48 protein-coding genes, 1 tRNA gene and 1 pseudogene (1 of these 50 running past the window's edge) are annotated in these 57,671 nt (G+C 66.2%); 14 read left to right on the top strand and 36 right to left on the bottom strand.

Translation table 11 applies throughout. The features are described from left to right. The 3 genes in view from ACT3S2_RS12370 to ACT3S2_RS12360 are tightly spaced (each overlapping or abutting the next) and all read right to left on the bottom strand, a layout consistent with a single transcriptional unit that may run on beyond the window. Window positions 1–896 carry the 5' portion of a type II secretion system F family protein gene (locus ACT3S2_RS12370; protein WP_444555105.1) on the bottom strand. 46 nt of this gene lie to the left of the window's left edge, so only the first 896 of its 942 coding nucleotides appear in the window; its start codon is at window positions 894–896; the stop codon falls past the left edge of the window. Beyond that, on the bottom strand, window positions 893–1,744 hold the full coding sequence (locus tag ACT3S2_RS12365) for a type II secretion system F family protein (RefSeq protein ID WP_444555106.1): 852 nt from the start codon (window positions 1,742–1,744) through the stop codon (window positions 893–895). The genes ACT3S2_RS12370 and ACT3S2_RS12365 overlap by 4 nt, the downstream gene beginning before the upstream one ends. Then, window positions 1,741–2,967: a CpaF family protein gene (locus ACT3S2_RS12360; RefSeq protein ID WP_444555107.1), complete on the bottom strand. Its 1,227-nt coding sequence runs from the start codon at window positions 2,965–2,967 to the stop codon at window positions 1,741–1,743. The genes ACT3S2_RS12365 and ACT3S2_RS12360 overlap by 4 nt, the downstream gene beginning before the upstream one ends. A 231-nt stretch (window positions 2,968–3,198) precedes the next feature. Here ACT3S2_RS12360 and ACT3S2_RS12355 point away from each other — a divergent pair. Both ACT3S2_RS12355 and ACT3S2_RS12350 read left to right on the top strand, forming a co-directional pair. Next, window positions 3,199–3,666, top strand: a pseudogene (locus ACT3S2_RS12355) (FHA domain-containing protein); the annotation flags it as partial. 168 nt (window positions 3,667–3,834) lie between these two features. Then, complete coding sequence (locus ACT3S2_RS12350) at window positions 3,835–7,014, top strand: FtsK/SpoIIIE domain-containing protein (RefSeq protein WP_444555149.1); 3,180 nt, start codon at window positions 3,835–3,837, stop codon at window positions 7,012–7,014. On the opposite strand, the gene ACT3S2_RS12345 is transcribed toward ACT3S2_RS12350, so the two are convergent. Continuing rightward, on the bottom strand, window positions 7,011–7,454 hold the full coding sequence (locus tag ACT3S2_RS12345) for a hypothetical protein (protein WP_444555108.1): 444 nt from the start codon (window positions 7,452–7,454) through the stop codon (window positions 7,011–7,013). The two genes, ACT3S2_RS12350 and ACT3S2_RS12345, sit on opposite strands and share 4 nt — an antisense overlap. 305 nt (window positions 7,455–7,759) lie before the next feature. Between ACT3S2_RS12345 and ACT3S2_RS12340 the strand changes: the two genes are divergently transcribed. After that, complete coding sequence (locus ACT3S2_RS12340; protein ID WP_086994524.1) at window positions 7,760–8,008, top strand: WhiB family transcriptional regulator; 249 nt, start codon at window positions 7,760–7,762, stop codon at window positions 8,006–8,008. Window positions 8,009–8,155: 147 nt separating this feature from the next. Continuing rightward, entirely contained in the window at window positions 8,156–10,309 is a 2,154-nt protein-coding gene (locus ACT3S2_RS12335) for a PASTA domain-containing protein (RefSeq protein ID WP_444561760.1), read from the top strand. 89 nt (window positions 10,310–10,398) lie between these two features. Here the strand turns inward: ACT3S2_RS12335 and ACT3S2_RS12330 are convergent, their stop codons facing one another. Next, a complete protein-coding gene (locus tag ACT3S2_RS12330) occupies window positions 10,399–11,796 on the bottom strand; it encodes a class II 3-deoxy-7-phosphoheptulonate synthase (protein ID WP_444555110.1) in 1,398 nt (465 codons plus the stop codon). A 103-nt stretch (window positions 11,797–11,899) separates the two neighbouring features. Continuing rightward, entirely contained in the window at window positions 11,900–12,838 is a 939-nt protein-coding gene (locus tag ACT3S2_RS12325) for a lysophospholipid acyltransferase family protein (protein WP_444555111.1), read from the bottom strand. A gap of 124 nt (window positions 12,839–12,962) precedes the next feature. Between ACT3S2_RS12325 and ACT3S2_RS12320 the strand changes: the two genes are divergently transcribed. Continuing rightward, the gene (locus ACT3S2_RS12320) at window positions 12,963–13,751 is read left to right on the top strand and encodes an alpha/beta hydrolase (protein WP_444555112.1); all 789 of its coding nucleotides are present in this window, start codon (window positions 12,963–12,965) and stop codon (window positions 13,749–13,751) included. Then, window positions 13,744–14,199, top strand: coding sequence for a hypothetical protein (locus tag ACT3S2_RS12315; RefSeq protein ID WP_444555113.1), 456 nt, complete (start codon window positions 13,744–13,746; stop codon window positions 14,197–14,199). The genes ACT3S2_RS12320 and ACT3S2_RS12315 overlap by 8 nt, the downstream gene beginning before the upstream one ends. Window positions 14,200–14,232: 33 nt before the next feature. Here ACT3S2_RS12315 and ACT3S2_RS12310 read toward each other — a convergent pair whose 3' ends face one another. Then, window positions 14,233–15,213: an ROK family protein gene (locus tag ACT3S2_RS12310; RefSeq protein ID WP_444555114.1), complete on the bottom strand. Its 981-nt coding sequence runs from the start codon at window positions 15,211–15,213 to the stop codon at window positions 14,233–14,235. A 140-nt stretch (window positions 15,214–15,353) separates the two neighbouring features. Between ACT3S2_RS12310 and ACT3S2_RS12305 the strand changes: the two genes are divergently transcribed. Further along, complete coding sequence (locus ACT3S2_RS12305; protein ID WP_444555115.1) at window positions 15,354–17,165, top strand: AMP-dependent synthetase/ligase; 1,812 nt, start codon at window positions 15,354–15,356, stop codon at window positions 17,163–17,165. A 73-nt stretch (window positions 17,166–17,238) separates the two neighbouring features. On the opposite strand, the gene ACT3S2_RS12300 is transcribed toward ACT3S2_RS12305, so the two are convergent. From ACT3S2_RS12300 to ACT3S2_RS12290, 3 genes are all read right to left on the bottom strand, one after another. Next, the gene (locus tag ACT3S2_RS12300; protein WP_444555116.1) at window positions 17,239–18,660 is read right to left on the bottom strand and encodes a mycothione reductase; all 1,422 of its coding nucleotides are present in this window, start codon (window positions 18,658–18,660) and stop codon (window positions 17,239–17,241) included. Between the two features lie 5 nt (window positions 18,661–18,665). Then, the gene (locus tag ACT3S2_RS12295) at window positions 18,666–20,006 is read right to left on the bottom strand and encodes a MinD/ParA family ATP-binding protein (RefSeq protein WP_444561759.1); all 1,341 of its coding nucleotides are present in this window, start codon (window positions 20,004–20,006) and stop codon (window positions 18,666–18,668) included. 114 nt (window positions 20,007–20,120) lie between these two features. Further along, entirely contained in the window at window positions 20,121–23,567 is a 3,447-nt protein-coding gene (locus tag ACT3S2_RS12290; protein WP_444555118.1) for a pyruvate carboxylase, read from the bottom strand. 262 nt (window positions 23,568–23,829) lie between these two features. Here ACT3S2_RS12290 and ACT3S2_RS12285 point away from each other — a divergent pair, with 262 nt between their 5' ends. After that, window positions 23,830–24,651 carry a ParA family protein gene (locus ACT3S2_RS12285; protein WP_444555150.1) on the top strand — a complete coding sequence of 274 codons (822 nt, stop codon included), beginning with the start codon at window positions 23,830–23,832 and terminating at the stop codon, window positions 24,649–24,651. A gap of 100 nt (window positions 24,652–24,751) precedes the next feature. Here the strand turns inward: ACT3S2_RS12285 and ACT3S2_RS12280 are convergent, their stop codons facing one another. The 13 genes from ACT3S2_RS12280 to ACT3S2_RS12220 form a co-directional block, all read right to left on the bottom strand. Further along, window positions 24,752–25,339, bottom strand: a complete 588-nt coding sequence (locus tag ACT3S2_RS12280; protein ID WP_444555151.1) for a MerR family transcriptional regulator — start codon at window positions 25,337–25,339, stop codon at window positions 24,752–24,754. 198 nt (window positions 25,340–25,537) lie between these two features. Next, on the bottom strand, window positions 25,538–26,020 hold the full coding sequence (locus ACT3S2_RS12275) for a bifunctional nuclease family protein (protein WP_444561758.1): 483 nt from the start codon (window positions 26,018–26,020) through the stop codon (window positions 25,538–25,540). An 18-nt stretch (window positions 26,021–26,038) separates the two neighbouring features. Then, window positions 26,039–26,788, bottom strand: coding sequence for a transcriptional regulator FtsR (gene ftsR / locus ACT3S2_RS12270; protein WP_444561757.1), 750 nt, complete (start codon window positions 26,786–26,788; stop codon window positions 26,039–26,041). Between the two features lie 11 nt (window positions 26,789–26,799). Further along, a complete protein-coding gene (locus tag ACT3S2_RS12265; RefSeq protein ID WP_444555121.1) occupies window positions 26,800–27,276 on the bottom strand; it encodes an FHA domain-containing protein in 477 nt (158 codons plus the stop codon). A gap of 307 nt (window positions 27,277–27,583) precedes the next feature. Then, window positions 27,584–27,657, bottom strand: a tRNA-Pro gene (locus tag ACT3S2_RS12260). Between the two features lie 84 nt (window positions 27,658–27,741). Continuing rightward, on the bottom strand, window positions 27,742–29,280 hold the full coding sequence (gene der, locus ACT3S2_RS12255) for a ribosome biogenesis GTPase Der (RefSeq protein WP_444555122.1): 1,539 nt from the start codon (window positions 29,278–29,280) through the stop codon (window positions 27,742–27,744). Window positions 29,281–29,361: 81 nt separating this feature from the next. Then, window positions 29,362–30,030: a (d)CMP kinase gene (gene cmk, locus ACT3S2_RS12250; protein WP_444555123.1), complete on the bottom strand. Its 669-nt coding sequence runs from the start codon at window positions 30,028–30,030 to the stop codon at window positions 29,362–29,364. Next, window positions 30,031–31,134 (bottom strand): prephenate dehydrogenase, encoded by a 1,104-nt coding sequence (locus tag ACT3S2_RS12245; protein ID WP_444555124.1) that lies wholly within the window; start codon window positions 31,132–31,134, stop codon window positions 30,031–30,033. 3 nt (window positions 31,135–31,137) lie between these two features. Continuing rightward, the gene (locus ACT3S2_RS12240) at window positions 31,138–32,163 is read right to left on the bottom strand and encodes a pseudouridine synthase (protein WP_444561756.1); all 1,026 of its coding nucleotides are present in this window, start codon (window positions 32,161–32,163) and stop codon (window positions 31,138–31,140) included. Window positions 32,164–32,196: 33 nt separating this feature from the next. Then, window positions 32,197–32,802: an SMC-Scp complex subunit ScpB gene (scpB, locus tag ACT3S2_RS12235; RefSeq protein WP_444561755.1), complete on the bottom strand. Its 606-nt coding sequence runs from the start codon at window positions 32,800–32,802 to the stop codon at window positions 32,197–32,199. After that, the gene (locus tag ACT3S2_RS12230; RefSeq protein WP_444555127.1) at window positions 32,799–33,671 is read right to left on the bottom strand and encodes a segregation and condensation protein A; all 873 of its coding nucleotides are present in this window, start codon (window positions 33,669–33,671) and stop codon (window positions 32,799–32,801) included. Before ACT3S2_RS12230 ends, scpB begins: the two co-directional genes overlap by 4 nt. Before the next feature lie 26 nt (window positions 33,672–33,697). Further along, window positions 33,698–34,594, bottom strand: a complete 897-nt coding sequence (locus tag ACT3S2_RS12225; RefSeq protein ID WP_444555128.1) for a ParA family protein — start codon at window positions 34,592–34,594, stop codon at window positions 33,698–33,700. 227 nt (window positions 34,595–34,821) lie between these two features. Further along, window positions 34,822–36,195, bottom strand: a complete 1,374-nt coding sequence (locus tag ACT3S2_RS12220; protein WP_444555129.1) for a cation:dicarboxylate symporter family transporter — start codon at window positions 36,193–36,195, stop codon at window positions 34,822–34,824. A 153-nt stretch (window positions 36,196–36,348) separates the two neighbouring features. Between ACT3S2_RS12220 and ACT3S2_RS12215 the strand changes: the two genes are divergently transcribed. Continuing rightward, on the top strand, window positions 36,349–38,073 hold the full coding sequence (locus ACT3S2_RS12215; RefSeq protein WP_444555130.1) for a sensor histidine kinase: 1,725 nt from the start codon (window positions 36,349–36,351) through the stop codon (window positions 38,071–38,073). Continuing rightward, window positions 38,063–38,764: a response regulator gene (locus tag ACT3S2_RS12210; protein ID WP_444555131.1), complete on the top strand. Its 702-nt coding sequence runs from the start codon at window positions 38,063–38,065 to the stop codon at window positions 38,762–38,764. Before ACT3S2_RS12215 ends, ACT3S2_RS12210 begins: the two co-directional genes overlap by 11 nt. A 20-nt stretch (window positions 38,765–38,784) precedes the next feature. Here ACT3S2_RS12210 and ACT3S2_RS12205 read toward each other — a convergent pair whose 3' ends face one another. Beyond that, a complete protein-coding gene (locus ACT3S2_RS12205; RefSeq protein ID WP_444555132.1) occupies window positions 38,785–40,680 on the bottom strand; it encodes a propionyl-CoA synthetase in 1,896 nt (631 codons plus the stop codon). A gap of 162 nt (window positions 40,681–40,842) precedes the next feature. Here ACT3S2_RS12205 and ACT3S2_RS12200 point away from each other — a divergent pair, with 162 nt between their 5' ends. The 4 genes from ACT3S2_RS12200 to ACT3S2_RS12185 are packed head-to-tail and all read left to right on the top strand — an operon-like array spanning window position 40,843 to window position 45,103. Next, complete coding sequence (locus ACT3S2_RS12200) at window positions 40,843–41,493, top strand: GntR family transcriptional regulator (protein WP_444555133.1); 651 nt, start codon at window positions 40,843–40,845, stop codon at window positions 41,491–41,493. After that, on the top strand, window positions 41,490–43,007 hold the full coding sequence (locus tag ACT3S2_RS12195) for an MmgE/PrpD family protein (protein ID WP_444561754.1): 1,518 nt from the start codon (window positions 41,490–41,492) through the stop codon (window positions 43,005–43,007). Before ACT3S2_RS12200 ends, ACT3S2_RS12195 begins: the two co-directional genes overlap by 4 nt. Beyond that, entirely contained in the window at window positions 43,008–43,958 is a 951-nt protein-coding gene (gene prpB, locus ACT3S2_RS12190; RefSeq protein ID WP_444555135.1) for a methylisocitrate lyase, read from the top strand. 2 nt (window positions 43,959–43,960) lie between these two features. Further along, the gene (locus ACT3S2_RS12185; RefSeq protein WP_444555136.1) at window positions 43,961–45,103 is read left to right on the top strand and encodes a bifunctional 2-methylcitrate synthase/citrate synthase; all 1,143 of its coding nucleotides are present in this window, start codon (window positions 43,961–43,963) and stop codon (window positions 45,101–45,103) included. Between the two features lie 8 nt (window positions 45,104–45,111). Here ACT3S2_RS12185 and ACT3S2_RS12180 read toward each other — a convergent pair whose 3' ends face one another. From ACT3S2_RS12180 to ACT3S2_RS12125, 12 genes are all read right to left on the bottom strand, one after another. Beyond that, entirely contained in the window at window positions 45,112–46,656 is a 1,545-nt protein-coding gene (locus ACT3S2_RS12180; RefSeq protein ID WP_444561753.1) for an NAD-dependent epimerase/dehydratase family protein, read from the bottom strand. Window positions 46,657–46,928: 272 nt separating this feature from the next. Beyond that, a complete protein-coding gene (locus ACT3S2_RS12175; RefSeq protein ID WP_444555138.1) occupies window positions 46,929–47,486 on the bottom strand; it encodes an NUDIX domain-containing protein in 558 nt (185 codons plus the stop codon). Window positions 47,487–47,504: 18 nt separating this feature from the next. Next, a complete protein-coding gene (gene xerD, locus ACT3S2_RS12170) occupies window positions 47,505–48,488 on the bottom strand; it encodes a site-specific tyrosine recombinase XerD (protein WP_444561752.1) in 984 nt (327 codons plus the stop codon). A gap of 21 nt (window positions 48,489–48,509) precedes the next feature. Beyond that, window positions 48,510–49,175: an NUDIX domain-containing protein gene (locus tag ACT3S2_RS12165; RefSeq protein ID WP_444555139.1), complete on the bottom strand. Its 666-nt coding sequence runs from the start codon at window positions 49,173–49,175 to the stop codon at window positions 48,510–48,512. A 3-nt stretch (window positions 49,176–49,178) separates the two neighbouring features. After that, on the bottom strand, window positions 49,179–50,867 hold the full coding sequence (locus ACT3S2_RS12160; RefSeq protein WP_444555140.1) for a CTP synthase: 1,689 nt from the start codon (window positions 50,865–50,867) through the stop codon (window positions 49,179–49,181). A 63-nt stretch (window positions 50,868–50,930) separates the two neighbouring features. Beyond that, on the bottom strand, window positions 50,931–52,670 hold the full coding sequence (gene recN / locus ACT3S2_RS12155; protein ID WP_444561751.1) for a DNA repair protein RecN: 1,740 nt from the start codon (window positions 52,668–52,670) through the stop codon (window positions 50,931–50,933). Next, complete coding sequence (locus ACT3S2_RS12150; protein WP_444555142.1) at window positions 52,667–53,677, bottom strand: NAD kinase; 1,011 nt, start codon at window positions 53,675–53,677, stop codon at window positions 52,667–52,669. The genes recN and ACT3S2_RS12150 overlap by 4 nt, the downstream gene beginning before the upstream one ends. 96 nt (window positions 53,678–53,773) lie before the next feature. Then, a complete protein-coding gene (locus tag ACT3S2_RS12145; protein ID WP_444555143.1) occupies window positions 53,774–54,571 on the bottom strand; it encodes a TlyA family RNA methyltransferase in 798 nt (265 codons plus the stop codon). Then, a complete protein-coding gene (locus ACT3S2_RS12140) occupies window positions 54,568–54,744 on the bottom strand; it encodes a hypothetical protein (protein WP_444555144.1) in 177 nt (58 codons plus the stop codon). The genes ACT3S2_RS12145 and ACT3S2_RS12140 overlap by 4 nt, the downstream gene beginning before the upstream one ends. A 50-nt stretch (window positions 54,745–54,794) precedes the next feature. Next, entirely contained in the window at window positions 54,795–55,769 is a 975-nt protein-coding gene (locus ACT3S2_RS12135) for an HAD-IIA family hydrolase (RefSeq protein ID WP_444561750.1), read from the bottom strand. A 14-nt stretch (window positions 55,770–55,783) separates the two neighbouring features. Then, entirely contained in the window at window positions 55,784–56,530 is a 747-nt protein-coding gene (locus tag ACT3S2_RS12130; RefSeq protein WP_444555146.1) for a hypothetical protein, read from the bottom strand. Between the two features lie 200 nt (window positions 56,531–56,730). Beyond that, window positions 56,731–57,351, bottom strand: coding sequence for a hypothetical protein (locus tag ACT3S2_RS12125; protein ID WP_444561749.1), 621 nt, complete (start codon window positions 57,349–57,351; stop codon window positions 56,731–56,733). Window positions 57,352–57,671: the final 320 nt, after the last annotated feature.

Genomic DNA, 57,671 nt, shown 5'->3' with positions numbered 1-57,671 from the left:
ACGATGGTGAGCGGGAGCATGCCGAAGACAACGGGGATCATCATGCTGATTTCCTTACGCCCGGCAGTCTCCATCAACTCTCTTTTGGCTGCGTCCCGGACATCTTGGGCTTGGGCCCGCAACACTTCTGCCAATGGCGTCCCGCGCTCTGCTGCGACCGTGATTGCGTCGGAAAATCGGGTCATTGCGTTGAGATCAAGTCTTCTGGCCAGCCGTTGGAACGCCGTTGTCATGGGCGTTCCGGATCGAACATCCGCCAATAGGGCCTTGAATTCGTCCGGTAAATCGCCTTCGGCAGTGCTGCAGATACGCTCGATGGCCCCCACTGTGCTCTCCCCCGCCCCCACGGCCAAGGCGATGAGTTCGGCAATGCTCGGAAACTGCCCCAGAATCCTCCGGCTCCGTCGGGTCCCCAGCTCCGTGAGATGCCATTCTCGGAACGCAAATCCCGCTACCCCCGCGATCAACAGCACCGTGATTGCCAGGACCCCGTTGAAGTTCCCCCTCGCCGCCGATGCGACAACGAAAATGCTTCCCAGCAGAAGTCCGGCACCTGCATAAGTCAATTGCGATATCCGGTATTCGGTAACGCTCGCCACCAGTCCTGCCCGTTGGAGCCGCCGTTGAATTCCTCCCCCAGCCGGATTGAAACGGTTCAACATGGTGACAAGATCCTTCAGGACCGGCCAGAGGATCTTGACCAGCGGACCCAGTGGCGTTTCCGCCGCAACTTGACCGGGGCGGGTCCCGGAAGGATTCGCGGCCGGGCGCAATTGCCCGGAAATGCGATCTGAGAACTTCACCCGACGCAGGGCGGGAAGTCTCACAAAACACAACCAGAGTCCTGAGCCCAGCAGCAGCCCCAACGCCAGGGACCAGGCAATTGAGCCCGTCATTTGAGGATTCTTTCCTCGGAGGGCAATGTCCCAATACCCAGCATGATCCTGTAGCACAAGAAGGAAATGAACAGCCCGCCCAAAAGTACGACGGCGCCTCCGACCGTTGAATATGCTTTGACCGCTTGTGGCTGGGACGCCATGAGTAGCAGGATCACCCAGGGAGCAGCGACGGCCAGGCGCGCCGCGTTCACCGTCCATGACTGTCGAGCTTCGAGCTCGCCACGGGTGCGGGCACTATCGCGGAGGAACCCGCCCAAAGTCCCCAGCATCTCTCCCAGATCCGAGCCACCGACCTCGCGGGTGATCATCAGGGCCGCAACGATCTTGTCGGCGACGGGATCTGCCAGTCGGTACCGTAGTCGCTCCATCGCATCAACAAAATGCGACGTTGCCCGGTAGTCGAGCCCGAATTCCGTAAAGGCCGGCCGGAGTTGCTCGGGGCCTTGAACCCCCAATTGCATCAGCGCCTCCGGCAACGACAGACCGGCCCGGATGGCCGACCGAAGATGGTCGACCACATCCGGCCATTGCTCCCGGAGCACCATTGCTCGCTTGGCTGCACGCCAGCGGACGACCAACATCGGGACGAGTGTGCCAAAAGCTCCGAATATGGGAGCGATCAGCGGCGACAACGTCACAACAAAGACGATCACGGCGACGATGACGAAACAGAGCAGCATGGCAGACATGAAGCCAGCGACACTGACCTTATCCAGTCCGGCACGCAACAGCAGCGCCTGGATTCGGCGCTTCCGTGGTTTCGCCGGCTTCGCTGGTTCGCTCCAGCATGCCTGCCAAACCAATAGGAGTCCCAGGCCCAAGACCAGCCCCCAGACCAAAGTCATTGTCCGACCCCCAAGAGCAAGGTCGGGTCGATTCCAGCGTTGTCGAACTTGTCGTGGGCCAGATCCGCCGACGGAGCCATCCGTAGTTCGCCGTCGGTCCGTTTGAACGTCGTCGAGGACTCGATGATGCCGTTTTCGACCCTGCGACCTAGCTTGATGATCTCGGAAACCCTGCGATGCCCCGCAGCACTCCGCTCGCAGTGCACCACCAGGTCGATGCAGGAGGCAACGGTCGGCAGCACGAAATTGGAGTTGATGTTTTCTCCGGCCAGCAGGGGCAGCGTACAGATTTTCGTGACGGCGTCCCGGGCGGAGTTGGCGTGAACGCTAGCCATCCCCGGAAGTCCCGAGTTCATCGCGATCAGCATGTCCAACGCTTCTGCTTCGCGGACTTCTCCGACAATGATCCTGTCCGGCCGCATGCGCAGAGCCTCCTTGACGATGCGGCGCATGTCGATTTGGCCGTGACCTTCCAAGTTCGACTGGCGGCACTGCATGGCCACTACATCGCGCAGTGGAATCTTGAGTTCAAAGATCTCCTCCACCGTGATGACTCGCTCGCGGCTACCGATCCCCGAAGCCAGGCAATTCAGCAGCGTAGTTTTTCCTGCCTGTGTGGCCCCGGAGACCAGCACATTGAGTCCAGCCCCAACAGCGGAGTGCAAATAGTCAGCGGCCTGTCGGCTGAGCGATCCCAGCTCAACCAGATGATCAAGGCGAGATGCCCTGGCAATGAATTTCCTGATGTTGACCGACCAGTGTTTTCTGGTGATATCCGGGATGACCACGTGCAGACGCGACCCATCCGGCAGCGCGGCATCGACAAAGGGTGTGGATAGGTCCAGGCGGCGGCCCGACGTCTTCAACATGCGTTCCACCAGGATCCGCACATGCCCGTCGTCCAACCGAATCGAGGTCAATTCAGAACTGCCGCCCCGCGCAGCAAAAACCTCCGAAGGAGAGTTGATCCAGATCTCCTCGACCTCCGGGTCATCCAATAGCGGCTGCAACGGCCCGAAGCCCGCGATGGCGTCGAAGACCGATCTGCCTGCTTCCTCCAGGTCCCCGAGTCGTGGCAGCCCTTCCAATAAGGATCGTTCATCGTAGTCACGCACTGCCATGTCCACGATCCGACGGATCTCGGCGACATGTTCGGAAGGGTCCAGTCCCCGGCGCCGAACACGCTCGCGTGCCTCGTCCTCGATGGTGCGTTGTCCGTCCACCTGCATCTCCCGTGCAAAGTTCTGGGCACAGGACTTGATACCCGTGGTGTCCTCCGCTGGGACAACTCTTGTGACGTTACCCACACCGCATGCATCAAACAAGGGATTAGGCCCATGTGTGGAAAATCCTTGTGCATGTTATCCACAATATTTCGCTAATAAATATTGCGCTTGTGAATCCGGGCTAACGTGACCTGGAGCCGGGGATCATTGAGCGAAAGGCGCTTTCACATGACACTTCACGTCGCCGTCGTCCGACAGCCCTGGGGCCCGTTCGACGCTGCCCGGACAACGAGTTTCGAAGTCACCGGCCCCGACGGTCTATCGGGGGCCGAGCTGGGAAGTGTCCTGACCGATCTGGGCTACGCGCGACTCCGTCTGGCCGGTGGCGGACAGCTGGATCAGGTGGAACAGCTCCCCACCGAGGGGATGGTGACCCTCACACCGTTCAGCCGACCATTTTCACCTCCGCCTACGCCCTCCGAAATATGGCTGGTTGCCATCAAAGGACCGGATTGTGGTCCCCGTCTGCTCCTGACCCGCGGGAGATACTCCATCGGACGCGGTGACTGCGACCTGGCTACTTCCGATCCCGGGCTTTCCCGCCACCATGCCGACATCATCGTCGACAAGACCTCCATTGCACTTGTGGAAACCACTGGTCCACGATCAACCGGACGCGGTGTCTCAAAACCAAGGAAACAGTTCCTCGGCGCCGACGACGAGTTCTCCCTGGGGAACACCACCTTCCGCATTCACTCCGTCCGGGTCGATGGCCATGCGCGGTCCCCCTATGATCGTCCGGCTCCATGGCCGCCACCTCCGACGCAACTATCACGCCCCGCTTCCGGCAGCAGGCCGTGGCTGATGATGACTACAGCGGCCCTCCCCCTCCTCATCGGTATCGTTCTGGCGCTGACCCTGGGTTCATGGTTCTTTTTGGCTTTCAGCGCTTTCGGCCTCGTCACCGGCGGGGTCCCGGCGACCATCGAGCTCAATTCACGTCGTCATTTGCGTCGACGTATCCACGGCATCTCGACGGAATTGATCCAGGACATGGAACACCTGGTCCCACCAGTCGGACTCCAGGTTCTCCAAAACACGAGAAGGGGCAGCGCCTCGCTCAAAGCACGGCAGCCAGCAGCTGTCTCCCACCCCCTGCGTCTTGGGTCAGGACGCGTGGTCCCACCACTCATCCTCCAGCCACCTTCCGACCGAGGTCCCCAGGTGCCTTCCGTCAACGCTCCCGTCATCATCACGATTTCTTCAGGTAAATTGGGGCTCCTGTCGGGACCAGAACCGGGCCTCGGCCCGCTCATCCGCTCGGCCGTCATCCAGCTTTCCCAAGCCTGTTCTCTTGCGGCTTCGACCCTGATGATCATCGGCGGGACCGATACCCTCCCAATGGAAGTACGGCTCATGCCGTGCCTGCGCGTGTGCAACGACGCGGATGAAGCCTTGCTGCTCATACCCGCCCTGCACCCTTCCTCGGTCCTGCTGGTCACGCCAGGGACCCTCGGTGGAGACCGCATCGCTGCGGCGATCCGCGGTATCGACGGGGACCGCCAGCCGCCGGCCCTGATCCTCACCACTCCAATATCCGAGGCCACGGCCGACTGGAGTCTCGACCTCACCACGTCCACGTTGAGCCACGGCGACGACGAGGTTCTGGTCGCGGTGGACGGCATCTCCTCCGCGACTTTCTCCACGGCCTGCAGGTCATCCCAACAAGAGCTGGAGTTTCCTGCTGCGGGGGCAGCCGCACGCGACGACGAACTCGATACACCTCGCGGAGGTTCGGCAGGGCACACCCCCGTCTGGCAGGCCTCCTCGGCAGAATCACTCCTGAGTCGATTTGGTGTCTGTGAGGGGACTGCCGTGTCCTTGGACTTCGTCTGCGATGGTCCCCACGTCCTCGTCACGGGAACCACCGGCTCGGGAAAGTCCGAACTCCTCAAGGCCATGACCCTGGATCTGGTCTGCCGCTACGGTCCGGATCAGTTGTCGCTGCTCCTGCTGGATTTCAAAGGTGGAGCCACGCTGGGGCCCTACGCAGAAACACCACATTGCCAAACCCTGGTGACTGATCTCAATGCCGAATCCGGAGAACGGGTCCTCGGCGGACTACGAGTTGAACTACAGCGCAGGGAATCACTCTTCAAGGAGGCAAAGGCAGAAGACTACGCCCGCTATCGGGCCCTTGCCGATTCGGTGTCCGGACCACTTCCGCGCCTCGTGGTCATCGTCGACGAGTTTCGTGTCCTCAGCGACGAACTGCCCGACGCCGTTCCTGAACTCATGCGCATCGCAACAGTGGGGCGGTCCCTGGGTGTGCATCTGCTGCTCGCCACCCAACGCCCGCAGGGAGTCGTCACGGCGTCCATGCGCGCCAACATCAACACGGTCATCGCCCTTCGTCTGCTCAGCCCACTGGATTCGAGCGAGCTCCTTGGCACTTCGGCGGCCGCCGAACTCCCTGCGTCCAGCCCGGGGCTCGGCTTCATGCGTCGAGCCGGTGATCCGCCCATGCCTTTTCGGTCCCTGCCCGTCGGCGACGACGCACCGGTCTGGAAGGTGTGGGAAACAGGCCCAGGGTTCCAGGACTGCCGTCCCATCACGACGATCCACCGACCACAGCCCGCGGATTCTTCCCCGGCAGGGCTTCTGGAACGAAGGACCTCGGATGTCCAGGAGCCGCCGTCCCCGGTCGCGACGTTCGCTGCACCGCTCCCTGTCGAACTCCATTTCATACCGCGACGGCTCCGTACGCAACGGCCCGAGGGGGCCATCGCGCTCGGCCTGATCGACGACATCGAGCATCAGCGTCTGCTGCCGCTGTGGTGGATTCCTGAATCCCAAAGACGCCTAGCAGTCATCGCCGGTCCAGGAAGTTCCGCTGCCGCTTCGCTCCTCGGACTACTCAACACCCTCGCTCAGGGGGAACCGGAGCGCCACATCTACGTGTTGGACGGGGCAGGACACTTCGGCCCCGGTTCCGGGAACCCACGTGTCGCCGGTTACGTCACTGCCGGGGAACCGGAACGTGTCCATGAACTCCTGGACGTCTTTGATGCACCGCCGGATGCCGCAGACCAACCGACAGCAACTCGGGTCCTGCTCGTCAGCGGACTCGCGGCATGGGCCACGGTGCTGGGGGTTTCGGACTTCGCTTCCCTCGATGACCGGCTCGCGGCCCTGGCCCGTACGACGGAGCGGGAAAACACGTGTCTCATCGTCACCGGGGATCGTGATCTGACCTCCTCCCGGTTCCACGCTTTGGCAGACCATCGGCTGTACCTCCGTTTTGGCCTGGGCGAAGAAACCTTGATGGGCTGGCCACGACTCAAGAACACCGGTCCATACCCGGGGCGCGCCGTATATACGTCCCCCCTTACCCCTGAGCGGGGGGTCGTCGTCCAACTCTGTACACCGGCGCCATCGACCGTCCAGGCCCAGGGCCCGCCGACCAATCTGCCGCTTCGCTCGTGTCATCCCCTGCCTTCACGGGTCGGCACAGACCAGCTGCCGCGCATCGACCGCCACCCGGGCCGATATCAGATCGGGCTCATGGCGCCGGAACACCGGCCGTGGATCTGGGAACCCGGCCGCGTTGGTCTCGTCCTGGGCGGCCCGGGAACAGGAAAATCGAACGTCCTGCGCATGATGGCCGGCCAGCTGGGGTCCGGCCTCGATATCCGCTGGTCCTTGGGCCCGGCCACTGACCCACCGGACTTGTTGTTCCTCGATGACGTTCTGGCACTCACCGACGCCGACCTGGCTCATCTGGATTCCCTGATCCGCTCAGGCACCCATGTCGTCATGTCGGCCTCACCCGAACGGGTCGGGCTCGCTCGGCTCCCCCCGGTGGCACGAATGCTCCCACCGGCTGCGTTTCTTCTGCTCAACCCCCGGCAAGCCAGTGACGGGGACTTCCCCGGATGGAGGCTCCGGCCACATCAACTGGCACTGCCGGGGCGGGCCGTCGTGCTGCGCCAGGGAAGGCTGACCCAGATCCAATGTGCCGTCGCGGATGGTGCCGACGCCTAGTTTTGTGGTGTGCGGTCTCCGAAGAATGCAGTGGCCTTCGGATCAAAAATCAGCAGGATGATCGCTGCCGCCGGGATCAGCAGCGTCAGGCCCAGCACCAGGCTCCACCCCCCGCTCCCGAGGAACGAAACAGCAAAGATGACCTGGAAGACCTGCCAGACCACGGCGGCCGCGCGTGTCCAGGCATTCCCCTTGAACACCTGGACCCCGACGTTGGCCTGCCATGCTGCCGCCCCGAGAATCAGAACGAGCATGAAGATGCGCCCACCCATCGACAAGGGTCCGGGTTCACCCAGCGACGTGGCGTACCAAGCAGCCGCGCCCAGTGCAGCGACGGCCTCGAGCAACAACAACATCGCCACCACGACGATCGATGGCGGGCGCCGACGGACGGCTGCCGGATCGTGGGGAGGGTGGGAGGGGGAACTCGGGGAACTCACCCCCCGAATCTACTCGACGAGCTGGGCAGGCCCAACCAGACGGTGTCCCCAGGGCACCCCCGGAGCGGGCCTTGACATGGGAACGCCTGCCCCGCAAGGCCTTGCTGGGGTGAGAAAAGCCTCAGTGTCATGAAACGATTGGTTGCGGTCCAACCCTTGTTTACACACAAGTAACATGACAATCTTATGGGGCAGGTGAACGGGAGCATTCGTGAGTGCTCTCTTTTGTGCTGCCACCGCCCCACTCTTCGGATTGACCGTGGTGGGTCGTCCCCCGAAACCTATTCCAAGGAGCATCAAAAAGCATGGATTGGCGTAGTCGCGCAGCCTGCCTGGACAAAGACCCCGAGTTGTTCTTCCCCGTGGGGAACACCGGACCAGCCTTGCTCCAGATCGAAGAGGCCAAGAGCGTCTGCCGCCGGTGCCCGGTCATCGACACCTGCCTTCAGTGGGCCATCGAATCCGGCCAGGACGCCGGTGTTTGGGGTGGCATGAGCGAAGACGAGCGCCGCGCCCTGAAGCGCCGCGCAGCCCGGGCCCGCCGCGCATCATAGCGAGACAGAACCTCTAGCCGTTCGGAGGGAGCGAATCCACGGATTCGCTCCCTCCGGCTGTTTAAGGACCTGAGCGTCACCCAACGATTCCGCCTCCCCCGAGCGGATGTCCACGGAAAGGCGCCGGGTTCTGGCTACCATCGTGGGGTGAGTGAACACGGAGCCAGTCCCGACCGGGGCACGATGATCGACGGCCGCTATCGCATTGTCGAGCGGTTGGCCGTCGGCGGCATGTCCACGGTCTATCTCGCCACCGACATCCGCCTCGAACGCAACGTGGCGCTGAAGATCCTGCATCCACACTTGGCCGAGGACCCGGTGCTGGTCGAGCGCTTCCGTGCCGAGGCGATCACCGCAGCCGGTTTCTCCCATCCGCATATCGTCGGTGTCCTGGATACCGGCGTCGACGGACACACCGCCTACCTGGCCATGGAGCTCGTCAACGGCCATACCCTGCGCGACCTGCTCAAGAGCCAGGGACGCATGGCACCGCGCCAGGCCTTGGCCCTGCTGGACGCGGTCGTCGAGGGCCTGGCCGCGGCACACGCTGCAGGCCTGGTCCATCGCGATATCAAGCCGGAAAACGTCCTGCTGTCGAATTCGGGCCAGATCAAACTCGCCGACTTCGGGCTGGCCCGCGCCGCGAGCAACCAGACCTCCACCGGCAACCTCATCGGCACGGTGGCCTACGTCTCCCCCGAACTCGTCACCGGGGCCCCCGCCGACGCCCGCAGCGACATCTACGCCGTGGGCATCATGTTGTACGAGATGCTCACCGGGCGCCAGCCCTTCGTGGCCGAAGCTCCCATTGCCATCGCCTACCAGCATGTCTCCAATGACGTGCCGGCCCCTTCGCTCCTCCTGCCGAACCTTGCTGCCGACCTCGATGAACTCGTGGAGTTCTGCACCCGCAAGGAACCCGAGGACCGGCCACAGGATGCCGAAGCACTCCTGGGCGAGATCCGGCAGATCCGACGGACGCTCACCGATGAGGAACTCGACCAGCCCGTTGTCGATTCCGACGCCCCGGATACCGGGCCGGGATCCGCACCCACCCGGATCGTCGGGGCCCCGATGTCCCTGCCGGCCGCCGACGACGGCACGGCCCGGACCGAAGCCATCGGCCAGACCGGCCTTCCGGATGGGGCAACCGAGGTGTTGGGCGTCCCAGACAACGCCACCAGCGTCATTTCAACGCCTGCAGGAGCGACACAGGCACTGCCCCGATACAACGATTCCACCGATACCGGAGAACAACCCGCCCTCGACTCCGCGTCCGGAGCCGGCCGGTCGAAGCAGGCCATGCTGTCCCGGCGGGCCCGTGAACGCCAGACCCGCAAGGAGGCCAAAAACTCCCGCCGGCAGTGGGCGCGTGAAGCACAGAAACCCCGGGAGAGCCTTGCTTCCCCCTCGTCTCGACGACGTGGTTGGATCCTGGGCATCATACTTTTCCTGGTGACCGCGCTGGTGGCCACCGCAGCCTGGTTCTTCGGGATGGGCCCCGGTTCACCGGTGCAGATCCCCCAGCTCAGTGGCCAGTCGGCTGCCTCCGCCCAGCAGGCCCTGGAGGCGGGCCGCGTTTCGTCCAGTGCGACCCGGGTCTTCGACGACGAGATCAAGAAGGGCCTGGTGGTTGGTTCCGAACCGGAAGCGGGGACCACCATCCGCCGCTACCAGTCAGTCGAGCTCCTGATCTCCAAAGGTCCGGAGCTTTTTGCGGTGCCCAACGTGGTCGGGCTGGAGGAATCGACCGCCCAAAAAGCCCTGAAGGACGCCGAGGTCGTGCCGGGGAAGGCCAAGAAGGAGTACGACGAATCGATCGCCGCCGGTCAGGTCGTTTCGCAGAAGCCGAAGCCGGAGTCGAAGGTGCGCCGGGGGACCAAGGTCTCCTACGTGGTCTCCCGTGGTCGGGCCCCCGTCAAGGTCCCCGACGTCACCGGCCGCACCGAGAAGGACGCCAAAGCCACGTTGAAGGACGCGGGCCTGGAACCGGAGGTGTCAGGCAAGGAATTCGACAAGAAGGTCGACAAGGGGATCGTCATTTCGCAGGAGCCCTCCTCCGGAAAGGCCAAGCGGGGAACGACCGTCACCTTCGCCGTTTCCAAGGGACCGCGGATGGTCGAGGTGCCCAAGGTGCGCGGCAAGCAGTTGGAGAAGGCCGAGAAGATCCTCAAAGACGCCGGCTTCGAGGTCGAGATCAACGAAGGCAGCTTCGGCATCATCTTCGGCACGGTGGCCACGCAGGACCCGTCCTCCGGCGAACTCCCCGAAGGGTCCACGGTGACCCTCGGGGTCGTCTGAGCCACCCCGCCCGCTCGATCCTCCAACGACAAGGCCACGTCCGGGGTCTTCCCCGGGCGTGGCCTTCGTCGTGTGGCGCTTCAGGTCGATCAGTCGGTGCGCGGCTTGCGCTCGGCCAATGCGCCGGCCACCAGGAACGCCATCTCCAGGGACTGCCGGTGGTTCAACCGCGGATCGCAGACGGATTCGTAGAGATCGTCGAACTGGTCGGCGCGGATCGGGTCGGCACCGCCGAGGCATTCGGCCACGTCGTCACCGGTCATCTCCACATGCAGTCCGCCGGCGTAGGTGCCCAACGAGTTGTGGACATCGAAGAAGCCCCGCACCTCGTCCATGACGTCATCGAACTTCCGGGTCTTGTAGCCGTTCTCGCTGGTCACCGTGTTGCCGTGCATCGGGTCGGTGACCCAGAGGACCTGGGCCCCGGAGGCGGTGACCTTCTCCACGAGGTCCGGAAGCTTCTCGCGGATATTCTTCGCCCCCATGCGGGTGATGAACGTCAGCCGGCCCGGCTCGCGGTTCGGGTCCAGTTTCTCCACCAGGGCCAGGGCATCCTCGGGCGTCGTGTTCGGGCCCAACTTGACCCCCAACGGGTTGCGCACCCGGGAAAGGAAATCGACGTGGGCGCTGTCGAGCTGCCGCGTCCGCTCCCCAATCCAGAGGAAGTGCCCGGAGGTGTCGTAGGGCTGGCCCGTGCGCGAGTCCGTGCGGGTCAAGGCCCGTTCGTAATCCAACAGGAGGGCCTCGTGGCTGGCAAAGAACTCGGTGGTCTTCAGTGCTTCGAAGTCTGCACCGCAGGCGTCCATGAACCGCACCGCGCGGTCGATTTCGGCAGCCAGCGACTCGTACTGGCTGTGGGCCGGGTTGGCCCGGAAGCCCTTGTTCCAATGATGCACGCTGCGCAGGTCGGCAAATCCGCCCTGGGTGAAGGCGCGGATGAGGTTCAACGTGGCGGCCGAGGTGTTGTAGGCCTTGACCATCCGGGCCGGGTCATGACGGCGGGACTCGGGGGTGAACTCGAACCCGTTGACGATGTCACCGCGGAACGCCGGCAAGGTGACCCCCTCGCGGGTCTCCGAATCCGAGGAGCGCGGCTTGGCGAACTGCCCGGCCATGCGCCCCATCTTCACCACGGGCATCGAGGCGCCATAGGTCAGGACGACGGACATCTGCAGGATCGTCTTCACCCGGGCGCTAATGCGGTCGGCGGTTGCCCCGGCAAAGGTCTCGGCGCAATCGCCCCCTTGCAGCAGGAAGGCATGGCCCTGGGCCGCGGCGGCCAGCCGCTCGCGCAGGATGTCCACTTCTCCGGCGAAGACCAACGGCGGCAGGGAGGCCAGCTCGTCGACTGCCTTCGTATATTCCGGGCCGGACCACGTGGGCTGCTGTGAAATCGGGAGCTCGCGCCAGGCGTCGAGGCCGGGATCGGCAGCGGGCCCGGGGATGGGCTGGTGGAACGGGGCGGAAGTCTGGGTCGAATCAGTCACCAACCCAGCGTATCCGGGTCGTGGGCCGGCACCCTATTCGCGGCGTAAAGTTTCGTTTCGGCCGGTCATCCGGGGCAGGACGGTACTGCCGCCCGACCACCGCTCACGCCGGGTTGGAGTTGCCGTTCTTCCCGGGATCCCCGGGTAGTCCGGTGTCGCTGGGAGCATCGTCGTCGTCCGCCTGGCCGGTCCCCGTGGTCTGCTCCGCTGCCGGGGGCTCCTCCGTGGTATCGCCGTCCGCCCCGTCCTTGGGGGTACGGATGTGTTCGACCTCCTTCTTGGCGGCGTCCACCGTGGCCCGGACCTGGGCGCGGGCGTTCTCCGCCAGGGCCTCACGGGCCGCCTTGCGCTCGGCAAGCCGATCGGCAGTGATCCTGGCCTTCACGGAGGCGGCGTAGGAGTCGACGTACTCCTGGCCGGAGAGGCGCATCAGGGCGTACATGATCTCGTCGGTGACCGAGCGCTGGACGAAGCGGTCGTCCTCCATCCCCTCGTAGCGGGAGAAATCCAGTGGTTCGCCCACGATCAGCCCGACCCGTCGGATGTTCGGTACCGTCTTGCCGATCGGCTGGACCTTGTCGGTGCCGATCATGGCGACCGGGATGACCGGGACGCCGGTGGCCAGGGCCAGCTTGGCAACCCCGACCTTGCCCCGGTAGAGGCGCCCGTCGGGGCTGCGGGTGCCCTCCGGGTAGATGCCCAACAGGTTCCCGTCCAGCAGGGCCTGCTCCCCCGCCCCCAGCGAGTTCGCCGAGGCGGCACCCCCGGAACGATCCATCGGCAGCTGGTTGGAGAGGCGGAAGAACAAGGCAGTGAGCTTGCCCTTGATGCCCTTGCCGGTGAAATATTCCATTTTGGCCAGGAAGACGACCGGACGGTCCACCGCCACGGGCAGGAAGATCGAGTCGGAGACCGAGAGATGGTTGCTGGCCAGGATCGCGCCACCTTCGGCAGGGATGTTGTCCATGCCCTTGACCCACGGCCGGAACAGCAGGTTGGTCAGCGGTGCAATGAGCAGCCGCTTCATGATCCAATAAAACACGTGTGGGAGCCTTCCGCCGGGCAGGTCGTCGGGCGCCCGCCTCGCACGGACCCCATGTCGGTTACGCTCTACTCTAGGCACATATCCACCCCGGGGCACGATCCCCGGCCTGCTTGGGAGCGCTATGGAATTCTCGGCAACGGCCCCCTCCGACGCGGCTGAAGGCTTCCGGGTCCGCGGCGGCAACGGTGATGCGGTCCTGGTCATCCACGGTTTCACCTCCACCCCGCGCAGCATGCGCCCCTGGGCCGACGCCCTTCTGGCGGGCGGCTACACGGTCTCCTTGCCGGTGCTGCCCGGGCATGGGACCAGCTGGCAGGAACTGGCCCGGACCCCCCGTTCCGCGTGGACGGCGGCCGTCGAGGCCGAATTCGATCTCCTGGCCGCCGCCCACCGCAAGGTCTTCGTCGTCGGACTGTCCATGGGCGGGACGCTGGCCCTGCATCTGGGCATTGAACGCCGACCCGCGGGGCTCGCCCTGGTCAACCCCGCCCTGAGCATGGTGGACCGCACCGCGGCCCTGGCCGGGATCCTGAAACGGTTCGTCCCCTCGGTGCCGGCCATCGCCAACGACATCGCCCGCCCCGGCCAGGACGAGGGGGCCTACCCACGGACCCCGGTGGCCGCGGTGCACGAGCTGCGTCGGCTCATCCGCACCACCCGGAAGAATCTGGAAGCGATCCAGGCCCCGGTGTTCGTCTTCCGCTCGGTGGTGGACCATGTGGTCTCCGAACCGGGGTTGGATCTGCTGCGGCGCGAGCTGGTCGGCATGCACCCTTCCGGGGTGCCGCGGCTGCAATTGAGGTATCTGGAACGCAGCCTGCACGTGGCGACCCTTGATTACGACGCCGCAGCGATCTTCGAGGGCTCGCTCGCCTTCTTCGACGCGTTGGGAGGTCATGCCCATGGCTGATGACAACGCCCGCTCCCCCCGGGACCGGGCCGCCGACGAGGCCGCCTGGCAGGATCTGGTCAGCCGGCTCGACGACGTCGGGATGGATGTCGATCCGGAAGCCGAGGCCGCCGATCCACCGGGCCCGACCCCGGATCCCCTCGACGAGCCGGTTCCCCTGCTCCGCCCGGCCGGTGGGCCGCGGGACTACGAACTGCTCGAGGAGCCCGAGGAGGATTGGACCCCGGAAGATCCTCCGGCCCTGGGCTCGGGCAATCCGCTGACCGTGCTGGCCTGGACCTGTGCCGCCGGAGCACCGATCGCCCTGTTGCTTCTGGCCATCCTGTGGCGTTCGGCGCCGATGGGCGTCTGGCTGACCCTGTGCGTGGCTTTCGTGGCCGCCGCCGGTTATCTGGCCTTCAGGCTCCCGCGCCACCGGCAGGACGGCGATAACGGCGCCAGGGTCTGACCCCTGCCCGGGGACGGCACGGCCCCGCGGTCGTCACCCTCGGCTCGGGGCGGCTTCCTGCCGGGCGAGGTCGGCGGCTCCGATCAGCCCGGCGTCGGCCCCCAGCCCCGCCTGCCGGATGCCGGCGAACGGCCGGTAGCCCCGTCCGGTGAGGTTCTTCCGGTACGATGTCTCGGCTTCCTCGAGCAACCGGGTGGAGGCAGATCCCAGCCCCCCACCGATGACGAAGGTCCCCGGATCCAAGGCGGCGGCCAGATTGGCCAGGCCCAGCCCCAGCCACTGGCCGGCATCGATGATCAGCTCCTGGCAGGCAGGATCCCCGGCCGCTGCCAGCTCGGTCACCAACGACCCGTTGATGGCCTCCACGTCCCCTTCCACGGCGTCCAGCAGCGTGTGGGCCACCGGCGAGTTGGCCCGGGCTATTTCACGGCCTTCACGCCCCAGGGCGTTGCCGGAGGCATATTGTTCCCAGCAACCGCGGTTCCCGCATTCGCAGCGGTGGCCTCCGGGTTGGATGACCTGGTGGCCGAATTCCCCGGCCAACCCGAACCGGCCCCGGCGCAGCCGTCCCCCGGCGACCAGCGCACCGCCGATCCCGGTGCCCAGGGTCAGGCACACCAGGTTCGGTTCACCCTGCCCGGCCCCGAAACGATATTCCGCCCAGCCGGCCGCGTCGGCGTCGTTGACCACGCAGACCGTCCCGCCGAGCACGGTGGCCAGCCGGTCGCGCAGGGGTTCGTTGCGCCAGGCCAGATGCGGGCTGAAGAGCACGGTGCCCGTCTCGGGATTCATCCAGCCGGCTGCCCCGACGCCGATCGGGGCCCGGGGGGCGAAGCGGCGGAGGCCGGCCACCAGGTCCAGCACTGCCAGTTCGACGTCCTGGGGGCTCGATCCGGGGGTCGAACGCCGGTCGCGGTGCAGGAGGTTCCCCGCCCCGTCGACCACGCCACCGGCGATCTTCGTGCCGCCGATGTCCAGCCCGATGGCCTGGTCCGCTGCCGGTGCCGTACCCATGGCGATGCCCTTCCCTGGCCCGATGTTGGCACCATAAGTTACTAGCGAGTAGGTTAGTGATGCAACACACTATGCTTGGATGACGATCCCCATCGTCAGATGTCCAATCTGAATAGCCTACTGAAGTAGAGGAGCACATCGTGCGAGAGTTCAGCGTACCCCCGCTCGTGGTCAGCCCCGCGACGTCCAACACCACGGATTTCGTGCTGGAAAAAGCGAATGGGACCAACCCGATGCTGTTCTCGCGGCCCGACGGTCACGGCGGATGGATCGATGTCTCGGCCCGGGAGTTCAGGGACGATGCCAGCGCCTTGGCCAAGGGCCTGATCGCCGCGGGGCTCGAAAAGGGCTCCCGGATCGGCATCATGTCCCGGACCCGCTACGAATGGACCCTGGTCGACTTCGCGATCTGGTTCGCCGGATGCATCTCCGTGCCGGTCTACGAGACCTCCTCCCCCAGCCAGGTCGCCTGGATCCTGGGTGACTGCGGGGCCGCAGCGGCCATCGTGGAATCACCGAACCACGAGAACGTGATCCGCCAGGCCTCCATCCAGGAGCAGCTCGAGGACATCGGACACATCTGGCAGATGGACGGCGATGGACTCGACGTCCTGCGCTCGGCCGGAACCGGGGTCAGCGACGAGGAACTGGAGGCACGTCGCTCCTCCATGGGACTCGAGACCGTGGCAACGATCATCTACACCTCGGGCACCACCGGACGCCCCAAAGGCTGCGAGCTGACCCACCTGAACTTCGTGGAACTGTCCCGCAACGCCCAGGAAGCCCTGCCCGAATGTGTTCATGAGGGGTCCTCGACCATCATGTTCCTGCCCCTGGCCCATGTGTTCGCCCGCTTCATCTCGGTCCTGGCCGTCGCCGGCGGCGCCAAGGTCGCCCACACCCCCGACATCAAGAACCTGCTCCCGGATCTGCAAGGCTTCAAGCCCACGTTCATCCTGGCCGTTCCACGGGTCTTCGAGAAGGTCTACAACTCCTCGATGCTCAAGGCCGAGGATGCCAGCAACGTCAAGGCCAGGATCTTCCACGCAGCGGCGAAGACCGCCGTCCAGTTCTCCCGCGCCCAGGGCGAGGGCTCGGTGCCGCTGGCCTTGAAGCTGCGCCACGGCCTGTTCGACAAGCTCGTCTTCTCGAAGATCCGCGAGGCCATGGGCGGGCGCATCCAGTATGCGGTGTCCGGCGGTGGCCCGCTGGGCGAACGCCTCGGGCACTTCTTCAACGGTGCCGGGCTGATGATCCTCGAAGGCTACGGCCTCACCGAGACCACCGCCCCGATCACCGTGAACACCCCGAGCAAGCTGAAGATCGGCACCGTTGGCAGGCCGCTGCCGGGCAACGCCGTGAAGATCGCCGACGACGGCGAGATCCTCACCCGGGGCGTCTGCCTCATGGCCGGATACCACAACCGACCGGATCTGCGCACGGAGGCGTTCGACGACGACTGGTTCCGCACCGGCGACATCGGCGAGCTCGATTCAGACGGGTTCCTGAAGATCACCGGGCGCAAGAAGGAAATCCTCGTGACCGCCAGCGGGAAGAACGTCATCCCCGGCTTGCTGGAGGACCAGATCCGCGCCGATGCCCTCGTCTCCCAGGCCCTGGTGGTCGGGGACAACCGCCCGTTCATCTCCGCCCTGGTCACCCTCGACGAGGAGGCCCTGCCCGGGTGGTTGGGCCGTCACCAGCTCGGATCGCTGACCGTGGAGCAGGCCGCCGAGCACCCCAAGGTCCGTCAAAGCGTCCAGGCCGTCATCGACAAGGCCAACCAGACGGTTTCCCACGCCGAGGCCATCAAGGCCTTCCGCATCGTCCCCACGGACTTCTCCGAGGCCTCCGGCCACCTGACCCCGTCGTTGAAGGTCAAGCGCGCCCAGGTGCTCAAGGACTTCGAAACGGTCGTCGAGGAGATCTACACGGCCAAGAAGCCGTCCTGAGCCCCGGTAGACAACAGGCCGGGCCACGCACAGTGCGTGGCCCGGCCTTTTTGTGTGCTGCGGTGCGGCTCCGCTACAGCGGTGCGTCCTCCCCGGCGGGCAGCTCAAGGCCCAGCAACGCATTCTCCACGACCTCGGTCAACGCCGGGTGGATCCAGTAGGGGCGCCGGGCCATCTCGACGACCCCGAGCCCGGTGGCCATGGCCTGGATGAGCGGCTGGATGAGGATCGAGGCCTCGTGTCCCATCACATGGGCCCCCAGCAACAAGCCGGTCGACCGGGAGGCCACCAGCTTGAGGATGCCTTCCTGGTCCTCCATCGCCCATCCGTAGGCCGTGGAGCCATAATCCTGCACGACGGTGACGACGTCCTCGGGGTCCTGCGCCCGGGCCGTGGCCTGTTCGCCGGTCAGTCCCACCGAGGCGATCTGCGGATCGGTGAAGACCGCTGCCGGGACGAAGGACCGGTCGGTGGAGCGCAGCTGCCCGGGGTGTTCGAGGTTATGCGCCACCACCCGGGCTTCGCGGTTGGCGACATGTTTGAGCTGCTGTTCGTTGGAGGCATCGCCCAGGGCATAGCACCCGGGTAGCGCCTGACCCCCGGAGAGCACCCGCTGGAACCCGTCCACCGCCAACCGGCCGTCATGTTCCAGGTCCAATCCGGCGGCTTCGGCCCCGATCCGGTCCGAGTTCGGCACCCGGCCGGTGGCCATCAGCACGACGTCGGCGACCACTTCCACGGGCCCTTCAGCGGTCTCGAAGTGCCCGGTGACGGTTCCGTCGTCGTTCTCGGTGACGGCACTGAGGGCATGGTCCAGCTTCAGGGTCCAGCGTCGGGCGGCGGACTGCGTGAACCGGCGGGAGATCTCCTGGTCGTGATGGCGCAGCAGGGCCGCGGAACGGTTCGCTTGGATGACCTGGGAGCCCAGGCCATGGAAGACGTGGGCGAACTCGGCGGCGATGAAGCCGCCACCGACGATCAGCACCCGTTCCGGCAGCGCGTCCAGGCGCATCACGGTATCCGAGGTGTGGACCTGGGGCAGCTCCACACCGGGGACCTCGGGCAGCACGGCCCGGGAGCCGGAGGCCAAAACAATCTGGTCGGCGGTGATGACCTGCCCGGATTCGGTGACCAGCGTCCGCGGGTCACGCAGCCGGACGCTCTCGGTGTAGACGTCGACGTTCTCGAGCTCCTGGTCCCGGTAGCGCAGACCGTCGGCCGAAATCGCATCGATCCGCCCGAAGATCCTGTCCCGGATCCCCGGCCAGTCGGTTCCACGGTGTTCCAAGTCGACCCCGAGACGGGCCGCTTCCCGGGGGGAGGCGGCCAGGGTGGCCGGGTAGACGAACATCTTCGTGGGGATGCACCCCACGTTCAGGCAGGTCCCGCCGAAGGTCCCGGCGTCGATCATGGCGACCTTCTTATCGTCCCAGAAACCGGTGATCAGTGAATTGCCGGATCCGGATCCGACGATGGCCAGGTCATAATGCGTCAAGTGATTCAGCCCTTCAGTTCGTCCACGACCAACGCCGCGAGCTCCATCACGGCGTCGCGGGTGCCCGGTTTGAGCCGGTCCAGGGAGACCCGGGACCCTTCGGCCAGATGCGGATCATGCGGCAGCCGAACGACCGTGGCGACGCGCGAGCGAAAATGCGATTCGATCTCCTCGACGTTCACCCCGCGACCGGTTCCGGAGGACTGGTTGATGACCACGATCGCATTCTTCGCCAGCTCGGTGCGCCCGTGGGCCTCCAGCCAGGACAGTGTCTCGGAGGCCAACCGGGCTTCGTCGACACTGGCCCCGGAGACCAGGACGACGGCATCGGCCTTCTCCAGGGTGCCCTTCATGACCGTATGGACCATCCCGGTCCCGGAATCGGTGAGCACGATGGAGTAGTACTTCGAAAGCAGCTCGGTGACGGCACGGTAGTCGGCGTCGTCGAACGCCTCGGCCACCCGCGGGTCGGTGTCCGAGGCCAGCACGTGCAGACGTGATCCTTCCCGTGCGGCATAGGAGGAGAGCTTGGCGAAGGTGTCGACGCTGAAACGGTGTTGGACCAGGTTCCGGGCGGTGAACTCCGATTTGCCCGGCGAGCGGTCGCTGAGCGTCCCGCGGTCGGGGTTGGCGTCCAGGGCGATGACCCGGTCCTCCCGGATCTGCGCCAGGGCCATGCCCAGCAGGGTGGTCACCGTGGTCTTGCCGACTCCTCCCTTCCGGGACAGGACGGGGACGTAGCGGGTAGTTCCGGGCAAGGGGGCCGAAATCCGGTGTTGCATCTGCCGGCGGATCCGCACGGCGTCCGAATCCCCGACGTTGACCCGGCCTAAGGAGGCCCGGAACAACAGGCGACGCCATCCGCCCACGGGTTCGCGGTCCCGGGGTTCGAGCAGCCGGTCGGGCGTCAGCTGCGAAGCACTTTCGGGGGCCTTGGGCTGCGGGGCCGCGCCGGCTCCGGCGGTGGTTCCCGCCCCGACGCCGGCGGAGGCGGTGGCGGTGGCTGTGGCCGGGCCGGGGCCCGGGGTTCCCCCCACCGGACCGGCGGTGCCGGCCCCGGGGTCCTGCTGGTCGGTCGGTGCTGCAGGGATGACCATGCCCTGGGCCAGCGGGCGCGGATCGGAGGGATCCGCGGCCGTTGCCTCGTCCTGGTCCACCGGCTGCCAATCGGAGAGGTCCGGCAGGTCGGCGGCCCCATGGCCGGCCCCCGCGGATTTGAGGTCCTCGCCGAGGTCCTCCTCCGGGGTGTCGGTTCTGGGCTCCGACGGGTCCACTTCGTCGTGCGGAGCCGGTTCCGGGGTCTCCGGGGCTTCGTCGTCGTCGTGGTTCTGGTGCGGCTGGGTCATGGCATCCTCTGCGGAAAGTACTGGCTGTAGGAACGTCAGCCATCACCCTAACGCACCGACGGGACGCCCACCGTGTCGTCGGTGGACGTCCCGTCCTGCGGTGGTACGGCGGCCCTAGGCCTCCAGAACCACCAGGAGGTCCCCGCCCTGGACCTGGGCCGTGCCTTCGATGGCGATACGGCTCACCCGGCCACCGGCGGGCGAGGTGATCGCTGCTTCCATCTTCATGGCCTCGATCGTGGCGATGGTGCCGCCGGCGGGGACGGTGTCGCCGACCTCGACGGCTGCGGTGACCGCACCGGCGAAGGGTGCTGCCACGTGGCCCGGATTCGACTGATCCGCCTTCTCCGCGGCCTTGACCGTGGATTCGACGTTGTCGTCGCGAACCGTGATCTGGCGCATCTGCCCGTTCAGGGTGCACATCAGGGTGCGCATGCCCTTCTCGTCGGGTTCGGAGATCGCCTGCAGGGTCACCAGCAGGCGCACCCCCTTGCCCAGGGAGATCACGTGTTCGGCGTGCTGGACCAGCCCGTAGAGGTAGTCCCGGGTGTGCAGCAGCGACACGTCGCCGTATTCGGCCCGCAGCTTCTCGAAGTCACGGGTCGGCCCGGCGAACAAGAGCCGGTTCAGCGTCTGGCGGCGGGTCGACGAATCCCCGGCCAGGCCCTCCTGGTCCTCGGGCTCGAGCTCCTCGACCCGGACCTTGACGTTGCGTCCCTGCAGGGCCTTGGTCCTGAAGGGCTCGGGCCATCCACCGGGCGGATCCCCGAGTTCGCCGGAGAGGAACTGGATCACCGAATCGGGGATGTCGAATTCCTGCGGGTTGGCCTCGAATTCCTTCGGGTCCACGTTCATGCCCACCAGATGCAGGGCCAGGTCGCCGACGACCTTCGAGGACGGGGTGACCTTCACCAACCGGCCCAGGATCGCATTGGCCGCGGTGTACATCTCCTCGATGTCCTCGAAACGCTCGGCCAGCCCCAGCGCCTTGGCCTGCTGGCGCAGGTTCGAGAGCTGGCCGCCGGGGATCTCGTGGCGGTAGACCCGGCCCGTCGGACCGGGCAGCCCCGATTCGAACGGCCCGTACATCGAGCGCACGGCTTCCCAGTAGGGTTCCAGCGAGGCCGCCGCCTCGAGCGGGATCCCGGTATCGCGGTCGGTGTTGGCCAGGGCGGCGACCAACGCCGATTCCGAGGGCTGGGACGTGGTCCCGGCCATGGAGGCCACCGCGACGTCGACCGCGTCGACCCCGGCGTTGGAGGCCGCCATGAGCGTGGCCAGCTGGCCACCTGCGGTGTCGTGGGTGTGCAGGTGCACCGGCAGGTCGAAGCGTTCGCGCAACGCCGTGACCAGCTGTGCGGCGGCCGCCGGTCGCAGCAACCCGGCCATGTCCTTGATCGCCAGGATGTGGGCGCCGGCGTCGACGATCTGCTGGGCCAGATCCAGGTAGTAGTCCAGCGTGTAGAGCTTCTCCTCGGGATCGAGCAGGTTCCCGGTGTAGCACAGCGCCACCTCGGCGACCGCGGTCCCGGTCTCGCGGACCGCCTTGATGGCCGGGGCCATCTGCGAGACGTCGTTGAGGGCGTCGAAGATCCGGAAGATGTCGATCCCGGCTGCGGCGGCCTCCTGGACGAAGACATCGGTCACCTCGGTGGGGTACGGGGTGTATCCCACGGTGTTGCGACCGCGCAGGAGCATCTGCAACGGGATGTTCGGCAGCTCGGCGCGCAGCAGTTCGAGCCGCTTCCACGGGTCCTCGCCCAGGAAGCGCAGCGAGACATCGTAGGTGGCCCCGCCCCAGACCTCCATGGAGAACAGCTGCGGCAGCGTATGGGCGTAGGCCGGGGCCGCGGCAATCAGGTCACGGGTGCGGACCCGGGTGGCCAGCAACGACTGGTGGGCGTCCCGGAAGGTGGTGTCGGTGACCGCCAGTTCGGTGCGCGAGCGCAGTTCGGCGGCGAAGCCCTCGGGCCCGCGTTCGAGAAGGACCTGGCGCCAGCCGGCGGCGGGCTCGTGCTCCGAGGGGCCGTCGAAGGGGCTGCGCATCGGCTGGTCGGATTTGTCCCCCGGGTAGTACGGCAGCTTCTGCCGCGGGTCCAGGCCCTCACGGCGCGGGCCGTTGGGCTGGTTCACGGTCACATCGGCCAGGAAGGACAATGCCTTGGTGCCACGGTCCTGGCTGCGGTTGCCCTCGAGCAGATCGGGGCGCGAATCGATGAAGTCGGTGGCGACGTCCCCGGCGATGAACTGCGGGTCATCGAGCACGTTCATCAGGAACGGGATGTTCGTGGCCACCCCACGGATCCGGAATTCGGCCAGCGCGCGGCGGGCCCGGCGTACGGCGGCCTCGTAGTCCCGGCCGCGACAGGTCAGCTTGACCAGCATGGAGTCGAAGTGCGGTGAGACCACGGCACCGGTGTAGATGGTGCCTCCGTCCAGCCGGACCCCCGAGCCGCCGGCGGACCGGTAGACGGTGATGGTGCCCACATCCGGGCGGAACCCGTTGGCGGGGTCCTCGGTGGTGATGCGGCATTGCAGGGCGGCACCACGGATATGCAGCTGGTCCTGGCGGATGTCCAGATCCGTCAGCGAGGCCCCGGCCGCGATGCGCATCTGGGCGGAGACCAGGTCGATATCGGTGATCTCCTCGGTGACCGTGTGCTCGACCTGGATCCGCGGGTTCATCTCGATGAACACGTGCTCGCCGGCCCGCTCCCCCACCGTGTCCACCAGGAACTCGACGGTTCCGGCGTTCTGGTAGTTCAGGGCCTTGGCGAACTTCACGGCATCGGCGTAGAGGGCCTGGCGGATGCCCTCGTCCAGGTTCGGCGCCGGGGCGATCTCCACGACCTTCTGGTGGCGGCGCTGCAGCGAGCAATCCCGTTCGAAGAGGTGCACCACGTCCCCGTGGGCATCGGCGAGGACCTGGACCTCGATATGACGCGGGCGCAGCACGGCCATCTCCAGGAACATGGTCGGATCCCCGAAGGCGGTGGCCGCTTCGCGCATGGCGGCGTCCAGGGCCTCGGGAAGATCCTCCCGGGTATCCACACGGCGCATGCCGCGACCGCCACCGCCGGCCACCGCCTTGACGAAGATGGGGAAGCCGATCTTATCGGCCTCGCCGATCAGCCATTCGGCGTCGTCGCTGGGCTCGGAGGAGGCCAGCGTCGGAATTCCTGCCGCCTTGGCGGCCTTCAGCGCCTGGACCTTGTTTCCTGCCAGTTCCAGGACATCGGCCGGGGGCCCCACGAAGGTGATGCCGGCTTCCTCGGCGGCACGGGCGAGATCGGGGTTCTCCGAGAGGAACCCGTAGCCCGGGTAGATCGCGTCCGCCCCGGAGTCCTTGGCGACGCGGATGACTTCCTCCACGTCCAGGTAGGCGCGGACCGGGTGGCCCTCCTCGCCGATCTGGTAGGCCTCGTCGGCCTTCTGGCGGTGGATGGATCCGCGGTCCTCGTAGGGGAAGACGGCAACCGTCTTGGCTCCCAATTCGTAGCCGGCACGGAATGCGCGAATCGCGATTTCGCCGCGGTTGGCTACCAAAACCTTTGAAAACATGGTTCTCCTGCATGGTGTCTGTTCGGACAGGACGAACGCAACGGTCTCCCCGGGTCTCGGGGGGTTTTGCCTCCGTGCGTCAGGCGCGAAGCGTAGATTCAAGCCTGCGCTCACCTTACAGTGGGCCATCACACAGCTAAAACTCTATTTCTTCATGACCTGAGCCACACCGTGGCAGGGGGAGGCGCCGAACGGCGGGGCCACCCTATGATGGTTGGGAGCCGAATCAGCGTAAAAAAACAGTAAGGTCGTGGTCCGTTCCGTGCAGGTCGTGAGCATCAGCAGTCTCAAGGGTGGCGTTGGCAAGACGTCGGTCACCCTCGGTTTGGCGTCGGCGGCGCTGGCCGCCGGTATCCCGACCCTGGTGGTGGACCTCGACCCACATGCCGATGCCAGTACCGGCCTGGGCGTGGAACCCAACGGTGACAACGACATCGGACACCTGCTGAAGAACGCCCGTCGTGGCGACATCACCGCCGCAGCGGTCCCCAGCCCGTGGACCGGCAGGGCCCCGGCGTCCTCCGGCAAGACCGGGCCGGCCGTGCTCGACGTGGCCGTCGGCGGGGCCTTCAGCGGCATCTACGACCGTCCCGACCTGCGGTTGCGCCATCTGCGCCGCTTGAAACAGCTGCTCGCGCGCCAGACACGGTACGAACTGGTGCTCATCGACTGCCCGCCCTCGTTGAACGGGCTGACCCGCATGGCCTGGACCGCCAGCAACGACGTGCTCCTCGTCGCCGAACCGAGCCTGTTCTCCGTCGCCGGCACCGAACGCACCCTGCGGGCCCTGGAACTCTTCCGCAGCGAGTTCGTCCCGGGACTGCAGACCGCCGGGGTGGTGGCCAACCGGGTCCGCCAGTCCTCGGCCGAGCAGCGTTTCCGGCTCGAGGAGATGCGCACCATGTTCGGTGATGCACTGCTCTCCCCCGTGTTGCCCGACCAGGCGAACTGGCAGCAGATCCAGGGTGCCGCCTACCCCGTCCACCAATGGCCCGGCGACGCCGCCCGCCAGTCGGCGGAACGCTTCGATGAACTCCTGGCCGGGCTGCGCACCGGACCGGACAGCACCACCACGTCGCGCTAGGGGCTTCCCGGCCCCGGACGAGGAACGGCGCGCACCCCCTTCCCGGGGATGCGCGCCGTTCCTCGTTGACCGGTTCCACGGACCGGAACCGATGACGTCTCTAGCTGGCGGACTTCTTCGCCGCACGACGGCGGGCCAATTCGTCGCCCGGGAAGACCTCTTCCTCGACGACGGCATGCTCGCTGGGTAGTTCGGCCAGACTGCCTTCGACCTCGCGCCAGACACGGCCCACGGCAATGCCGAAGACGCCCTGTCCGCCCTGGACCAGGTCGATGACCTCGTCGGCGGAGGTGCATTCGTAGACGGAGGCCCCGTCGCTCATCAAGGTGATCTGGGCCAGATCCTCCACACCTCGTTCGCGCAGGTGCACGACGGCGGAACGAATCTGCTGCAGGGAGACCCCGGTGTCCAGCAGCCGCTTGACGACCTTGAGGACCAGGATGTCCCGGAAGCTGTAGAGGCGCTGGCTGCCGGAGCCTGCAGCCCCGCGTACGGCTGGTTCGACCAGCCCGGTCCGGGCCCAATAGTCGAGTTGGCGGTAGGTGATCCCGGCCGCCTTGCAGACCACGGTGCCCCGGTATCCCGCCCCTTCGTCCAGGACGGGCAGGTCCTCGGTGAACAGCAGGCCCTGGGAATTGTCTCCGGCGCCCGTCTGGCCGGGGCCTGACGCCCCGCTATGCTCACCTATCGGACTCACGTGGACCCTCCTAGTTGAAAACTCCCCCCAATAGGGAGTTTGCCAGCTGTCGGGGAACCGTGGCGGCATCGGATGCCGTCCACTGTGCCGAGTGATGGGACAGCGAAGCAATGGGATTCTTATGCTTTGACGGTACGGCTGAACCAGTCCCACGTCAAAGACCTTCAAGTTTAACTTGAGGGCGTGTCGCTACTTGTCGAAATCCTCGGGTTCGACGTCGGCGAGGAACTCGCGGAATTCGCGCACCTGGTCCTCTGCGGCCTCTTCGGTGGAGCCCTCGTCGTTGACCAGGACCCCCGCCTCCTCCAGTACTTCCTCGGCGCAGGTGATGGGGCATCCGGCCCGCAGGGCGAAGGCGATCGCATCCGAGGCCCGCGAGTCCACGGTGGCCCCGCCGTCGAACTCCAGTTCGGCGTAGAAGACCGTTTCCTTCACCGACACCAGCCGGGCCTCCACCAGGGGGTGGCCCAGTGCCGAGGTGATGGTCTCCAGCAGGTCGTGGGTCATCGGCCGGGGGGTGCCCATCCCCTGCTGGGTCATGGCGATGGCCGAGGCTTCGGGGGTGCCGATCCAGATCGGCAAGTGGCGGGGGCCGTCGATTTCCTTGAGCAGTACCAACGGCTGGTTGGAGGGTAGTTCGATCCGGACTCCGACGAGCATCAGTTCTCGCATGGGTTCCTCCTGCAGCGCCTAGTGGTCCATCTTTGCGATCGAGCCGTTGACCAGGGCGCTATGCAGGGCCAGGCAGGCGTCGCTGATTTCGCGCGCGGTCTCCGCCGCGCTGGCGCGCGAGGAGACGTCACGACGACTGGCCAGCGGGGCGACGGCCCGTTCGACCAATCCGATTTCACGGTCCGCGGCGGCGCGGAAGCCACGCAGGTGCCGTGGTTCGATCCCGTGTCCAGCCAGCTTGGCGCTGGCGGTGGCTATGCGCACGGCATGTTCGTCGAAGCGCTGGTCGTCCTCGGAGATGATGCCGTAGGCCAGCAGCTCGGAGACCAGGTCGTCCGAGGCCCCGGTGGCCCCTTGGAGTTCGGCCCGGGTCAGCGGCCGGGTGTGCCCGGCGATCTCCTGGGCCAACTGGTCGGTCACGCTGCGCGGGGTCAAGGTCAGCCCGCTGGCCAACTGGTCGGGGCGTTCACCCCGGTCGACGGCGTCCAGATAATCCTTGATGACCTTCAACGGAAGGTACTGGTCCCGCTGCAGGGACAGGATGAAGCGCAGCCGGTCGATGTCCGTGGCCGTGTACTTGCGGTATCCGGCGGCGGTGCGCTGCGGGGTGATCAACCCCTTTTCCTCGAGGAAGCGGATCTTCGAGGCCGTGGTCTGCGGGAAGTCCGCCGAGAGTTCGGTGAGGACCTCGCCGATGTTGAGCACACTGGGCCGGGAGGTGTCGGCGCCTACGCCGACACCCCGGCGGGAGTGCGCGGATGAAACCACAGGGATGACCGTCAGTCCTGCCGTGCGGCGGTCGTGGGGACGGTCCCCGAGTAGAAGGTCAGGCGGAACTTGCCGATGCGGACCTCGGAGCCGGTGCGCAGGCGGACCGCGTCCACCCGGTCGCCGTTGACATAGGTGCCGTTGAGGCTGCCGGAGTCGACGACCTGGAACCCCTCGCCGTCCCGGCGGAACTGGGCGTGCTTCCGCGAGACGGTGACGTCGTCGAGGAAGATATCGGCTTCGGGGTGCCGGCCCACGGTGGACAGTTCCCCGTCAAGCAGGAACCGGGCACCGCGATTCGGTCCGGAATGGGCGATCAGCAGGGCGGAACCTTCGGGCAAGGCGTTGACGGAGGAGCGCTCCTCCGTCGACAGCGAGGTCTCGGGAGAGACCTCGTCAGTGGTCGGAGGCAGGCCGATGCTGGTGGTTTCCGCAGCAGATTCCTTGCGGTCCGCAGCGGTGTCCTCCCAACGGTTTTCGCCACTCATGTGTTTCCTCCCTGAAATGCCATGTCCCTACTTCGGCCACCGGGGGCCATAACGCCCAAATGGCGCGCCCACTTTGTGTTTTATCCAGCCTAGCCTACCGGTTATCCCTCGACGCAAGCCGGTGGTCACGATCCGGGTGCGGACGGTTCACGCTGACGCTTCGGGGCACTTCGGGGCCCATGGCCGGCCGCGGCCTCCCCGGACGCGGAACCGGGGGCGGAAGAGGTTCCGGCCCCGTGGAGCAGAGCACGGCAAGAAGGACCTTGCCTGAACGATAGTTCGTTCTGACAAGGTCCTTCTTAGCCGGTCGGGCTAGCGGGATTCGAACCCACGGCCTCCTGACCCCCAGTCAGGCGCGCTACCAAGCTGCGCCATAGCCCGGCGGTTCCGCAGCCGTTCTCCCGTCCTCGAGGGGCGGGTGCCGTCTGCGAAAAGCTCCTCGGCTACTCTACCCTATTTTCCGTTCTACTTTGACCGCCCACGCTTCTCACGCACGCGCATGCTGACCTCGATGGGTGTGCCTTCGAAACTGAAGGTCTCCCGCAGCCGCCGGGTGATGAACCGGCGGTACCCGGGGTCCAGGAATCCGGTGGTGAACAGCACGAAGCGCGGCGGCCGTGACGAGGCCTGGGTGGCGAAGAGGATCCGTGGCTGCTTGCCCCCGCGGACCGGGTGCGGGTGCGCCGCCACGAGCTCGCCGAGGAAGGCGTTGAGCTTGCCGGTGGGAATGCGGCGGTCCCAGGACTCCAGGGCCAGGTCCAGGGCCGGGACGAGCCGGTCCTTATGCCAGCCGGTGGCCGCCGAGATGTTCACGCGCGGGGCCCAATCGACATGGGCCAGGTCGTGTTCAACTTCCCGCTCCAGGTAGTGCCGGCGTTCGTCGTCGAGCAGGTCCCATTTATTGAAGGCCAGGACCAGGGCACGTCCCGAGTCGATGCTGGTCTGCAGGATCCGCACATCCTGTTCACTGAGGACCTCGTCCACGGCCAACAGGACCACGGCGACTTCGGCCTTCTCGAGGGCCGACTGGGTGCGCAGGGAGGCATAGTAGTCGGAGCCGACGGCCATATGCTGGCGGCGTCGGATCCCCGCGGTGTCCACGAAGCGCCAGGTGCGTCCACCGATGTCGACCAGTTCGTCCACCGGGTCCCGGGTGGTTCCGGCGGTGTCGTCGACGACGACGCGGTCGGTTCCTGCCAATTTGTTCAGCAGCGAGGACTTGCCCACGTTCGGTCGCCCGATGAGCGCCACGCGGCGCGGTCCTCCCGTGGGGATCAGCGCGCTGACCGCCGAATAGGCCGGCAGCTTATCCAACAGGTCATCGAGCAGATCGGCGGTACCGCGCCCATGCAGGGCGGACACGGGGTAGGGCTGCCCGAATCCCAGGCTCCACAAGGAGGCGGCGTCGGCTTCCTGGGCTTCGCCGTCGACCTTGTTCGCCACGAGGAACACCGGCTTCTTCTGCCGGCGGAGCATCTTCACGACCAGTTCATCGGTGGCGGTGGCCCCGACGGCGGAGTCGACGACGAAGATGATCGCGTCGGAGTGCTCGGCCGCGATTTCGGCCTGGTCGGCGACCCGGGCGTGGATGCCTTTTGCATCGTGTTCCCAGCCGCCGGTGTCCACGAGGGTGAAATCGCGTCCGCTCCACTCGGCGTTGTAGGACACCCGGTCGCGGGTGACTCCCGGAACGTCTTCGACCACTGCTTCGCGGCGGCCGATGATCCGGTTGACCAGGGTCGATTTGCCGACGTTGGGGCGGCCGATGATGGCCACCACCGGGGGCGCCTTCTCCTCGACCTCTTCGAAATCATCGTCGTCGAGGTGGGACAGCAGCCGGGTGTCCTCGTCGTCGAGTTCGTAGTCGGACAGGCCTTCCCGCAGGGAAGCGGCGCGCTGCTCGGCTTCCTCATCGGTGATCAGTTCGAGTTTTTCGGCGACGTGGTCCTCTCCCGAGGGGACGTATTCGTCTCCGTCGCCGGTAACGGCGGCGTGATCGGTCATGTTCAGGGGTTTCCTTTGTTCGCCGCTTCCGCCGTACGCGGAAGCACTTACTATTTTTGCACGCTTGGGGCCCGTGGGTCCTCAGGCCGGGGCGTCGACGGCTTCCACGACGCCCAGCACGGCCTGGACCGTCTGCTCGAAGTCCAGGTCGGAGGAATCGACCGTGACCACGCCGTCGGCCGCAGTGGTGAAACTGGTGACCGTGGAATCCTTGGCGTCCCGGGCGACGACCTGGCGTTGCAGGTCCTCCCCGCTCTGGGTGCCGCCGAGCTGCAGGCCGCGGCGGGCCATGCGCACTTCCTCACGCGCGGTGAGCAGGATCCGGGCCGGCGCTTCGGGGGCCACCACGGTGGTGATGTCCCGGCCTTCGGCGACGATGCGCTCGTGGGCGGCAATGATCTCCTGCTGACGACGCACCAGTTCGGCCCGGACCTCCAGGATCACGGCGACGGAGGAAACGGCCTCCGACACGTGCGGTGCACGGATTGCCTCACTGACGTCGGCCCCGTTGACCATCACCTGTTCGGTATCGGTCTCGGTGCCGATCTGCACGGAGGCCGCCTTCACCGCTGCGGTGACTGCTTCGGCATCCTGCAGATCGGTCCCGGCCTCCAGGCAGGCATAGGTCAGCGCCCGGTACATCGCCCCGGTGTCCAGGTAGGCGGCGCCGAGCCGGCGGGCCACCTCCTTGGAGACCGATGATTTTCCGCTGCCTGACGGGCCGTCGATGGCCACCACTAGATTCTGCACTTACTGCACTACCTTCCATGAGCGTTCGGTGAGGGCTTCCATGAGTTCCTGGCTGCGCCCGGGTAAAACGGAGATTTCAACCATGCCGACCTGATGGCCCGAGGAGTGTTCCATCCTCAGGTCCTCCAGGTTGATTCCCGCGTCGCCGACGTCGGCCAACAGCTGGGCGATCTGCCCGGGGCGGTCGTCCACGATGACGGTGACCACGGCGAAGGCCTGCGGCGGGGACCCGTGCTTGCCGGGGATGCGTGCCTGACCGGCGTTGCCCTCCCCCATGAGTTCCGCCAGGTCCAACAGGGCTCCGGGGCCCTCGGGGTCCTCCAGCGTGGAGATCAGCCGGTTCAGGTCCTCCCGCAACCCGTGCAGGATGCCCACCAGCTCGGGGGCGTTGTTGCTCAGGATCTGGATCCACAGCCGGGGATCCGAGGCCGCGATGCGCGTGGTGTCGCGCAGCCCGTTGCCTGCCAGGGCCAATGTATGGGCCGGGGCGTTGAGCAGGCGCGATGCCAACAGCGAGGAGGCGATCTGCGGGAAATGCGAGATCAGTGCGACGGCGGCATCGTGTTCGGCGGCTTCCATCCGGTGCACGGTGGCGCCGAGGTCTATGGCCAGGTCCGCCGCGATGACGGCGCTGGCCTCCCGGGACCCGGGGTGGGCACAGACGACCCAGGGCATGGCGGTGAACAATTCACCGCGGGCGGCCGCGGGACCGGATTTCTCCCGCCCGGCCATGGGGTGGGTCCCCACGTAGCGGGACAGGTCGGCCTCGGTCAGCCGGTCATCGGCCCTCAAGGCCCGCAGGATGGAGGTCTTCACGCTGGCGATGTCCACCACCGTGGCCCCCGGATGGGCCCGCAGGGCATCGGAGACCACCGCAGCACTCACGTCCGGCGGCGCGCCGACGACGACCAGCAGCGGCTCGGGTGAGACACCGGGTTCGTACAGGGTGCCCGCACCGATGTCCTGCGCGACCCGTGCGGCGGTCGGGGAGGTGTCGGCCAACGAGACCTGGACGCCGAGCCGGCTCAGGCCGAGACCGACGCTGGCGCCGAGCAGTCCGGTACCGATCACCAGTACCGGACCTGGAAGATGTGCGGCAACCACCTGCTACATACCTACTTCGGAAAGCAGGTGGCCGACCTCGTGGTTGCCCAGCTGGCGGATGGTGCCCTGCTTCTGGTCACCCAGACGGATCGGGCCCATCTGCACGCGCACCAGGCGCTTGACGGGGTGGCCGACGGCGTCGAAGAGCCGGCGGACGATCCGGTTGCGGCCCGAGTGCAGGACGACCTCCACCAGGACCTTGCCCGGGGTGGAATCGACGAGCTTGAAGGAGTCCACGCTGGCGATGCCGTCCTCGAGCTTGATGCCGCTCTTCATCTCGGCACCCACCCCGTGGGCCATCGGTCCGGGCACCTGGACCAGGTAGGTCTTGGGGATCTCGTAGGAGGGATGGGTCAGCCGGTTGGCCAGTTCCCCGTCGTTGGTCAGCAACAGCAGTCCCTCGGTGTTCACGTCCAGACGGCCGACGTGGAAGAGGCGTTCGCCCTTCTTGCGCAGGAAATCCGAGACGCAGGGCCGTCCCTCGGGGTCCTCCATGGTGGAAACGACGCCGCGCGGCTTGTTGAAGACGAGGTATTTCATCGTCTCGTTGAGTTGGATCCGCATGCCGTCCACATGGATGGTCTCGGAGCCCGGGTCCACCCGGATGCCGAGCTCGGTGACGATCTCACCGTTGACCTCCACCCGTCCGGCGGTGATCATCTCCTCGCTGACCCGGCGTGACGCCACCCCGGCGTTGGCCATGACCTTCTGCAGACGCACGCCGTCCTGGTCCTGCGTCGGTTCGGTGCGCGGAGTCGTCCGTCGCTGGGGAGCCGGGCGGTTCTTCTTCACCGGTCCCAGGTTCCGGCCGAAGCGTTCGCCACCGAAGGCCTGGGGCCCCCGCGGGGCCGAGGATGACTGGTCCTTCTTGGCTGCGCCCTGCTTCTTGGCGCCGTAGCTGCCCCCTGATTTCGGGCCCTGCTTGGGTCCGTCCTGTCGTCGTCCGGAAGCGCCGCGCCCGGCACCCTGGCCGGGCGTCGACCGGCGTTGATTGCCGCGGCCTGCGCCTGAATTGGATCCCTGGGTCATGTCGATTCCTTCGTTGCTTACTGAGATGGTGGCCTAGAAAGGGTCCTCGTCGTAGTGCTCGAGGTCGTCCAGTCCGGGCAAATGGGGGGAGAGCTGCGGCAGGTCCGCCACGCTGTCCACCCCCAATCTTTCCAGAAAATAGCCGGTGGTCCGATACAGCATGGCACCCGAAGTCGGATCCGTCCCCTCTTCGGCGACCAAACCGCGCATCGAAAGGGTCCTGACCACGGAGTCCACGTTGACCCCGCGGATCGCCGCAATGCGGGCGCGGGAGACCGGTTGGCGGTAGGCGATCACCGCCAGGGTCTCCAGCGCCGCCTGGGACAGACGGGAGGTGGCGCCGTCCAGGACGAAGCGGGAGACAACGGGAGCAAAGTCACGTTTTGAATAGACCCGCCACCCTCCGGCAAGCTCGCGCAGCTCGAAACCGTGATGCAGGTCATAGTCGTTCTGCAGCTCGGCCAGCAGTTCGCGGACCCGCTGGACGTCCACCGCCAGGACCTCGGCCAGCCGCTGCGGGGCCACCGGCTCGTCGGCGACCATCAGCACGGCTTCGATGGCCGCCCGCGCCCCACCGGGAAGGTCATCGACGTGGGGGTCCTCGGGCGGTGGCGGCGCCCCGGCGTCGTTGCCGGTCATGGCCCCTCCTCCCCCGCCGCGGGGGCCGCCGCGACGGGTGGAGGCAGCTGATGGTCCCCGGTCACGGTTTCGGGGTCCCACGCCCCGGCATCCTGGTTCCAGCAGACCAACAGTTCCGCCAGCGGACCTGCCTGCTCGAAGCCGATGAACCGGTCACGGAACAAATCCAGCAGCGCCAGGAACCTGGCCACCACCACGGGGGTCCGGGAGTCGTCGGCCACCAGTTCGGTGAAACTGACCTGTCCGCCTCCGATCAAGCGGGTGGCGATCAGTTCGGCCTGTTCACGCACGTTCACGGCGGGGGCGTGCAGGTGCTCGATGCCGACTTCGGTCGGTTCGATCCGCTTGGGTTCCATGGCCTTGCGGGCCAGCCGGGCCAAGGTGGACGCGCTGGTGGTGAAGACCAGTTCGGGCAGCAGGGCCGCGAAACCGGGTTCCAGGGAGACCCGGCGCGGGTAGCGTTCGGCTTCGACGGCGAGGCGGTCGGAGAATTCCCCGGCGATCGCTTTGAACGCCCGGTACTGCAGCAGTCGGGCGAAGAGCAGGTCACGCGCCTCCAGTAGGGCGATGTCCTCGTCGGATTCGACCTCGCCGGTGGGCAGCAACCGGGCCGCCTTCAGATCCAGCAGGGTGGAGGCCACCACCAGGAACGACGTCGTCTCCTCCAGGGCGCCCTCCCCCGCGCCGTCGCGCAGCTCACGCAGGTAGGCGATGAATTCGTCGGTGACCTTCGCCAGGGCGATCTCGGTGACGTCGAGCTGGTGTTTGCCGATGAGGTTCAGCAGCACGTCGAAGGGCCCGGAGAAATTCTCCAGGGCCACGGCGAAGCCACCGCTGCCCTGCGGGTCGGGGGCGGCGGACGGCGACACGGTGTCCGCACGGTCCGCCGTCCTCATTACGGGGCGCCGCCGCGGCTGATGAGCTCCTTGGCCAGCATCCGGTAGGACTCCGCCCCCGGGTGGTTGGTGGCATAGCTGGTGATCGGCTCGGCGGCGACGTTGGCGTCGGCGAACTTGATCGTGCGTTTGATGACGGTCTCGAAGACCTGGTCCCCGAAGGCCTCGACGAGCCGGCCGATGACTTCCCGGGAGTGCAAGGTCCTGGCGTCGTACATCGTGGCCAGGACGCCGTCCACCTGCAGGGAGGGGTTCAACCGGTCCTGGACCTTGTCGATGGTCTCCACCAGCAGGGCCACGGCACGCAGGGCGAAGAACTCGGCGGTCAGCGGGATGATCACCCCGTGGGCTGCGGTCAGCGCATTGACGGTCAACAATCCCAACGAGGGCTGGCAGTCGATGAGGATGACGTCGTAGTCGTCGGAGACCTTGCGCAGGGCCCGTTCGAGCACCTGTTCACGGGCCACCTCGTTGACCAGCTGGACCTCGGCGGCCGAGAGGTCGATGTTCGCCGGCAACAGGTCGATGTTCTCGATGTCGGTGCCCAGGATCGCATCATGGATGCTGGTCTTGCGTTCGAGCAGCACGTTGTAGACGGTGATGTCCAGCTCATGCGGGTTGGTTCCGAATCCGGCGCTGAGGGCTCCCTGCGGGTCGAAGTCGACCAACAGCACCTTACGACCGTATTCGGCGAGCGCGGCTGCGAGGTTGATGGTCGAGGTCGTCTTGCCGACCCCGCCCTTCTGGTTCACCATCGCGATGATGCGGGCCGGGCCGTGGCTTTCCAACGGCTGTGGTTCGGGGAAATTCGTCAGGGGTCGACCGGTGGGCCCGACCACCGGCGGCTCCTTCAGCAACCCTGCTGTCCGAGTCCTCGAACCCTTTTCCTCGCTCACGGTATGAACCACGCTTCCGATCGTTGCTTACTTCTCTCACTGCCTAGCCTCTAGGCTATCGCTGCGACGGTCCGCAACCGCGCAGGTTTGCCGGCAAACGGCGAGCCTTTACCTTGAAGCTGAACTCGAGGGTTGACCCCGGGCGGACGGCTTCCACCGCCGGAAGGGCGCGGTCGACCGGTCCGCCCCATGGGCCGAACCGGTCGACGGCGAGGTGCATGAGGCGGCTAATGCGTGAGCGCCGGTTCGGGCAGGTTTTGCCCGGCTTGCGCCTCGGCCTCGGCCTCGAAAGCCTCTGGTTCCAGCGAGAGCTCATCGAACGGGCGCTGGCCGGAGAGCACCGCGCGGGTTTGCTCCATATCGATTTCGCGGGTCCACTTGCCGATCAGCAAGGTGGCGACGGCGTTGCCGGTGAAGTTCGTGAGTGCGCGGGCTTCCGACATGAACTTATCGATGCCCACGATCACTCCCATGCCGTCGAGTAGCTCGGGACGGTGTGATTGCAGACCGGCAGCCAGCGTGGCCAGTCCGGCGCCGGTGACTCCGGCGGCGCCCTTGGAAGCGATGATCATGAACACCAGCAACGATATTTGTTCGCCCAGGTTCATGGGCATCCCCATGGCGGTGGAGACGAAGAGCGAGGCCATCGTCAGGTAGATCGCCGTGCCGTCGAGGTTGAAGGAATAGCCGGTCGGCACGGTGATCCCCACCACCGGCCGGGAGACCCCGGCATGCTCCATCTTGGCCATGAGGCGCGGCAGGGCCGATTCGGAGGATGAGGTGGAGAAGATCAGCAGGTATTCCCGGGCCAGGTATTTCATCAGCTTCAGGATGTTCAGCCCCGTCACCGCCTTGAGGATCGAGCCCAGGATCACGAGGATGAACAGCGCACACGTGATGTAGAAGGAACCCATGAGGATGGCCATGGAGCCGATGGCCGCCCAGCCGGTGGCCCCCACCACTGCGGCGATGGCCCCGAAGGCGCCGATCGGGGCGGCCCACATGATCATCATCATCAGTTTGAAGACCACGCCCTGGATGTGCTGGATGCCCTTGAGCACCGCTTCCCCGGATTTGCCCATGGACTGCAGGGCGAAGCCGACCAGCAGTGCCAGCACGAGGGTGGGCAGCACCGGGATGGAACCGGGGATCAGGCTCATCAGGAAATCAACGGTTCCGCTGTCCTGATCCCCCGCGGCCGCATCGTAGGGCTGCAGATGCAGTCCTGAACCGGGGTGGATCAGGTTTCCCACGAGCAGGCCGATGGCCAGGGCAAAGGTGGACATCGTGATGAAGTAGCCCAGCGCCAGACCGCCGACCTTGCCGACCGTCGCGGCCCGGGCCACCGAGCCGACACCGAGGACGATGGTGCAGAAGATGATCGGGGCGATGATCATCTTGATCAGTGCGACGAAAGCGGTGCCCAGTGGCTTGAGCGATTTGCCGACCTCCGGGAAGACCAGTCCGATCGTCGCGCCCAGGACGACGGCGATGATGACCATGATGTACAGCCAGTGGGTCCTGTCCTTCTTCCGCACTGGAGGCTGACCGGCCGCCACGCTTCCGGGACTGGGTTCATATGCTGCTGGCTTCGTTGCCATGCCGGCTCCTTCTGCTCTTCGAAATATGGGTTCCCTCCATGGTCGGACCGAAAGTGATTCACCTCACGCTTGCGTTCATATTGGTCACGCGTCTCCGCGCCGGGTCCGCCGGTCCCCGTGCGAAACTTGGTGACGGATTCCAAGGAGGACCCCATGGCGGCGAAGGCACATCCAACGGTGCAGGGTACTTTTTCGCTGGCCAGCCGGTTGTTCCTGGCCCAGCTGCTGCTGGTCGTCCTGATCTGTGCCGCCGTCAGTGCAAGCAACTACGCCACGGCACAGACCCAGGCCCGGGAGGCGACGGCGGACCGGGTCCTCGGCATTGCGGTGACCCTCGCCAACGACCCCTTCGTGGAGGACTCCGTCACCGGTCCTGCCCCTTCTGACGCACTGCAGCCCTACACGCGGAAGGTCGATGCCATGGCACACGTCGACTTTGTGACGATCATGGCTCCCGACCGCACGCGGTTCACGCACCCGAATCCCGACGAGCTGGGCCGCCCCTATATCGGCAGCATCGATCAGGCCTTGGCCGGGCACAGCCAGGTCGAGGAATACGAGGGCACCCTCGGCCCCTCCGTCCGGGCGATCGCCCCGGTGCACGACGACGGGGGCGGGGTGATCGCGATGGTCGCCGTCGGGGTGACCCTGCAGAGCCTGTCCCTGGCTCAGGCGGCCTCCTTGCCCACGGTCCTCTGGGTGGCTCTGGCCGCGACGATCCTCGGCAGTCTCGGTTCCTGGCTGCTCAGTCGGTATTTACGCCGGGTGACCCTGGGATATGGTCCCGAGGAACTGCGCAGCCTCTTCGCCTACTACGATTCGGCACTGCATTCGCTGCGCGAAGGCCTGGTGCTCATTGATGACCACCGTCGCCTCGTGCTCTACAACGACCAGGCTGCAGACCTGTTGGCGCTCCCGCCGGCCGGAGCCTTGAAACCTGCTCCGGTGGCGGAGCTGGGACTACCCGAGACGGTCCTGGACCTCTTCGCGTCGGGCCGCAGGGCCACCGATGAGATCCATCTGACCCGCGAAAGGATCCTGGTGATCAGCCAACAGCGCGCGAGCGAACCGGATATCGGCCCTTCGCCCGTCTTTCCGTTCCGCAGGTCCGGTGGGCTGCGCCGGGGAGAGCCGGCGGCCCGTCCAACCCCGCGCCAGCTGGGCACGGTGGCCACCTTGCGTGACCACACGGAGCTGCAGGCGCTGACGGGGGAACTGGAGTCGATGAAGACGCTCTCCGAGGCGCTGCGGGCCCAGACGCACGAACATGCCAACCGGCTCCATACCGTGGCGACCATGATCGAACTTGGTCGCGAACGGGAGGCGCTGGAATTCGCCGTGCAGGACCAATACGAGTCCCAGCGGCTCACCGACGAGTTCGTGCAGTCCATCGACGAGCCGTTCCTGACCGCCCTGATGATCGGCAAGGCGGCCCAGGCCCACGAACGCGGGATCCGTTTGACGATGTCTGCCAGCGGGGACCTTCCTCCGGGGGCGCTGGATGCCCGGGATCTGGTCACCTTGACGGGCAACCTGCTCGATAACGCCTTCGATGCCGCCGCCACCTCACCGCTCCGCACCGTCTGGGCCGACTTCTCGGTGGCGGACCAGATGCTGATCATCTCCGTTGCCGATTCCGGGCCGGGGGTCGACACCGACCAGCTCGAGGAGATCTTCCGTCTCGGTGGCACGTCCAAGGGCCCCGGGGCTCCTGGGGGACGCGGACTCGGGCTGGCCCTTGTCCGGCAGGCCGTGGCCCGGCTCAACGGAACGCTCGAGGTTGAATCCGACGGTGGCGCAATCTTCACCATCACCTTGCCACTGGGCCGCCAGATCCCCGACCACCCATCATCAGGAGGTGTCGACCATGGCCACTGACCGCGAATTGCGCACGCTCATCGTCGATGACGAACCGATGACCGCCCAGGCCCACGCAGACTATGTGCGCCGGATCCCGGGCTACGTGGTCGATGCCGTCGTGCTCACCGGCGGCGGGGCGCTCGCCAGGCTCGACGCGGCGGCCACCGTCGGGGCCCCGATCGATCTGGTCCTGCTGGATATGAATCTAACCGACCTCCACGGCCTCGATGTGGCGCGGCGGATCCGCGGCCGCGGGCATACCGTGGACATCATCGCCATCACCGCCGTCCGGGATCTCCACGTGGTCAAAACGGCACTGTCGGCCGGGGTGACGCAGTACCTGATCAAGCCGTTCAGCTTCGCCGTGTTCCGGGAGAGGCTGGACAACCACCGGAACTTCCGGCTCAACCTTGCCGATGCGGAGGGCACTGCCACGCAGGCCTCGATCGACAGCGCCTTGGCTGCCTTGCGCACGGTGGCCCCCACCCGGTTGCCCAAGGGGTTGCAGGAGGAGACGCTCGCGGCGGTCTCCGGTGCCCGCCAGAGCAAACCGACGGCTTTGTCAGCCACCGAAGTCGCCGACGTCGTGCAGCTGTCCCGCGTGACCGCCCGCCGCTATCTGGAATACCTTGCCGGGGCCGATCAGGCGATCAAGTCACCGCGATATGGCACCCCGGGCCGGCCGGAATATGAATACCGTTGGCGGTAGGCACACCCGATCCTGCCGCCTCACTCCATCCGCAGGAACGGCAGCAGCGCCTCGATGACCGCGGGGTCCTCGATCGTCGAGGGTACCGAGTAGGCCTTGCCGTCGGCGATCTGACGCATCGTCTTGCGCAGGATCTTCCCGGAGCGCGTCTTGGGCAGGGCCTCGACCACCCGGACCCGGCGGAAGTCGGCCACTGGTCCGATCCGCTCACGCACCAGGGCCACCAGCTCGGTGGCGAGTTGTTCCTCGGAGGTGGAGATCCCCGATTTGAGCACCACGAAACCGCAGGCGCTCTGGCCCTTGAGGTCGTCGGCCACCCCGATGACCGCGCATTCGGCCACCGCGGGGTGGGCCCCCAGGACCTGTTCGATCGCCCCGGTGGAGAGCCGGTGCCCGGCGACGTTGATCACGTCATCGGTACGACCCATCACATAGAGATAGCCGTCCTCGTCCAGGTAGCCCGAGTCACCGGTGGTGTAGAAGCCGGGGAACTGGTCGAGGTAGGCCGAGCGGTAGCGCTCGTCTTTGCCCCACAGGGTCCGCAGCGCCCCCGGGGGCAGCGGCAGCTCCAGGACGATGTTCCCCTCCTGCCCGGGCCCGACCGGTTCGCCCAGCGGATCCAGGATCGTCACGTGGTATCCCGGGACCGGCACGGTCGGGGACCCCGGTTTGATCGGGAGTGCCTCGAGGCCCAGCAGGTTGGAGGCGATCGGCCAGCCGGTCTCCGTCTGCCACCAGTTGTCGACGATGGGCACCCCCAGGACCTTTCCGGCCCAGCTGAAGGTGTCCGGGTCCAGCCGTTCACCGGCGACGAAGAGCGCCCGCAACCGCGAGGTGTCGTAGTTCTCCAGCAGTTCCGCCCGAGGGTCCGCCTTGCGGATCGCCCGCAGCGCGGTCGGGGCCGTGAACATGACGTCGACCTCGTGTTCTGCCACGACCCGCCAGAAGGCACCGGCATCGGGGGTGCCGACCGGCTTGCCCTCGTACAGCACCGTCGTCGCCCCGGCGATCAGCGGCCCGTAGACGATGTAGGAGTGGCCCACCACCCAACCGACGTCGGAGGCGGTGAACATGGTCTCGCCGGCTTCGACTCCGTAGATGTTGCGCATCGACCATGCCATGGCCACCGCGTACCCGCCGGTATCGCGGACCACTCCCTTGGGGGACCCGGTCGTTCCGGAGGTGTAGAGGATGTAGAGGGGGTCCCCGGCGGCCATGTCCACCGGGCCCGCGGGCTCGGCCGCTGCGGTGAGGTCCTCCCAATCGAGCCACCCGGCAGGGGTGCCTCCGTATTCGGAACGGTCGTGCTGGAAGCCCTCACGGTGGTGCACGACGACGGTGCCCATTTTATGTGCCGCCGTCTCCATCGCCTCGGCAACCACCGGCAGGTATTCGACACGGCGGGCCGGTTCGACCCCGCCGGTGGCGGTGACGATGGCCTTCGGGCGGCAATCGTTGATCCGGGCCGCCAGTTCCTTCGCGGCGAACCCGCCGAAGACCACCGAGTGCACGGCCCCGATCCGGGCACAGGCCAGCATGGCGATCGCGGCCTGCGGGATCATCGGCAGATACAGGATGACCCGGTCCCCCGCCTCGATCCCCCGGTCCCGCAGGACCCCGGCGAAGCGCGAGACCTCGTCGAGCAGCTCCGCATAGGTGTAACTGCGCCGGGTCCCCAGGACCGCGGAATCGTAGACCAGGGCCGCCTGGTCCCCGCGACCGGCGGCCACATGGCGGTCCAAGGCGTTCACGGTGAGGTTCAGCCTCCCGTCCGGATACCATCCGTACAGCGGTGCCCGGGAGTCGTCCAGCCCGCGTTCGGGGCGGGTGCTCCAGTCAACCAGCGTGGCCGCTTCCAGCCAGAAGGCGGCGGGATCCTCGGTACTGGCGGCATAGGTTTCACGGTAGTCAGACATCAGGCACTCCCTCGTAGATGGGCAGGTAATGGGCCCACTCTATGGCCCGGGTCACAGAGGCTCAACCATTATGTATACATAGATCCCGAATCTACTCACGAAAACTCGATAGGACCCCCAATCCTCTGGGCATCATCTCGAGTTCTTGTATACACTGATGGTATGAAGGCAAGTGATAAGGCCTACGCGGCGCTGCGACGGGACATCGTCTCGTGGGCCCTGCCGCCGGGCTCGGTGCTCGGTGAGGTGGAGCAGGCTGAACGACTCGGCGTTTCCCGCACACCGCTGCGGGAGGCCTTGTCACGGCTGGCAGCGGATGGTCTGGCCGTATCCCAACGAGGTCGCGGGGTCGTGGTCTCCGATGTCTCCCTGGACCATGTCGATGACCTGTTTTCGCTCCGCCGGGCCCTGGAGGTCGAAGCCGCACGCAGCGCAGCCAGGACCGGCAGCCCGGCCGTCTTCAACGAACTGGCCCGACGCTTCGACGCCGCGGCCCGCACGCTCAGTGCCGCCGCCGAGCGCGATGGCTATTATTCCTTGGCTGGCGAGCTGGATGCCGCCATCGAGGACGCCGCATCCAATGCCTATCTGGCCCAGGCCCTCCAGGGCCTGCGCGTGCATCTGGCCCGGTTGCGCCGACTCTCCCATGATGCCCCGGCGCGACTGCGTGCCTCGGCCCGCGAACACGCCCAGATCGCCCGAGCCGTGGCCTCCGGGGATCCCGGACTCGCGTCGGCCGCCACGCTGCTGCACCTGCACAACAGTCTTGAACACATCAAATCCCATGCCCTACCGAAAGAGGCTTCAGCATGATCAACCACCCAGTCCGCGTCTACCGTTCGGAAGAGAACCTGCCCCGCGAGGAGCAGCTGGCCCATAAGATCGCCACCGTCGCCGCCGATCCGGTGGAGGTTTCCGCCGAGGTCACCGACATGGTCATCAACCGGGTGATCGACAACGCCTCGGTCGCCGTGGCCTCGCTGAACCGCGGCCCCATCATCGCCGCCCGCGCCCAGGCCCTCTGCCACGCACCCAGCTCCGGCGGCGCGGGCGCATCGGTCTTCGGGATCACCGAGAAGGTCTCCCCCGAGTGGGCTGCCTGGGCCAACGGGGTCGCCGTGCGTGAACTCGACTACCACGACACCTTCCTGGCCGCCGAGTATTCCCACCCCGGCGACAACATCCCTCCGATCCTCGCCGTCGCCCAGCACACCGGTGCCACCGGTGCCGACGTCGTGCGCGCCATCGCCACCGGCTACGAGATCCAGGTCGACCTGGTGAAGTCCATCTGCCTGCACGAACACAAGATCGACCACGTCGCCCACCTCGGCCCCTCCGCTGCGGCCGGAATCGGCACCCTGTTGGGTCTCGAGGTCGAGACCATCTTCCAGGCCGTCGGCCAGGGACTGCACACCACCACGGCGACCCGCCAGTCGCGCAAGGGCGAGATCTCCACCTGGAAGGCCCACGCCCCGGCCTTCGCCGGCAAGATGGCCGTCGAGGCCGCCGACCGTGCCATGCGCGGCCAGACCTCCCCCGTGCCGATCTACGAAGGCGAGGACGGCGTCATCGCCTGGATGCTCGACGGACCCGACGCCTCCTACACGGTGCCGCTGCCCGCCCCCGGTGAAACCAAGCGCGCGATCATGGATACCTACACCAAGGAGCACTCCGCCGAGTACCAGGCACAGGCGTGGATCGACCTGGCCCGCAAGCTCCATGGCGAACACCCCGAGGCCACCGACCCGGCGAACGTGAAGTCCGTGCTGATCAAGACCAGCCACCACACCCACTTCGTCATCGGTTCCGGCGCCAACGACCCGCAGAAGTACGATCCGACCGCCTCCCGAGAGACGCTGGACCACTCGATCCCGTACATCTTCACCGTGGCCCTGCAGGACGGCTCCTGGCACCACGTCGATTCCTACGCCCCCGAGCGCGCCGGGCGGGCCGACACCGTGGAACTGTGGCATAAGGTCACCACCGAAGAAGATGCCGAATGGACCCGCCGCTACCATTCGAAGGACATCGCCGAGAAGGCCTTCGGCGGATCAGTGGAGATCACGCTGAATGACGGCACGGTCATCACCGATGACATCGCCGTCGCCGACGCCCACCCCCTCGGGGCCCGTCCGTTCGCCCGCGAACAGTACATCAACAAGTTCCGCTCGCTGGCCGAAGGAATGGTCGCCCCGGAGGAGATCGAGCGTTTCATCGCGACCGCCGAGCGGCTGCCCGAGCTGGCCGCAGGGGAAATGGACCAGCTGAACATCGTGGCAGCACCGGGTGTCATCGACGCTGCCGCCGCACCGAAGGGACTGTTCTAGATGTTGTATTCCACCACCACCGCCGAGGCCAAGCGCCGCGCCCTGCGCGAGATGCTGGTCCCCGGGACTGCCCGCCAGTTCCCCGGAGCCTTCAACCCGCTCTCGGCCCGGTTGATCGAGGAAAAGGGGTTCGACGGCGTCTACATCTCCGGTGCCGTGCTCGCCAACGAACTCGGTCTGCCCGATGTCGGGCTGACCACGCTGAGTGAAGTAGCCGGCCGGGCCGGGCAGATCGCCCGGATGACCGATCTTCCGGCGATCGTCGATGCCGACACCGGTTTCGGTGAACCGATGAACGTGGCCCGCACCATCCAGGAACTCGAGCATGCAGGTCTGGCCGGTTGCCATATCGAGGACCAGTTCAACCCGAAGCGCTGCGGCCACCTCGATGGCAAGAACGTCGTGGATCTGGAGACCATGGTCAAGCGGATCGCTGCCGCCGCCGATGCCCGCAGGGATCCTAACTTCCTGATCATGGCCCGGACCGATGTGCGGGCCGTGGATGGGCTGCAGGCCGCCGTGGAGCGGGCCAAGGCCCTGGTCGATGCGGGAGCGGACGCCATCTTCCCCGAGGCGATGAAGGACCTCTCGGAGTTCGAGGCCATCTGCCAAGCCGTGGATGTGCCGGTGCTGGCGAACATGACCGAATTCGGCAAATCGGAATTGTTCACCCGTGACGAACTGGCCGCGACCGGCGTCTCCCTGGTGATCTACCCCGTGACCTTGCTGCGCAGCGCCATGGGTGCCGCCGAGCGCGTCCTGGACACCATCAGCGCCCAGGGGACCCAGCAGGAGCAGGTCCCGCAGATGCTGACCCGCGCCCGGCTGTATGATCTGGTGGACTATGAAGCGTACAACCGCTTCGATACCGGGATCTTCAATTTCCAGGTCCCCGGGCTCGAGATCGACGGCAATGGCGCAAATCTCCCATCGGGTTCAAAGGAGCAGTAAGCATGAGCGAAACCGAGACCGACATCAAAAAGGGCCTGGCCGGGGTCGTCGTCGACTACACCGCCGTCTCCAAGGTCAACCCCGAGACCAATTCCCTGCTCTACCGTGGCTACCCGGTCCAGGACCTGGCCGCCCGGAAGAGCTTCGAGGAAGTGGCGTTGCTTCTGTGGACCGGGGAACTCCCCAGCGCCTCGGAACTGGAGGAGTTCGTCTCCTTCGAGCGGTCCAATCGTGCCTTGCAGGACAACGTCAAGGCCGCAGTGGACCTGTTGCCGTTGGATTGCCACCCGATGGACGTGGCCCGGACCGCAGTTTCGGTGCTCGGGGCCAACCACCCGTTGGCCGAGGACGCATCCCCGGAGGCGGAACTGGAAAAGGCCAAGTCGTTGTTGGCCCGTTTCCCCGCGGTCCTGGCCTACGACCAGCGTCGTCGCCGGAACCAGGACGTGGTCGCCCCGCGTGATGATCTGGACTATTCGCAGAACTTCCTGTGGATGACCAACGGAGAAGAAGCACCCGCGGAGGTCGTGGACGCCTTCCGGGTGTCGATGGTCCTCTACGCGGAGCATTCGTTCAACGCCTCCACCTTCACCGCACGGGTGATCACCTCGACCCTGTCGGATATGCATTCGGCGGTCGTCGGGGCCATCGGTGCCTTGAAGGGCTCCCTGCACGGGGGTGCCAACGAAGCCGTCATGGACACCTTCGAGGAGTTGGGCATCCGCAAGGACGAGACCCGCGAGGACGCGGCCATCCGCGCCAAGAAGTGGATGGAGGAGGCCCTGGCCGCCAAGAAGAAGGTCATGGGCTTCGGACACCGCGTCTACAAGAACGGCGACTCCCGGGTGCCCACCATGAAGAAGGCACTCGATGCCATGGTCGCCTACTACGGCCGCGCCGAGATCCTGGGACTGTATGACGGGCTGGAGTCCGCCATGGCCGAGGCGAAGGACATCAAGCCCAACCTCGACTACCCCGCGGGGCCGACGTACCACCTGATGGGCTTCGACACCCAGATGTTCACCCCGTTGTTCATCGCCTCGCGTATTTCCGGCTGGACCTCGCACATCATGGAACAGCGCGCCAACAACGCGCTGATCCGCCCGCTATCGGCCTACAACGGCCCGGATCAGCGCGAGCTCTAGCGCCGGATCTACTCTCCGGCGACGGCGGTGTCGGCCCCCAACGGGGGTTCGGCACCGCCGTTCTCCGTGTCGGGGCCCCGGTGCTCGGCGGTCGGCCAGACCTGCGCGAAAAAGGGGTTCACGGCGGCGATCCGGTCGAAGTCCCACGGAGGTGCCTGGCATTCCGGGCACCAATGCCCCGCGCGGAGGACCAGGTAGGGGGTTGCCGAAAATTCGTGGCCGAAGGCGCACCGCCAGAAGGCCGGGGTATGCAGCTCACCGGGTTCCAGGGACGACCCCAGATACTCGCCTCCACGGAACGCCGCGGCCGATTGCGCCTGGACGACCCCGAGTTCGGCGTCGGGGAGCTGGTCGTCGAAGCCGTGGCTGAGCGATCGTGGCGGGCCGGGTTCGCCGATCTCCTCCGCCCATCCGGGAATGGATTCCCAGTTTGTGCGCGTCCCGAAGAAGGCCGCGATGCGCTCGTGGTCGTTTCCCTGGATCCAGTGCAGAGGTCCTTCGGGCCTTCTGGCGATCCGTTTCATCAGCAGCTCCCTCAGCAGCCAGCCCGGCACGAGCCGCGCGACCCCTGCCTTCAGGTACCAGGAGGCCTGTGAAGCGACCTGGTCAAGATATTCCTCGAAGCCGTCGCGGCGGAATTCCAGGTGCTTTTCGAGGACGTCCGAGTCAAGGAACCACTGGCAATGGAAGTTCTTCAACGCGAACCACGAACGGCGGAAGAGTTTCCGGCTCGGGGGCAGGCCCAACCTGCTGAACACCCGGTCCAGGTATTCCAGGTACCCCACGCGGCAGTCCTCGCCACCACCGATGTTGTAGACGTGGCGCCAGAAGTCGCCTCCGACCCCCTCCTCGCAGGCGTTGGCCAACAGCCGGCCCGAGTCACGTGCCGTCACGAGCTCGAAGACGGTGTCCAACGGCTGGTGGAACAGGATCGGGTGCAGGAGGCTCAACAATCGCGGGATGCAGATGAAGGTCTGGCGCAGTGAGACCCAGTGGGCCAAGCCGGATTCCACGACGAGCCGTTCCGCCTCGATCTTGCTGACGGCGTAGTGGTCCCCCACCGCCGGGGCGATCGGATCCCCCACACGTCCCCAATGGATCGGCGGCAGCCTGCTGCCCGTCATCGCCACGGAGCCGATCGACACCAGGTGCACGGCATCGGGATCGGGTTGTGCCCGGATCGCCCGGAGGATGTTGATGATCGACCCGACGTTGATCTGATCGGTGGCCACCGGATCACGATCCGCGGCCGGGGAAATGAGGGCGGCCGCATGGAGGACGTAATCGGCTCCGTCGACCCCTTCGAGCACCGCGGCGTAGTCACGCAGGTCGCCCCAGATGATCCGGAGTCCGGGCATGGCCATGTAGCGCCGCAAGGCACGCCGGGCCCGGAGCGAATGCTGGACCAGTATCACGAGGTCGAACTTGTCCCGGCGTCGGACCAGTTCGGCCAGTGCGGCGGAACCCATCGATCCGCTAGCCCCCGTCAGGAAGACCGTCCTCTTCGGCACGGCGCGGCGTGTGCCCCCTGCCTGATGAGCCCCGACCGGCATCGGTGTCCTTCCGTTGAAAACCGTCCTTCCGCCTCGGGGCGGTCCCCCGGTGGCAGCTGGAGTCCGGGCATTGGACCGACACCCCCTTGCAGACATCCTGCCCGAACCGCGGGCGTTCGGCCATCGACGACGATGATTGGTCGTTCGGGACATCGCAGGGCCTCGAAAATGAGGAGTCAGGTCTCCTAGGCTACTTATCCACTAGATTATGAACGCCGCCCCTGGCTGCCGTCCTGCCGGGCCCGCCCGCGAAGGCTTGGTCCCGAGACGCGTTATGCCGGGGTGGGGAAATCGGATTCCGTGGCAGGGGCATCAGGCATTGTGCCCTCCGGCCAGGCAATCGTGGCAAAGTGCGCCACCGATTCGTTGTCATCACCCAACCGGACCAGGGCATCGAAGCGTTCACCACGGAACAGCCGGTCCAGCCACAGCGGGGAATCCTCCCACATCCGGTCCAACGGCAGGTGCCCGACCGGATACCAGCCCGGGAGGAGTTCGTCCGAGGCGGCGGCCATGCCGGAGAATTCCGTGGTCAGGAAGACCTGGCAGTCCATATCCGCCGCGGGGTTGGCCGGGAAACGGAAATAGACCCGGGCGGCAGGTTCCAGCGTGGCCGGATCGGTGAGCACCGAGGTTTCCTCGTGCAGTTCCCGTGCCGCCGCCTGGGCCGGGCTCTCCCCCGGCTCGATCTTCCCTCCGGGGGCCACCACGTGGCCGGCGCCGAAGCCCCGTTGCTTCAGCCCCAGGAGCACTTGGCGTCCGGTGAGCCCATTCAGGATGGGCAGGCACAGGACGACCTGCACGGGTGGGGTTGCCGGTGTGGGTGCCATGATGTCGAAGATCCGTTCCTAGTGGTTTGCCCGGGGGTGCGTGGCGGCGTACACCTCGCGGAGGGTCTGGGCATTGAGCATGGTGTAGACCTGTGTGGTCGTCACCGAGGCATGGCCGAGCAGTTCCTGGACGACCCGCACATCGGCTCCGCCTTCAAGCAGATGGGTGGCGAAGGAATGCCTCAGCGTGTGCGGGGAGACGTCCTTCCCGATGCCTGAGCGTTCGGCGGCGACCTTGAGCACCGACCAGGCAGACTGCCTGCTCAACCGACCGCCCCGGAGGTTCAGGAACAGCCCGGGTGTTCCCTGGCCCTTGGCGGCCATGCCGGGGCGTCCCCGGATCAGATAGGCCTCCAGCGCCGCGGCGGCATAGGATCCCAGCGGGACCACGCGTTCCTTGGAGCCTTTGCCGAACAGACGAACGACCGCAGGACCATCGGCGGGGCGTTCCAGATGCAGGTCATCGACGTCCAGGCCCACGGCCTCGCTGATGCGCGCACCGGTGGAATACAAGAACTCCAGAAGTGCCCGGTCGCGGAGACCTGCTTCGGAGTCGGTGGGAACCGCCTCGAGGATCGAGGTCACCTCGGCAACACTGATGGCCTTGGGCAGGCGCTGCCCGGCGGCCGGGGGGTGCAGATCCGCAGCCGGGTTGTCGGTGGTGGTCCCCTCCAGGGCCCAGAACCGGTGCAGACCCCTCACCGCGACGACACAACGAGCCGCCGAACGGGCGCTGAGAGGGGCCCCTCCATCCGATCCGTCACGCAGGGATTGGGTGAACTCGGTCAAATGATGGCGGGTGATTCCCGCCGCGGACTCGATGTCCCGGCCGGCGAGAAACGTGGCGTAGCGCTGCAGGTCCCGGCGGTAGGCGGCCACGGTATTGGCCGCCATCCCCCGTTCGACGGCGACGTGCTGGAGGTAGGAGGCCAGCTCTCGAGCCAGCGGTCCGGGAATCCCCCCGCCGTCACCGGTGGCTGCCGGTTCCGGTGTCACGGCCATGGACATGTGCTCACCCGATCCCTATCCCCCGGAAGCCCGCAGACGAGGGTGGGCCGTCCATGGTTCGTCGGCAGGGCGCAGGCCGGTGAAGTCCTGGGCCCTGGCGGTGGCCGCGGCCATGACCCCGGCAACCGCCGAAAGGTTGTGGATGTTTCCGGCCAATACCGCTTGGACGGCCTCGGCGAGCGGAACCCATTCCCACTGCATTTCCGCTTCTTCCTCGGTGCGTTCGAAACGCTGGCCGGCAGGAATCAACTGCGGGTCACGGGCCAGGTAGACGCGCAATGCCTCGCTGGAGGAACCCGGTGAATTGAACATATCCACCAGGACCTCCCACCGTCCGGCCGTCAGGTCTGCTTCCTCGGCCAGTTCACGGGCCGCCGCATGCTGGGGCAGCTCCCCCTCCATGTCCAGCAGTCCCGCGGGGATCTCCCATAGCTGCATGCCCACCGGGTGGCGATATTGACGCACCAACAGGACCCGGTCCTGGTCATCCAGAACCAGGATCGCCACGGCTCCCGGGTGGGCGACGTAGTCACGCACCAGCGGTTGGCCACCTTCGGACAGTTCGAAGGTGTCCTGCAGCACGTTCCAGATCCGCCCCGAATACACGGACTCGGAGTGGAGCACGCGGCGCCGACTGATTTCGTCTACCGGTCCCGCGTCCTGTCGCTCGGGGGTCGCCATGGTCTATCGACCGGCTTTCTGGTGGTCCAGCCCCGCCTTGATCAGCCCGGCGAACAGCGGGTGCGGCCTGGTCGGACGCGAGCTCAGTTCCGGGTGCGCCTGGGTGGAGACGTAGTACGGGTGCTTCTCGGCCGGCAGTTCCACGAATTCAACCAGGTCGCCGTCCGGGGAAGTCCCCGAGAAGACCAGTCCGGCTTCCTCCAACTGCTTGCGGTAGTTGTTGTTGACCTCATAGCGGTGGCGGTGGCGTTCGGAGACCTGCGTGGCTCCGTAGGTCGCGGCCACGACCGTGCCTTCGCCCAGGGTCGCGTCGTAGAGCCCCAGACGCATCGTGCCTCCCAAATCGCCCTCGCCGTCGACGATGTGCTGCTGTTCGGCCATCGTGGCGATGACCGGGTGCACCGAATCGGGCTCGAACTCGGTCGAGGACGCCTCGGCCAGGCCGGCGACGTTGCGGGCGTATTCGATGACCATCGACTGCAGGCCCAGGCACAGGCCCAGGGTCGGCATGCCGGTTTCGCGGGCGAATTTCAAGGCCCCGAGTTTGCCGTCAAGCCCACGGATGCCGAAGCCTCCGGGAACACAGATGGCGTCCACCCCGTGCAGGGACTTCTTGGCTCCTGCCTCGGTGGCGCAGTCGTCGGAAGGGACCCAGCGGATCTTGACCCGGGCGCCGTTGGCGAATCCGCCGGCGCGCAGCGCCTCGGTGACGGAAAGGTAGGCGTCGGGTAGCTCGATGTACTTGCCGACCAATGCCACTTCGAGCTCATGGTCCGGGTGATGGACCGCATGCAGCAGGCGGGTCCATTGGGTCCAGTCGACATCCTTGAACTTCAGGCCCAGGGACTGCACGATGTAGGCGTCCAGTCCCTGGTCGTGGATCGTCACGGGGATGTCGTAGATGCTCGGGGCATCGGCGCAGTTGATGACTGCCTCCGGATCGACGTCACAGGTGCGGCCGAGCTTCTCCCGCATCTCAGTCGGGATTTCGCGGTCCGAACGGATCACCAGGGCGTCGGGCTGGATGCCGATCGAGCGCAATGCCGCCACCGAGTGCTGGGTCGGCTTGGTCTTCAGCTCGTGGGATGGGCCGATATAAGGCACCAACGACACGTGAACGAAGAACACATTATTCCGGCCGACGTCCTGGCGGACCTGACGGGCGGATTCGAGGAAGGGCTGCGATTCGATGTCTCCGACGGTGCCACCGATTTCGGTGATGATCACGTCGGGGGCGTCCTCCGCCTCGGACGGCAGCCGCATGCGACGCTTGATCTCGTCGGTGATATGCGGGATGACCTGGACGGTATCACCCAAGTAGTCACCGCGACGTTCCTTTTCGATGACCCGGGAGTAGACCTGTCCCGTGGTCACGTTGGCCGAACCGTCGAGGTTCTCGTCCAGGAAGCGTTCGTAGTGGCCGATGTCGAGATCCGTCTCGGACCCATCATCGGTGACGAAGACTTCGCCGTGTTGGAAGGGGTTCATCGTGCCGGGATCCACGTTCAGATATGGATCCAGTTTCTGCATGGTCACCGTGAGGCCACGTGCCCGCAGCAGGTGACCGAGGCTGGAAGCCGTCAGCCCCTTTCCGAGGGACGACGCCACACCACCGGTGACAAAGATCTGCTTGGTAGTTTCGGACCGGGACTTGGAAATTGTTCGCTGCACCACGGGGTTCGAGCCTATCATCTATTTGCTGGACGGGTTGTCGTCAATCTATCTCCCGGACGCTGGTATCCGCGTCCGGAAAAGCTATGTCACGAAGCTCGATACGGCCTGACGAGCGCTTTCAAGCAATTCCTCCGCATGTGCCTGGGCCGTGTCGGAGTCTTCGGCCCCGGCCAGCATGCGAGCCAATTCACGGACGCGATCGCCTTCCTCGAGCCGGACGACGTCGCTGGCCGTGAAGCCCGCGCCTTCCTGTGCTTGGGCATCGGAGTTCTTGATCACGCGGATATGGCGCTGGGCGTAGGCGGCGACCTGGGGCAGGTGGGTCACCACGATCACCTGGACATGACGGGCCAGCATGGCCAGCCGTTTTCCGATCTCAACGGCCGCCTTGCCGCCCACGCCGGAGTCGACCTCGTCGAAGACGAACGTCGGAACCGGGTCGGTTTCGGCCAGCACGACCTCGATCGCCAACATGACCCGCGATAGTTCGCCGCCCGAGGCCCCTTTGCCCAGGGGGCGGGGAGCGCTGCCGGCATGGGGTTGCAACAGCATCGAGATCTGATCGGCCCCATGCCTGACCGGTTCCTCGGCGTCAGTGACTTCCACGACGAAACGGGCATCGGGCATCGCCAGCGCCATCAGCTCGGAGCTGACGCGTTCGGAGAGCCGCTGTGCGGCGTCACGGCGAAGGGCACTGAGTGCCGCAGCCTGTTCCGTCAGCCGCCCTTGCAAGCCGTCCAGCTGGGCCTGGAGCGACTCAACCCGTCCGGTGTCATCCTGCAGGTCCATATGCCGCCTCCGGGCCGTCTCGGACCAACTGATGACTTCGTCGATGGTGGGAGCGTATTTCCGGATCAGCTGGTTCAGGGCCGAACGGCGTTCCTCGACCTCGGCCAGCCGGCCGGGTCCGTCCCCGTCCAAGGTGCCCAGGTAGCTACCCAGTTCCATGGACACATCGGCGACCAGGATGCCGATCTCGTTGACCCGGTTCCCGAGCGCCTGCAGCTCGGGGTCGTCATCGGCGACGAGCTCGAGGGAACGCCGGGCCACCTCGACCAGGCCGACGGCGTTGGGGTCCTCGCTGAATTCATCTCCACTGAGTGCCGCGTGGGCGGTGACGGCAGCAGAACGGAGTCCTTCCACGTTCCCCAGCTTCTGGGCCTCGGCCTTGAGGTCCTCATCTTCGCCGGGCAGTGGTTCAACGGCATCGATTTCCTCCAAGGCCAGCTGCAGGGATTCCGCTTCGCGGGCCCGCTCACGGGATGCGGAGGTGATCTCCTCCAGCTCCACGGACACGGCCTTCCAGCCATCGAAGGTCTCCTGGTAGGCCGAGCGCGCAGCGGCCAGCTCGGGACCGCCGAATTTGTCGAGGGATTCACGTTGGGCCACCGCACTGCGCAGACGCAGCTGGTCGCTTTGCCCATGAACAGCCACCAGGTGGGAACCCAGTTCCGAGAGCAACCCGACCGGAGCGGCCGTGCCACCGACGGCGGCCTTGCTCCGGCCCTCGGCGCTGAGGATGCGCGCCAGGATCAGCTCGGCATCCCCCGCGTGTTCTTCAACCAGGGCACCGCTGTCTTCGGCCCGCGCCAAAGCCGGGCTATCGGAGGGCAGACGCAATATTGCCTCGGCCACTGCCTGCTTGGCTCCGTGGCGGACGGCACCGGCGTCGGCCCGGTTGCCCAGGAGGAGCCCCAGGGCAGTGACGACCATGGTCTTGCCTGCACCGGTTTCGCCGGTCACGACGGTGAAGCCCGGATCCAGTTCCAGTGTGGCCCTGGTGATGACGCCGAGGTCCGAGATGCGGATCTCCTCGATCATGGGTGCTGCTCCGTATCGGGACGCGGCTGGTAGTGGCGGGGCTCGATGACTTGCAGGGGCGAGGTCACCACCGGTAGCGAGGACGTGGCGGTATCACGGTGTGCATCATCCACGGGGCCACGCCAACCGCTGGTGGGCAGTTCAAATTTGCGGACCAGCCGCTCGCTGAACGGCGTGCGGTTCACGCGGGCCAGTCGCACGGGTTTCGTGGAGCGGGTCACTTCGACGCGGGATCCGGGCGGCAGATCCAGGGTGCGGCGGCCGTCACACCACAGCACTCCGCTGGCATCGGTACGCGTCAACATCTCGATCGCCATGGTCGACGTCGGGGCGACCACCAGTGGTTTGGCGAACAGTGCATGGGCGGAAATCGGCACCAGGATCAAGGCCTCGACACCGGGCCAGACCACCGGTCCCCCGGCGGAGAAGGCATAAGCGGTCGAGCCGGTCGGCGTGGCCATGACCATCCCATCACATCCGAAGGTGCTGATGGGGCGGCCGTCGACCTCCATGACGACCTCGATCATCCGTTCCCGGTTGGCCTTTTCCACGGCGGCCTCGTTCAAGGCCCAGGTATGGGCAATCCTCCGGTTTCCGAGCCAGACCTGCACATCGATGGCCATGCGTTCCTCGACCACGTAGTGCCGGTTCACGACCCAGTCGACGGTATGGCGTAGATCAGCCCGCTCGCTCTCGGCCAGGAATCCGACATGGCCCAGATTGACGCCCAACAGCGGGACCGCCGATTCGCGCACCATTTCCGCCGCACGCAGCACGGTGCCATCGCCGCCGAGGACCATGCCGAGATCGATATCGCTCAGGGAGACGTCTTCGTCGAGGATCTGCACTTCGAGGCTCTTGCCATCGGGGGCGTTGCGCAGGTTTCGGAGTTCGTCACGTCGCATCACGGGGATGAGCCCGGAGTCACGCAACCGAAGACAGGTATCCAACGCCGCTCTCAGGGCGTCTTCCCTCCCGGTATGCGCCAGGACGAGTATTCGTCTCATGCGTTCCTTCCCTTTTGTGAACCTACTTCACGGTAGACGAAGGCGTGCTTCTGCCCGGTTCCTGACACGGAATCGTCCGGCCGGAACGGGTCCCCTTCAAGAGTAGTCAACTTCTGGCAATGCGGGGGTCTCCGCGTCCGGTTGTGGAAGGTCTGCGGTGGCTACGCGGCTCAGCCGCAGGAAGAACTCCACGTTTCCGTCTTGTCCGGGCAAGGGACTGCGGGCCAGGCCGGCCAGGGACAGTCCCGCCTCCCGAGCCGCCTGGACGACCCCTTCGACGGACCGGCGGCGCAATTCCGCGCTGGTCACCACACCGGTGCGCCCGAGGTTGTCCCGTCCCACTTCGAATTGGGGTTTGACCATCAGGACCAGGTCCCCACCCGGGCGGGTCACCCCGGCCAGGGGGCCTACGACCAGACGCAGTGAAATGAAGGACAGATCCGCGACGACGAGGTCGACGGGACCACCGATCATCTCGCGGGTCACCCCGCGGATGTTCATCCCCTCGTGCACATCGACCCGCGGGTCATCGCGGATCTGGCGCACGAGTTGGTCGTGTCCGACGTCGACGGAGACCACCTGCCCGGCGCCGTTGCGCAGGAGGACCTCCGTGAATCCACCGGTCGATGCTCCCGCGTCCAGACACCGACGGCCCCGGACCAGCACGTCGGTGAAGACCCCCAGCGCGCCGGCGAGCTTATGTCCGGCCCGGCTGACGTATTCCTCTCCCTCGGCCTCGCTGACGGCCAGGTCCTGGGCTTCCGCCACGGCCTTCGCCGCCCGGGTGACCTTTTGGCCATCGACACTCACCCGGGAATCGGCAATCAGCTGGGCGGCATGGGTCCGTGAACGGGCCAGGCCACGGGCGACGAGCTCCTGGTCGAGTCTGCTCATGCTTCGGAAGGGTCCTCATCGAGCGTGCGCTGCAGAGCTTCGTGCAGCTTCGAATAGACCGCCTCGTGGTCTTCTGCGGGCAGCCCGTCCACCGCCTTCAGCGATTCGAGTTGTGCATCAACAACGGCATCACCGGTCGTGTCGGTGTCCGGTCCGTCTTCTGGGGTGTCCATGGGGGTCCTCCTGGTCTGCAGGGCGGCGATGACGACGCCGTCCGGCGCCCTTATGAGTTGAAGCTGATTTCCGGCGTCGTCCGCTCCGTTGCATGCGGATTCGCGTACCACCAGGCACAGCACGCTGCCCGCCAGCTAGTGAGGTCCTCCCGCGAACCCTCCACGGTGATCTTCCCATTCTCCACCCCGGCACGGGAGTGCCCGCACACGATCTGTTTCCCGGTGGCCTGCACGATCGGATAGTCTAGGTACAGCTCCGCGAGGGTTCCCAGCAGGAACCTGGGCCGCTGATCTGCCGGGGCCCCCAGCACGGCAGCAGGATCGTCCACCCCGGTGAGGACCACGGCCGTGGCGAACCCGGCACGGTTGCCACCGAGGATGTCGGTATCTAGACGGTCGCCGACCACCAGTGGTTTGGAGGCCTCGAGTTGCTCCGCGGCAACCTGGAAAAGCAGGGGTTCTGGCTTGCCTGCGATGAGCGGTTCCGCCGAAGTCGCCGAGGATACCGCCCGCACCAGGGCTCCGTTGCCCGGGGCAAGCCCGCGGGCCCGTGGAATGGTCATATCGGTATTCGTGGCCACCCACATCGCCCCCGCGTTCAGCGCATGGGCTGCTTCGGCCAGATCGCACCAGTTCACATCCGGGTCGAACCCCTGGATGACTGCTGCCGGGGATTCCTCGGCAGACTCCGCCAGTGTCATGCCGCGGGACACCACACAATCACGCAGGTAGGCGCTACCCACCACGAGGACCTTGCTCTGGGGAGGAATGCGCTCGGCCAGGAGGTCTGCGCCGGCATCGGCCGAACCGAAGACCGTACCTGCCTCGGCGGGAGCCCCGAGTTGGCGGATATGCCGCGCAACCACTTCAGGGGACCGCGAGGCATTATTGGTGATGTAGGCAAGCTCGACGCCCATACCGGCCAAACGTCCCAATGCCTCGGGGGCACCTTCGATGGCGTTGGGCCCGGTATAGACGACTCCGTCCAGATCCGAAAGAACGGCGTCGAAGCAGGAAATCAACATGACGCGCTCGGCTCCTACTGTTCCGGCTCGGGAGCGCTCGAGGCAGTATCCGACTCGGTGGAGTCGGAGCCGACGCTCGAGGATGCCTCGGCGGCCTTGTCGGAGGTGTCTCCTGCCGCTTCCGGGCTCGTGCCTGCGTGGTTGATGAAGTCCCGTGCACGGGGCTTGTCATCCTCGATGGAGTCCTCGTCGTCACCAAGATCCATGATGTCCGGATCCTGGAATTCGCCGACTCCAAGGGCACGTTCAGCCAGGGAAATCTGTCGACGCCAGAGTTCGGCTTCGCCCTGCTTCCCCACCGCTTCGAGTGCCATCGCATAGGCCTCGAACAGGCGGGGGCTGAAGGAGAACGCCCGGTTGATGTCGAGTTGTGGAATCTGCAGTTCACTCACGGCAGCGTCTCTGTTGCCGAGGTCGGACTGGGCCCCGGCAGCCACGATGGCCATTTCCACACGTCCAGGAGTGTCCAATGTCGTCGCTTCTTCACTGTGGGCCGTCTCCAGCGCCTTCTCCGGCTTACCGAGTCCACGCTCGCAGTCGGCCATGACAGGAAGATGGATGTTGGAGCCGCTGATCCTCCGGAAGGTGCGGAATTCGCGAAGAGCTTCGGCGTAGTTGCCTGCGGTGTAGGCAGTGAGGCCAACGGCTTCGCGCACGACAGCAACACGCCCACCGCGCCGGCTGGCGGCCATGGCGTGCTCATAGGCGATTTCCGGTTCGAAATCTATCAGACGCCCGGCCATCACCAGGTGCTTGGCCACCCAATCAAAGTTCTTTTCGTCGAGGTAGCGCAACTCGGCGCGCGTGATGCGGTCCAGTTCCTTCCCCGTGACATCGGAATCGATCTCGGGAGAGCGCGGGCGGTCGGCCCTGTTGGAGACCCGCAGGTCTGCAGGGTTGTGCGCGGGGCGTTCCCCTTCTTCCAGACCGGGGAAATTGCGCCTGGTGTCGTCACCGCGCTTCAGTTCACGAGGTGGAGCTGACTGATGCCTGTTGTGGGAGCCTCCCTCGGAGCGCTGAGGCTTGCCACGGTAACCGCCATCGCGACGGTCGCTGCCACCGCGGAAGCCACCCTCGCTACGGTCACTGCCACCACGTGGGCCACCTTCACGACGATCATTCCCACCGCGGAAGCCACCTTCACGACGATCATTCCCACCGCGGAAGCCACCTTCACGACGATCATTCCCACCGCGGAAGCCACCTTCACGACGATCATTCCCACCACGTGGGCCACCTTCACGACGATCATTCCCACCACGGTAGCCGCCCTCAGAGCGATCGCTACCGCCACGGTAACCACCCTCACGTCGGTCACTGCCACCGCGGAAGCCACCTTCACGACGATCATTCCCACCGCGGAAGCCACCCTCGGAGCGATCGCTACCGCCACGGTAGCCACCCTCACGACGATCACTGCCACCGCGCGGGCCACCTTCACGACGATCATTCCCACCGCGGAAGCCACCCTCACGACGATCATTCCCACCGCGGAAGCCACCCTCGGAGCGATCGCTACCGCCACGGTAGCCACCCTCACGACGATCACTGCCACCGCGCGGGCCACCTTCACGACGATCATTCCCACCGCGGAAACCGCCCTCGCGGCCTGGGCGGTCCTTACCGCCGGCTCCCTTGGACTTATCGTCCCGCGGGCCTCGGAAATTATTGCGTTCGTCAGCCACGGTGGCCGTTCCTCTCTGAGATCCGGCCATGCCGCATCTGGGTTACTGCTCGGGCCCCTCGGAAGTGCCCAAGGGGAAAAGTACTTTAACTCAATCTTAGACGAATCGTCCGTAAGTTTGCCGACGAGGCGGAACTGGCGGCTGCCGGGATACCAACAGGTGCCGTTAACGAGTTGAGGCCCTCAACCAAGGGCTGAGGGCCTCAACTACTAAAATA

The sequence above is a fragment of the Arthrobacter sp. AOP36-A1-22 genome (assembly GCF_052377615.1).
Taxonomy (GTDB): domain Bacteria; phylum Actinomycetota; class Actinomycetes; order Actinomycetales; family Micrococcaceae; genus Arthrobacter_H.
The sequence above is the reverse complement of the archived record's forward strand: the minus strand, read 5'-3'. Positions and strand labels throughout refer to the sequence as shown.

Coding starts and splice junctions, on each gene's coding strand:
- ACT3S2_RS12365 (WP_444555106.1), bottom strand. CDS start 1,744: ATGACTTTGGTCTGGGGGCTGGTCTTGGGCCTGGGACTCCTATTGGTT.
- ACT3S2_RS12350 (WP_444555149.1), top strand. CDS start 3,835: ATGATGACTACAGCGGCCCTCCCCCTCCTCATCGGTATCGTTCTGGCG.
- ACT3S2_RS12340 (WP_086994524.1), top strand. CDS start 7,760: ATGGATTGGCGTAGTCGCGCAGCCTGCCTGGACAAAGACCCCGAGTTG.
- ACT3S2_RS12320 (WP_444555112.1), top strand. CDS start 12,963: ATGGAATTCTCGGCAACGGCCCCCTCCGACGCGGCTGAAGGCTTCCGG.
- ACT3S2_RS12315 (WP_444555113.1), top strand. CDS start 13,744: ATGGCTGATGACAACGCCCGCTCCCCCCGGGACCGGGCCGCCGACGAG.
- ACT3S2_RS12310 (WP_444555114.1), bottom strand. CDS start 15,213: ATGGGTACGGCACCGGCAGCGGACCAGGCCATCGGGCTGGACATCGGC.
- ACT3S2_RS12295 (WP_444561759.1), bottom strand. CDS start 20,006: ATGACCCAGCCGCACCAGAACCACGACGACGACGAAGCCCCGGAGACC.
- ACT3S2_RS12290 (WP_444555118.1), bottom strand. CDS start 23,567: ATGTTTTCAAAGGTTTTGGTAGCCAACCGCGGCGAAATCGCGATTCGC.
- ACT3S2_RS12275 (WP_444561758.1), bottom strand. CDS start 26,020: ATGCGAGAACTGATGCTCGTCGGAGTCCGGATCGAACTACCCTCCAAC.
- ACT3S2_RS12265 (WP_444555121.1), bottom strand. CDS start 27,276: ATGAGTGGCGAAAACCGTTGGGAGGACACCGCTGCGGACCGCAAGGAA.
- der (WP_444555122.1), bottom strand. CDS start 29,280: ATGACCGATCACGCCGCCGTTACCGGCGACGGAGACGAATACGTCCCC.
- ACT3S2_RS12240 (WP_444561756.1), bottom strand. CDS start 32,163: ATGACCCAGGGATCCAATTCAGGCGCAGGCCGCGGCAATCAACGCCGG.
- scpB (WP_444561755.1), bottom strand. CDS start 32,802: ATGACCGGCAACGACGCCGGGGCGCCGCCACCGCCCGAGGACCCCCAC.
- ACT3S2_RS12220 (WP_444555129.1), bottom strand. CDS start 36,195: ATGGCAACGAAGCCAGCAGCATATGAACCCAGTCCCGGAAGCGTGGCG.
- ACT3S2_RS12215 (WP_444555130.1), top strand. CDS start 36,349: ATGGCGGCGAAGGCACATCCAACGGTGCAGGGTACTTTTTCGCTGGCC.
- ACT3S2_RS12210 (WP_444555131.1), top strand. CDS start 38,063: ATGGCCACTGACCGCGAATTGCGCACGCTCATCGTCGATGACGAACCG.
- ACT3S2_RS12205 (WP_444555132.1), bottom strand. CDS start 40,680: ATGTCTGACTACCGTGAAACCTATGCCGCCAGTACCGAGGATCCCGCC.
- ACT3S2_RS12200 (WP_444555133.1), top strand. CDS start 40,843: ATGAAGGCAAGTGATAAGGCCTACGCGGCGCTGCGACGGGACATCGTC.
- ACT3S2_RS12195 (WP_444561754.1), top strand. CDS start 41,490: ATGATCAACCACCCAGTCCGCGTCTACCGTTCGGAAGAGAACCTGCCC.
- prpB (WP_444555135.1), top strand. CDS start 43,008: ATGTTGTATTCCACCACCACCGCCGAGGCCAAGCGCCGCGCCCTGCGC.
- ACT3S2_RS12185 (WP_444555136.1), top strand. CDS start 43,961: ATGAGCGAAACCGAGACCGACATCAAAAAGGGCCTGGCCGGGGTCGTC.
- ACT3S2_RS12180 (WP_444561753.1), bottom strand. CDS start 46,656: ATGCCGGTCGGGGCTCATCAGGCAGGGGGCACACGCCGCGCCGTGCCG.
- ACT3S2_RS12175 (WP_444555138.1), bottom strand. CDS start 47,486: ATGGCACCCACACCGGCAACCCCACCCGTGCAGGTCGTCCTGTGCCTG.
- xerD (WP_444561752.1), bottom strand. CDS start 48,488: ATGGCCGTGACACCGGAACCGGCAGCCACCGGTGACGGCGGGGGGATT.
- ACT3S2_RS12165 (WP_444555139.1), bottom strand. CDS start 49,175: ATGGCGACCCCCGAGCGACAGGACGCGGGACCGGTAGACGAAATCAGT.
- ACT3S2_RS12160 (WP_444555140.1), bottom strand. CDS start 50,867: ATGATAGGCTCGAACCCCGTGGTGCAGCGAACAATTTCCAAGTCCCGG.
- recN (WP_444561751.1), bottom strand. CDS start 52,670: ATGATCGAGGAGATCCGCATCTCGGACCTCGGCGTCATCACCAGGGCC.
- ACT3S2_RS12150 (WP_444555142.1), bottom strand. CDS start 53,677: ATGAGACGAATACTCGTCCTGGCGCATACCGGGAGGGAAGACGCCCTG.
- ACT3S2_RS12145 (WP_444555143.1), bottom strand. CDS start 54,571: ATGAGCAGACTCGACCAGGAGCTCGTCGCCCGTGGCCTGGCCCGTTCA.
- ACT3S2_RS12140 (WP_444555144.1), bottom strand. CDS start 54,744: ATGGACACCCCAGAAGACGGACCGGACACCGACACGACCGGTGATGCC.
- ACT3S2_RS12135 (WP_444561750.1), bottom strand. CDS start 55,769: ATGTTGATTTCCTGCTTCGACGCCGTTCTTTCGGATCTGGACGGAGTC.
- ACT3S2_RS12125 (WP_444561749.1), bottom strand. CDS start 57,351: ATGATCGTCGTGAAGGTGGCCCGCGCGGTGGCAGTGATCGTCGTGAGG.